The 57,447-nt window shown below is 66.1% G+C and carries 50 protein-coding genes and 2 tRNA genes (1 of these 52 only partly in view); 14 read left to right on the forward strand and 38 right to left on the reverse strand.

Annotated elements, in window-relative coordinates:
- Nucleotides 1-5: 5 nt before the first annotated feature.
- Nucleotides 6-1,550, reverse strand: coding sequence for a proline--tRNA ligase (gene proS / locus KF724_08965; protein ID MBX3355816.1), 1,545 nt, complete (start codon nt 1,548-1,550; stop codon nt 6-8).
- Nucleotides 1,551-1,555: 5 nt separating this feature from the next.
- Nucleotides 1,556-2,509, reverse strand: coding sequence for a CHAD domain-containing protein (locus KF724_08970; protein MBX3355817.1), 954 nt, complete (start codon nt 2,507-2,509; stop codon nt 1,556-1,558).
- Between the two features lie 252 nt (nt 2,510-2,761).
- On the opposite strand from KF724_08970, the gene KF724_08975 reads away from it, so the two are divergent.
- Nucleotides 2,762-3,688, forward strand: a complete 927-nt coding sequence (locus KF724_08975; GenBank protein MBX3355818.1) for an ion transporter — start codon at nt 2,762-2,764, stop codon at nt 3,686-3,688.
- Here KF724_08975 and KF724_08980 read toward each other — a convergent pair.
- The 13 genes from KF724_08980 to coaE all read right to left on the reverse strand — a co-directional run bounded on the left by KF724_08980 (nt 3,674) and on the right by coaE (nt 14,779).
- Nucleotides 3,674-5,590 carry a phosphatase PAP2 family protein gene (locus tag KF724_08980; GenBank protein ID MBX3355819.1) on the reverse strand — a complete coding sequence of 639 codons (1,917 nt, stop codon included), beginning with the start codon at nt 5,588-5,590 and terminating at the stop codon, nt 3,674-3,676. The genes KF724_08975 and KF724_08980 overlap by 15 nt on opposite strands.
- On the reverse strand, nt 5,590-6,375 hold the full coding sequence (locus KF724_08985) for a hypothetical protein (GenBank protein MBX3355820.1): 786 nt from the start codon (nt 6,373-6,375) through the stop codon (nt 5,590-5,592). The genes KF724_08980 and KF724_08985 overlap by 1 nt, the downstream gene beginning before the upstream one ends.
- 9 nt (nt 6,376-6,384) lie before the next feature.
- Nucleotides 6,385-7,353 (reverse strand): putative 4-hydroxybenzoate polyprenyltransferase, encoded by a 969-nt coding sequence (gene ubiA, locus KF724_08990; protein MBX3355821.1) that lies wholly within the window; start codon nt 7,351-7,353, stop codon nt 6,385-6,387.
- A 24-nt stretch (nt 7,354-7,377) separates the two neighbouring features.
- Nucleotides 7,378-8,082, reverse strand: a complete 705-nt coding sequence (locus KF724_08995; protein MBX3355822.1) for a hypothetical protein — start codon at nt 8,080-8,082, stop codon at nt 7,378-7,380.
- Between the two features lie 28 nt (nt 8,083-8,110).
- On the reverse strand, nt 8,111-8,677 hold the full coding sequence (gene nusG, locus KF724_09000; protein ID MBX3355823.1) for a transcription termination/antitermination factor NusG: 567 nt from the start codon (nt 8,675-8,677) through the stop codon (nt 8,111-8,113).
- A gap of 510 nt (nt 8,678-9,187) precedes the next feature.
- Entirely contained in the window at nt 9,188-9,598 is a 411-nt protein-coding gene (gene secE, locus KF724_09005; GenBank protein ID MBX3355824.1) for a preprotein translocase subunit SecE, read from the reverse strand.
- 78 nt (nt 9,599-9,676) lie between these two features.
- Nucleotides 9,677-9,749: transfer RNA gene (locus KF724_09010), tRNA-Trp, on the reverse strand.
- 44 nt (nt 9,750-9,793) lie between these two features.
- The gene (gene rpmG / locus KF724_09015) at nt 9,794-9,973 is read right to left on the reverse strand and encodes a 50S ribosomal protein L33 (GenBank protein MBX3355825.1); all 180 of its coding nucleotides are present in this window, start codon (nt 9,971-9,973) and stop codon (nt 9,794-9,796) included.
- A gap of 60 nt (nt 9,974-10,033) precedes the next feature.
- On the reverse strand, nt 10,034-11,245 hold the full coding sequence (gene tuf, locus KF724_09020) for an elongation factor Tu (protein ID MBX3355826.1): 1,212 nt from the start codon (nt 11,243-11,245) through the stop codon (nt 10,034-10,036).
- A 117-nt stretch (nt 11,246-11,362) separates the two neighbouring features.
- Nucleotides 11,363-11,434 (reverse strand) — tRNA-Thr (locus tag KF724_09025).
- Between the two features lie 140 nt (nt 11,435-11,574).
- A complete protein-coding gene (locus tag KF724_09030) occupies nt 11,575-12,501 on the reverse strand; it encodes a type II secretion system protein (GenBank protein MBX3355827.1) in 927 nt (308 codons plus the stop codon).
- Between the two features lie 115 nt (nt 12,502-12,616).
- On the reverse strand, nt 12,617-14,065 hold the full coding sequence (gene rho, locus KF724_09035; protein MBX3355828.1) for a transcription termination factor Rho: 1,449 nt from the start codon (nt 14,063-14,065) through the stop codon (nt 12,617-12,619).
- 99 nt (nt 14,066-14,164) lie between these two features.
- Nucleotides 14,165-14,779, reverse strand: a complete 615-nt coding sequence (gene coaE, locus KF724_09040) for a dephospho-CoA kinase (protein ID MBX3355829.1) — start codon at nt 14,777-14,779, stop codon at nt 14,165-14,167.
- 224 nt (nt 14,780-15,003) lie between these two features.
- On the opposite strand from coaE, the gene KF724_09045 reads away from it, so the two are divergent.
- Both KF724_09045 and KF724_09050 read left to right on the forward strand, forming a co-directional pair.
- Nucleotides 15,004-15,777 (forward strand): hypothetical protein, encoded by a 774-nt coding sequence (locus KF724_09045; protein MBX3355830.1) that lies wholly within the window; start codon nt 15,004-15,006, stop codon nt 15,775-15,777.
- A gap of 210 nt (nt 15,778-15,987) precedes the next feature.
- On the forward strand, nt 15,988-16,443 hold the full coding sequence (locus KF724_09050) for a hypothetical protein (GenBank protein MBX3355831.1): 456 nt from the start codon (nt 15,988-15,990) through the stop codon (nt 16,441-16,443).
- Nucleotides 16,444-16,484: 41 nt separating this feature from the next.
- Here the strand turns inward: KF724_09050 and cysS are convergent, their stop codons facing one another.
- Both cysS and KF724_09060 read right to left on the reverse strand, forming a co-directional pair.
- Entirely contained in the window at nt 16,485-18,137 is a 1,653-nt protein-coding gene (gene cysS, locus KF724_09055) for a cysteine--tRNA ligase (GenBank protein MBX3355832.1), read from the reverse strand.
- Nucleotides 18,138-18,164: 27 nt separating this feature from the next.
- Nucleotides 18,165-19,184, reverse strand: a complete 1,020-nt coding sequence (locus KF724_09060; GenBank protein ID MBX3355833.1) for a class I SAM-dependent methyltransferase — start codon at nt 19,182-19,184, stop codon at nt 18,165-18,167.
- Between the two features lie 295 nt (nt 19,185-19,479).
- Between KF724_09060 and KF724_09065 the strand changes: the two genes are divergently transcribed.
- From KF724_09065 to KF724_09075, 3 genes are all read left to right on the forward strand, one after another.
- A complete protein-coding gene (locus KF724_09065) occupies nt 19,480-20,877 on the forward strand; it encodes a hypothetical protein (protein ID MBX3355834.1) in 1,398 nt (465 codons plus the stop codon).
- Nucleotides 20,874-21,890, forward strand: coding sequence for a hypothetical protein (locus KF724_09070; protein MBX3355835.1), 1,017 nt, complete (start codon nt 20,874-20,876; stop codon nt 21,888-21,890). The genes KF724_09065 and KF724_09070 overlap by 4 nt, the downstream gene beginning before the upstream one ends.
- 83 nt (nt 21,891-21,973) lie before the next feature.
- Nucleotides 21,974-23,776 (forward strand): hypothetical protein, encoded by a 1,803-nt coding sequence (locus KF724_09075; protein MBX3355836.1) that lies wholly within the window; start codon nt 21,974-21,976, stop codon nt 23,774-23,776.
- Nucleotides 23,777-23,934: 158 nt separating this feature from the next.
- Here the strand turns inward: KF724_09075 and KF724_09080 are convergent, their stop codons facing one another.
- The gene (locus KF724_09080) at nt 23,935-25,458 is read right to left on the reverse strand and encodes an oligosaccharide flippase family protein (GenBank protein ID MBX3355837.1); all 1,524 of its coding nucleotides are present in this window, start codon (nt 25,456-25,458) and stop codon (nt 23,935-23,937) included.
- A 109-nt stretch (nt 25,459-25,567) separates the two neighbouring features.
- Here KF724_09080 and KF724_09085 point away from each other — a divergent pair, with 109 nt between their 5' ends.
- Nucleotides 25,568-26,746 carry a glycosyltransferase gene (locus KF724_09085; protein MBX3355838.1) on the forward strand — a complete coding sequence of 393 codons (1,179 nt, stop codon included), beginning with the start codon at nt 25,568-25,570 and terminating at the stop codon, nt 26,744-26,746.
- 7 nt (nt 26,747-26,753) lie between these two features.
- Here KF724_09085 and KF724_09090 read toward each other — a convergent pair whose 3' ends face one another.
- Genes KF724_09090 through gmd form a run of 7 tightly spaced genes read right to left on the reverse strand, consistent with a single transcriptional unit; the run spans nt 26,754 to nt 33,679 of the window.
- Nucleotides 26,754-27,641, reverse strand: coding sequence for a polysaccharide deacetylase family protein (locus KF724_09090; protein MBX3355839.1), 888 nt, complete (start codon nt 27,639-27,641; stop codon nt 26,754-26,756).
- A 42-nt stretch (nt 27,642-27,683) separates the two neighbouring features.
- Complete coding sequence (locus KF724_09095) at nt 27,684-28,841, reverse strand: hypothetical protein (GenBank protein ID MBX3355840.1); 1,158 nt, start codon at nt 28,839-28,841, stop codon at nt 27,684-27,686.
- A gap of 12 nt (nt 28,842-28,853) precedes the next feature.
- Nucleotides 28,854-30,197 (reverse strand): long-chain fatty acid--CoA ligase, encoded by a 1,344-nt coding sequence (locus KF724_09100; GenBank protein ID MBX3355841.1) that lies wholly within the window; start codon nt 30,195-30,197, stop codon nt 28,854-28,856.
- On the reverse strand, nt 30,194-30,889 hold the full coding sequence (locus KF724_09105) for an SDR family oxidoreductase (GenBank protein MBX3355842.1): 696 nt from the start codon (nt 30,887-30,889) through the stop codon (nt 30,194-30,196). Before KF724_09105 ends, KF724_09100 begins: the two co-directional genes overlap by 4 nt.
- On the reverse strand, nt 30,886-31,188 hold the full coding sequence (locus KF724_09110) for a hypothetical protein (protein MBX3355843.1): 303 nt from the start codon (nt 31,186-31,188) through the stop codon (nt 30,886-30,888). Before KF724_09110 ends, KF724_09105 begins: the two co-directional genes overlap by 4 nt.
- Before the next feature lie 9 nt (nt 31,189-31,197).
- Complete coding sequence (locus KF724_09115; protein ID MBX3355844.1) at nt 31,198-32,592, reverse strand: glycosyltransferase family 4 protein; 1,395 nt, start codon at nt 32,590-32,592, stop codon at nt 31,198-31,200.
- Nucleotides 32,593-32,623: 31 nt separating this feature from the next.
- Nucleotides 32,624-33,679 carry a GDP-mannose 4,6-dehydratase gene (gene gmd, locus KF724_09120; protein ID MBX3355845.1) on the reverse strand — a complete coding sequence of 352 codons (1,056 nt, stop codon included), beginning with the start codon at nt 33,677-33,679 and terminating at the stop codon, nt 32,624-32,626.
- 43 nt (nt 33,680-33,722) lie between these two features.
- On the opposite strand from gmd, the gene KF724_09125 reads away from it, so the two are divergent.
- Both KF724_09125 and KF724_09130 read left to right on the forward strand, forming a co-directional pair.
- Nucleotides 33,723-34,670 carry a GDP-L-fucose synthase gene (locus KF724_09125; GenBank protein MBX3355846.1) on the forward strand — a complete coding sequence of 316 codons (948 nt, stop codon included), beginning with the start codon at nt 33,723-33,725 and terminating at the stop codon, nt 34,668-34,670.
- Nucleotides 34,671-34,699: 29 nt separating this feature from the next.
- The gene (locus KF724_09130) at nt 34,700-35,599 is read left to right on the forward strand and encodes a glycosyltransferase family 2 protein (protein MBX3355847.1); all 900 of its coding nucleotides are present in this window, start codon (nt 34,700-34,702) and stop codon (nt 35,597-35,599) included.
- Here the strand turns inward: KF724_09130 and KF724_09135 are convergent.
- Together KF724_09135 and KF724_09140 are read right to left on the reverse strand one after the other, a co-directional pair.
- On the reverse strand, nt 35,573-36,361 hold the full coding sequence (locus KF724_09135) for an FkbM family methyltransferase (GenBank protein MBX3355848.1): 789 nt from the start codon (nt 36,359-36,361) through the stop codon (nt 35,573-35,575). The two genes, KF724_09130 and KF724_09135, sit on opposite strands and share 27 nt — an antisense overlap.
- A gap of 125 nt (nt 36,362-36,486) precedes the next feature.
- Nucleotides 36,487-36,771, reverse strand: coding sequence for a hypothetical protein (locus KF724_09140; protein ID MBX3355849.1), 285 nt, complete (start codon nt 36,769-36,771; stop codon nt 36,487-36,489).
- A 51-nt stretch (nt 36,772-36,822) separates the two neighbouring features.
- Between KF724_09140 and KF724_09145 the strand changes: the two genes are divergently transcribed.
- Nucleotides 36,823-40,749 (forward strand): HEAT repeat domain-containing protein, encoded by a 3,927-nt coding sequence (locus tag KF724_09145; GenBank protein MBX3355850.1) that lies wholly within the window; start codon nt 36,823-36,825, stop codon nt 40,747-40,749.
- A 213-nt stretch (nt 40,750-40,962) separates the two neighbouring features.
- On the opposite strand, the gene ccoS is transcribed toward KF724_09145, so the two are convergent.
- From ccoS to ccoN, 8 genes are read right to left on the reverse strand one after another with little or no spacing between them, the layout of a single operon-like run.
- Nucleotides 40,963-41,220: a cbb3-type cytochrome oxidase assembly protein CcoS gene (gene ccoS / locus KF724_09150; protein MBX3355851.1), complete on the reverse strand. Its 258-nt coding sequence runs from the start codon at nt 41,218-41,220 to the stop codon at nt 40,963-40,965.
- 21 nt (nt 41,221-41,241) lie between these two features.
- On the reverse strand, nt 41,242-43,767 hold the full coding sequence (locus KF724_09155) for a heavy metal translocating P-type ATPase (protein MBX3355852.1): 2,526 nt from the start codon (nt 43,765-43,767) through the stop codon (nt 41,242-41,244).
- On the reverse strand, nt 43,764-44,585 hold the full coding sequence (locus KF724_09160; GenBank protein ID MBX3355853.1) for a sulfite exporter TauE/SafE family protein: 822 nt from the start codon (nt 44,583-44,585) through the stop codon (nt 43,764-43,766). The genes KF724_09155 and KF724_09160 overlap by 4 nt, the downstream gene beginning before the upstream one ends.
- Entirely contained in the window at nt 44,582-45,097 is a 516-nt protein-coding gene (locus tag KF724_09165; GenBank protein MBX3355854.1) for a FixH family protein, read from the reverse strand. The genes KF724_09160 and KF724_09165 overlap by 4 nt, the downstream gene beginning before the upstream one ends.
- Complete coding sequence (gene ccoG, locus KF724_09170) at nt 45,094-46,548, reverse strand: cytochrome c oxidase accessory protein CcoG (protein ID MBX3355855.1); 1,455 nt, start codon at nt 46,546-46,548, stop codon at nt 45,094-45,096. Before ccoG ends, KF724_09165 begins: the two co-directional genes overlap by 4 nt.
- The gene (locus tag KF724_09175; protein MBX3355856.1) at nt 46,541-47,245 is read right to left on the reverse strand and encodes a c-type cytochrome; all 705 of its coding nucleotides are present in this window, start codon (nt 47,243-47,245) and stop codon (nt 46,541-46,543) included. The genes ccoG and KF724_09175 overlap by 8 nt, the downstream gene beginning before the upstream one ends.
- Nucleotides 47,242-47,454, reverse strand: coding sequence for a cbb3-type cytochrome c oxidase subunit 3 (locus KF724_09180; GenBank protein ID MBX3355857.1), 213 nt, complete (start codon nt 47,452-47,454; stop codon nt 47,242-47,244). Before KF724_09180 ends, KF724_09175 begins: the two co-directional genes overlap by 4 nt.
- Nucleotides 47,451-49,733 carry a cytochrome-c oxidase, cbb3-type subunit I gene (gene ccoN, locus KF724_09185; protein MBX3355858.1) on the reverse strand — a complete coding sequence of 761 codons (2,283 nt, stop codon included), beginning with the start codon at nt 49,731-49,733 and terminating at the stop codon, nt 47,451-47,453. Before ccoN ends, KF724_09180 begins: the two co-directional genes overlap by 4 nt.
- A gap of 288 nt (nt 49,734-50,021) precedes the next feature.
- On the opposite strand from ccoN, the gene KF724_09190 reads away from it, so the two are divergent.
- Nucleotides 50,022-50,519, forward strand: a complete 498-nt coding sequence (locus KF724_09190) for an Rrf2 family transcriptional regulator (protein MBX3355859.1) — start codon at nt 50,022-50,024, stop codon at nt 50,517-50,519.
- Nucleotides 50,520-50,697: 178 nt separating this feature from the next.
- Here KF724_09190 and KF724_09195 read toward each other — a convergent pair whose 3' ends face one another.
- The 3 genes from KF724_09195 to KF724_09205 are packed head-to-tail and all read right to left on the reverse strand — an operon-like array spanning nt 50,698 to nt 53,536.
- Nucleotides 50,698-52,197, reverse strand: a complete 1,500-nt coding sequence (locus KF724_09195) for an aldehyde dehydrogenase (protein ID MBX3355860.1) — start codon at nt 52,195-52,197, stop codon at nt 50,698-50,700.
- Nucleotides 52,194-52,703: a hypothetical protein gene (locus tag KF724_09200; GenBank protein MBX3355861.1), complete on the reverse strand. Its 510-nt coding sequence runs from the start codon at nt 52,701-52,703 to the stop codon at nt 52,194-52,196. The genes KF724_09195 and KF724_09200 overlap by 4 nt, the downstream gene beginning before the upstream one ends.
- On the reverse strand, nt 52,700-53,536 hold the full coding sequence (locus KF724_09205) for an SDR family oxidoreductase (GenBank protein ID MBX3355862.1): 837 nt from the start codon (nt 53,534-53,536) through the stop codon (nt 52,700-52,702). The genes KF724_09200 and KF724_09205 overlap by 4 nt, the downstream gene beginning before the upstream one ends.
- Before the next feature lie 64 nt (nt 53,537-53,600).
- On the opposite strand from KF724_09205, the gene KF724_09210 reads away from it, so the two are divergent.
- The 3 genes in view from KF724_09210 to KF724_09220 are tightly spaced (at most 52 nt apart) and all read left to right on the forward strand, a layout consistent with a single transcriptional unit that may run on beyond the window.
- Nucleotides 53,601-55,967, forward strand: coding sequence for a protein kinase (locus KF724_09210; GenBank protein MBX3355863.1), 2,367 nt, complete (start codon nt 53,601-53,603; stop codon nt 55,965-55,967).
- A 52-nt stretch (nt 55,968-56,019) separates the two neighbouring features.
- Nucleotides 56,020-57,060, forward strand: a complete 1,041-nt coding sequence (locus KF724_09215; protein ID MBX3355864.1) for a sigma-70 family RNA polymerase sigma factor — start codon at nt 56,020-56,022, stop codon at nt 57,058-57,060.
- 28 nt (nt 57,061-57,088) lie between these two features.
- Nucleotides 57,089-57,447, forward strand: partial view of a M48 family metallopeptidase gene (locus KF724_09220; protein MBX3355865.1) — the 5' end (the start) only. 1,525 nt of this gene lie beyond the right edge of the window; only the first 359 of its 1,884 coding nucleotides appear in the window; its start codon is at nt 57,089-57,091; its stop codon lies off the right edge, out of view.

The following is a 57,447-nucleotide window of genomic DNA, read 5'->3' on the forward strand; positions in this document are numbered from 1 at the left end:
CGCCATCAATACGCCTTCGCGAAGATGACGCGCTTCTGTGCAGGCTGCCCAGTAATGACACACGGTCCGGGATCATCCGCGCCCTCGAGCGGAATGCAGCGCACGGTCACGCCGAGCCGCTCCTTCACCTCGGCCTCCACCTTGGGGTCGAGGCAGAATCGGGCGAGCGCAAAGCCGCCGTGTATGTCCGGGGGCGAGTTCTCATCGGCCTGCCTCTTCGGCGTGAAGAACGCCTCGAACTCGGTGCGGTCGTCGATCTTCCGCGTGTGCTGATCGCGGAATGCGCTCGCCCGAGCCATCAGGCTGTACTGGATCTCGTCGAGAATCTCGGCGCAGCGCTCGATGAACTCGGCGCGCTTCACGCCCACCTTTTCCTTGGGACCCTTGTCGCGCCGCGCCATGAAGACCGAGTCCTGCTCCATGTCGCGCGGCCCCACTTCGAGACGGATCGGTGCGCCGCGCTTGATCCACTGCCACGCCTTGTCGCCGCCGGGAAGGTCGCGCGCATCAACTTCGACCTCGATATCACGATCGCCATGGCGCCGCCTCCGCAACTCCGCCGCGAGTTCGTGACACCACTTCAGAATCTGCTCGCGCAGCTCGGGCTTGTGCAGCACCGGCAGGATCACCACATGCGTCGGCGCGAGCTTCGGCGGCACGATCATGCCGTCATCATCGCCGTGGGTCATGATCAAGCCGCCGACCAGGCGCGTGCTCACACCCCAGCTCGTGGTCCAGGCGTGTTGCAACTGCCCCTGCGTGTCGAGGAATCTGATTTCACTCGCCTTGGCGAAGTTCTGGCCGAGGAAGTGGCTCGTGCCCGCCTGCAGCGCCTTGCGGTCCTGCATCATCGACTCGATGCAGAAGGTCTCGACGGCCCCCGGGAACCGCTCGGCGGGAGTCTTGACGCCCTTGATGACCGGCATCGCCATGAAATCGCGTGCGAAAGTCTCATAGACATCGAGCATGCGGCGCGTGTGCTCCATCGCCTCTTCGGCGCTCGCGTGGGCGGTGTGTCCCTCCTGCCAGAGGAACTCGGCCGTTCTCAGGAACAGTCGCGTGCGCATCTCCCAGCGGACCACATTGGCCCATTGATTGATGAGCAGCGGCAGATCGCGCCAGCTCTGCACCCACTTGGCGAAGGTGGCGCCGATGATCGTCTCGCTCGTCGGCCGCACCACGAGCGGCTCCTCGAGTTCACCCGTGGGAACAAGCTTGCCGTCCTTGCCCGCTTCCAGCCGATGGTGCGTGACCACCGCGCACTCCTTGGCGAATCCTTCCACATGCTCCGCCTCCTTCTCGAGGAACGAGAGCGGAATGAAGAGCGGGAAGTAGGCGTTCTTGTGGCCCGTGTCCTTGAACATCCGGTCGAGCGCCCGCTGGATGTTCTCCCAGATCGCATAGCCCCACGGCTTGATGACCATGCAGCCGCGCACGGGCGACGGCTCGGCGAGTTCCGCCGCGCGAACGACCTGCTGGTACCACTCCGCGTAGTTCTCCTCGCGCGTGGGGGAAATAGCTGTCTGCGGCTTGCCGCCCTTCTGGCTCATGTCGGTCAGCTCCTCAAGTCCGCCACCGCAGCCGCTGGCCGCGAATGAGCGGATCGACGAGCGTACTCGGAAGCGGTGCGCTCGATGAGGCGGCGAACTTCGCTCCCAGGCATGCGCAGCGCCCGCCGTCCGGCCTTCCGCGCCTGGGCCAGAGCCGCACGATGTTCGCGCTCAAGCAGCCTGCGAAGAGTCTTGAGCTTCGCCTCCGGCGGTGCGATCACGCCACCGGTGCGGGCGAGGAGAAGTCCCGTGTCCCTCGCCATGCCGAGCGCTTCGCCAGCGTCCGCCAGGCCCTCGCGGACCTTCCCGAACCGCTTCGGTCGCCACGACTCCAACAGCATCACCTGGTAGTGAAGACGCTGGCATCGCTTGCGCGTTTCATGAAGCCACTCCGCATTCTTCCGCTGCCACGCGCCCTGAAAGCGCCGACGCGCTCGCTCCCAACTGCGTTCGAAGCCCTCTGCGAGGACGGCCGGAGTGAGTCGAGCGAGCCGGACATGGCTCCAGAGCCTGCGGATTGCCAGCAACCTCGACTTGATGTCCGCGACCGCGCGCTCCGGTCGCCCAGCCGTGCGGCTGACCGCAGACGGCAGGAGCAGCGCCCGCCACTTGGCGAGCACCGAAGCGCGCGTCGCCTTCGGCAACTTCCGCGCCACTTGCGCCAGGACCGCGCTCAGTGCGTCGCGGTCCCGCACACGGGAGAGCGCCCGCGATGACTCGCGGAAGGCATTGCGCAGCAGGATGACGGCGCCTGAGTCCCCACCATGCCGCGCGAGATCGAGCGCCGCGCGGACCCGCTTGGTCGCCTTCCTGAAGCCATGCACCGCCGAGCCGCGCCGTTCACTCGGCCACGCGAGCGCAGCTTCAAGCACCGCCAGCGCCAACTCCACCTGCTCAGCGGAGGCATGCTGAAGGGCAGCCCCGGGAGCCTGCCGCGGGTCCAGCCGGAAGGGAGCCATGCCTCGATGCTACCGCTCCGGGCCCGCACCACACGCCGCGGAATCCGCATGGGATGCAGCGCCACTCAGCAGCACGGTCACGCTCGCCGGACCGGCTGCAATGGGCAGGGAATCCGCACGCGACGCAGAGCTGCTCCGGGGCACGGTCACGCTCGCCGAACCGGCTGCAATGAGCCGGGACTCCACACGGGATGCAGCACCACTCCGAGGCCTCCGCAGTCGGCATCGATCGGCGAAGATAGCTCGCTGATCATGCTCGCCCACCACCTTCATCGAATCGTCGAATCCCACTGGTTCCAACGGACCATCCTCGGGGTCATCCTTCTGGCCGCGATCGTCGTCGGTCTCGAGACCTACCCGGCCGTGATGGCGGAGTGGGGCGGGCTGCTCCACGCTCTTGATCGAATCATCATCGGAATCTTCGTCATCGAGGCGCTCATGAAGATGGGTGCGCTCCTTCCGAGGCCGTGGCGCTACTTCCGCGACCCGTGGAATTGCTTCGACTTCACCATCGTGGTGCTCTGCCTCATTCCGGCGGTGGGTCCCTATGCGGCGATTGCGCGACTCGCGCGAGTGCTGCGAGCGCTGCGGCTCATCACCACGGTGCCGAAGCTTCAGATCATCGTCAGCAGCCTGCTGAAGGGTCTCCCCTCGATGGGCTATGTGGGTCTGCTGCTGCTTCTGCTCTTCTATGTCTATGGAGTCCTCGGGGTCTTCCTCTTCCGGAGCAACGATCCCCTGCACTTCCGCGACCTTCAGACTTCGCTCATCACGATGTTCCGCGTGGTCACGCTCGAGGACTGGACCGATGTCCTCTACATCCAGATGCACGGCTCGGCGCTCTATGTCGGCTATGACGAGCTGAATCACACCGGGCTCACCGCCATCTCGAAGGCGCAGCCGCTTGCCGCGGTTCTCTTCTTCGTGAGCTTCGTGCTGCTCGGGACCATCGTGATTCTCAACCTCGTGATCGGCGTCATCATCTCCTCGATGGACGAGGCGCAGCATGAACGGGAGCAGGCGATGCTCAAGGCGCAGCGCGAGAAGGGCGTCGCGATGTCCGCGGCGGAGGAGCTTCGCCTGCTCGAACACGAGCTTGGAACGCTCATGAACTCCCTCTCGGCGATCCGGCGGCGCGTGGGCGATGAGCGCCCACCGCCCCCGTCACGCGAGGCGTGAGAAACGCCGGCTCGATGCCGGAAAGTCAACCCCCATGGCGAAGGCGTGCAGCACGAATGCGACCAGCGCCACAGCCACCACGCCGGCGGTGAGGCGCGGCGTGGGCCAGGGCGCACCATCGGCCGGAAGCATCATGACCATGGCCCCGATCAGCACCATGCCGATCGAGAGCCATTGATAGAGCCGAAGGCCGCCAATGACCGGCGTGTGCGGCTCGCCTCGAAAGGCCTCTTCGACGAAACGGCTCATGCCCGCGAGCACGAAGTACGCGCCGATGATGATGACGATCGGCGCCCTCAGGAGCGCCAGGCGCAGCAGCATGGCGCCAAGCAAGGCATTGGCCACCATCGAATAGAACGGCGTGGCGTGAATCGGCACCGCGCGAAGTGATGAGAGTCGAACGACACGCGACTGTTCATTCACACAGCGGATCCCGAGCCACGCGCGATCACTCGGAACGGGAGCGCCGTGGCAACACCCCTGGACCAGACAGCGTTTGCGCCCGATGAGTTGCACCCATGGAGCCGCGACGGCGGCGGCTGCGGCGAGCGTCCCAATCTCCACGCCAGTCGCCCACGCCACGAGCGCCACACTTCCCACACCCACCACACTTCCGAAGTACCCGAAGGGCCGAAGCGAGGTCGGCCTTCCCACCACCATCTGCCCCCAGATGGCAGCACCCACGAGTGACGCGATCATGAGCGCCGCGATCCATGCAAGGTCTCCGCCAGCCACGAGCGTGCCCGTGATGAGAACTCCGACGGCCGCCGCCACTCCCGCGAAGACACCGTGATTGATGATTCGAACGGGTCCGACCTGCCACGCACGCCAACTGTTGGCGAGGCGCTCCACTGATCGACGCAACAGGCTCCACACTCGATCGATGCGCCACGACACGAAGAAGAGGAGCGCTCCTGCGACGAGGTCGACCACGGCGTGCATGCCCGTCATGACACACGCGATCACGGCGATGGTGGCCCACGCGCCGACAAGGAGTCGCGGCCAGCGCGACGCAAGCAGCGCCGCCGTCAACAGCGTCCAGAAGACATGGAACGATGGGAACGCCGCCCTGCCGTCGAGACCATCAGCTCGCTCCCACATGAGCAAGTGTCCAGCCACCGACGAAGGCTCAAAGTCGCGCGGCGGGGCGATGAACGGAACGACGAGGTACGCCGTCATACCGAGCGCAGTCCCCCACCACCCGGTCACCATGAAGCGACGAAGCGCTGCCGATGACGGCGCCACGAACGGCGCGACGATCGCGGCGAGGTAGACGCTCGCATAGGGCCACTCGGCCCACTCAAAGACCGGCCAGTGGCGCTCCGGGCCAAGGCGCACATCGATGCCATCGGGCACTGGCAGATGCCCGATCCACTCATAGAGCACCAGCCACGGCAGGTAGAGTCGGAAGAAGACCGCCGCACGGTGTCGCGGGCGCGGCGGGCCGGCGGAGTCCGGCGGAAGCGCCCAGAGTGACGGCTCGCGATTGCGACCGAAGCGACGATCGAGATCGGCGGCTTCATAGCCCATGACGATCGCGATGCAGCCGAGCGACGCGAGCGGCGTGATGATCCAGAAGCCCGCGGCCGAACTCGACGCGATCGCCACACCCGCCGTCGCCATGACGAACCCGAGATAGATCGGATGATCGAGCGCTCGGTACGGCCCGCGCCGCATGAAGCGCGGCGGCGGAAAGGCGTTCATCGGAAGACCGCCACCGAGACGCCAGAGCACGAGCATCGACCACGCCATGAGCGTCACACCGGCCGCGATCAGCGATCCGCCGGCGAGCGGCGAACAGAGCGCCGGGAGTTGCACGATCGCATCGAGTCGTTGCGCCAACACCACGAGCAGCAGCGGAATCGCCACGACGAAGAGGGCGCCGTAGAGCACGCGCGCCATCACCGTGCGGTCTCACTGCGCATGATGACGCGCTCATGCACGGCCCAGCCGGGTGTCGCGCGCCCACCGCCCTGCATCAGGCGCCCCGCGCTCAGCCACTTCGTCTCCTCGACGCTTCGAAGACTCGCAGGCAAGACGCAGCGCAGAAGCGGCGTCGAGCGAAGCACCGTCGTACCAAGCGTGCCGCTCCGCAATGTCGTCGGGGCATCAAGGTCGAGCACGCATCGAGCCGACTCGACTCGATCGAGTCCGATGTCGGCGCCCCGCGTCACTTCACCATCGAGCACGAGGAGTGAGAGCGGACTCTGGCCCGACCAGCGGATCCACACCGCGCCCGCGCCATCGCCGCAGAAGCGCCCCCATTGCAGTTCATCGATCGGCAGCTTCCACGGCGGAATGGAGAGCTCCAGGCGCTCGGCATATCCCCAGCCCTCGATGCGCTCATCGCCGACCTCGACCACCGCCCTTGACCGTGGATGCACACAATGCCAGCGGACCGCGCCGGGCGCCGAGGGAAGAAGATCACACTCAACGGCGGGCGCGGCGCGGTCCCACTCGCCGCGCACCTGCAAGTGCGGATGCGTCCAAGCGAGCGTTGTCCCCTGCTCCTGCGGTGCCGAACTCCTGCGGCGTGAGCGCCATTCGCGAGGCGCTCCCTCGGGTCCGACCGTGAGCACGCTCGACCACCGAAAGTGACAGCCCATCCAGTTGAGTGACGCCCAGTAAAGGAGCGCACAGCGCCCGTCGATGCTGGTCGCGTCCATGTACCACTTGGTGAGATGCATGGAGTGAGCTCAGCCAGCCAGCAGCACGCCCACAATGCCTGCCGCTCCCAGCAGCAGTGAGACGCACCCATTGATGGTGAAGAAGGTGAGCGCCATGCGCGAGGTGCCCCAGCGTCGCACCGTGGCGTGCTCGACAAGCAGGAGCAGCGACGCAGCCACGACTGCGGCCGCGAAGATGACTCCGAGCCGCACATCGCTCCACCACGCCATCACGAGCGACGCGACCGCCACCGCATGGAGCGAGCGGCTCATGGCGAGTGCGCCGCCCCATCCGAAGCGCGCCGGCACGCTGTGCAGCCGCTCCGCCCGGTCAACCTCGATGTCCTGCAGCGCGTAAATCACATCGAACCCCGCCACCCACGCGAGCACCGCCAGCGCCAGCCACCAGATCGATGGCATGGCGAGTGCCGCGGGATCGACCGCGAGCGCAGCGGCGGGCACACTCAGGGCGAGACTCGCTCCGAGCCACAAGTGGCACGCCCAGGTGAAGCGCTTGAAGAGCCCGTACAGCGTGATCCACGCGAGCACCGGCAGCGAGAGGAGCAGCGGCCACCAGTTGTCGCGCAGCACGCCGAACGCTCCGCAGACCGCGATGAACCCCGCCGACGAGAGCACAAGAAGGAGCGCCGCATCGCGCTTCGACACCCGGCCTGCGGGAATCGCGCGCCCCTTCGTGCGCGGGTTTCGTGCATCGAGGTCGGCGTCGAGCAGCCGATTGGCGATCATCGCCGCGGTGCGCGCGGTGACCATCGCCGCAACGACCAGCGCCACCAGCGTGAGCGCATCGACCCAGGTGTTCGACGCTGCGGTGAGCGCGGGAATTGCATCGCTGGCCGCAGCGCGCGAGTCAGGAGCGTGACCCGCGGGCGGTCGCAGTGCCATCACCGCGCCGAGCAACGCGAACGGCAGTGCAAAGACACTGTGCGCCAGCTTGATGTCCCCCGCGACAACCCGAACTCGATGGATGATCGTCGTCACGACGGACCGGGTACCCGTCGCGGCTCAGGCCTCAGCCGCGGCGCCGACTCGGGCGCCAGCGGCGGTCTCGGCCTGCGGCCACGCAGGCCCGCGCGGTGGAGGCGGCGGTGCCGGTGGCGGCGGAGAAGGCGTGTTGCAGACCGGCGGATCGATCGGCAGCAGCCAATGCTGGAAGTAGGTGGGCCGGTAGTTGCTGCCGAAGGCACCCGTGAAGTGCACGGTGGCCATCTGCCAGACGCCATCGGGAGTCAGGTAGACCACATCCACTTGCGCCCTTCCGCCATCGAGGCGCACTTGGCGAACATCGAAGACGGGTGAATCGCCGGGTTGCATCATGCGCGCATCGGGACCAAGGCGACCCGCGACCTCGCTCCAGACCTTCCACTCCGTGCCCGGCGGAAGGTTGAAGATGAGCGGTGCCGACGGCGAGATGTTCGATCGCGTGAACGACACGGCCGTTGCCATCAACTGCGGGCATGGCGGAGCGGCGGGTGCCAGGATCGCCTTCCCTTCAACCGGTGGCCATGTGGCGATCGCTGCGCAGCCCCCTGACATGCAGGACATGCACGCCACCGCCAACACCAGCGCAATGCGAATCACATGAACCGACCAGCTGGGCATGTCTGCCGGTCCGATCATCGCGTTCCTCGCGTTCCTCGCGTTCATCGCGTTCATCGCGTTCATCGCGTTCATCCCGAACATCGCGTGCGTCGCGTGCTTCGCGTTCATGAGCGCCAGTGTACGCCGTCGATCGCGGCTACTTTTCAGCCTTGGCAAGCTGGAGATACTCAAGCTCGATGGGCGCCTGGCGGCCGAAGATGGTGACCAGCACGCGCACCAGGCCCTTGTCAGGCAGTACTTCGTCGACCGTGCCCTCGTAGCTCTGGAACGGGCCTTCCTTGATAAGGACGGCATCGCCCTTCTGGAAGTCCATCTTGAGCTGCGGAGCCTCCTCGGGGCGCCGGCTGTCAAAGAGCATCTTCTGCACTTCAGGCGGCGCCATCGGCGTGGGCCGACCTGCCGTGCCGACGAAGTCGCCAACGCCGGTCGTCTCCTTGATGAGGAAGAAGACATCCTGCGGAATACGGCCATCGGGCTCGAGCTTCATCTCCACGAAGACATAGCCCGGATAGAGCTTGTTCTCGGTGATGCGTGGCTTGCCGCCGCCCTTCATGACATAGGACTTCTCCGTGGGCACCATGATGCGGCCCACGAGGTGGTCCATGCCTTCGATCTGCACCTTGCGGAGGAGCGTTTCGCGCACGCTGCTCTCCTTGTTGCTGGCCACGCGGAGCACGAACCAGTTCATGCCCTCGCGATACATGGGAAGGTCGGTCGCTGGATCGAAGTGACCGGCTTCTTCCTTTGGGGCCTCGGTCTCTGCGCGCTTCGGAGACACGGCGGTCGAAGCTCCACCACCCTGCAAGCCGGCACTATCGCTCTCCTGAGCGCCGGCGCTGGCGGCCGCCTTGCCCTTGCCGCGCTTTGGTGCGGTGAGCGGGTCGAGAGCCCGGTGCGTGGCGACGCCGCTGCGCAGCGTTCCGCCGAGCGACGAGGTCGCCGCCCGGGCGATCGACAGGTTCCTCGGCTTCGGCGCCGCAGCCGGCTCCTCGGCAACCTTCTTCTTGCGGCTGCGCGGCTTCTTCGCGGGGGGTGCCGCGTCGCCAGAGGCGCCCTCGGCGGCCTCCGTTGATGCGTTGTCGCCTGCGGATGGTTCAGTCGACTCCGCAGCCCCCTCCCGGGGAGTTGCAGCCGAGCCAGCGTCCGAATGGGACGCCGGGTGCTCGGCAGAATCGGGTTGCTCGCGATGCTCGATCATTCGACGCTCGACTCCTCAGGTCGCCTGCAACACACCGGCCTGACCCATGATGAATGCCCAGACCACATCGAGCAGTGCGCACACTGTCGCGATGACGAACGAGATGATGAGAACAAGAATGGTGAACCCGACGATCTCTCGGCGAGTGGACCAGTTCACCTTCTTCATCTCGCCTTCGGTGGCGACCAGGAAGTCAACGGTCTTGGGCTTGACGCCAATCAGGTAGTAGACCGTCGCTCCGCCGATTACCGCGAAGAGCAATCCCACCACGAAGGCCACATACTGCACCGTGACGCTGGCGCCGCCGCCGTCGTGGATCTGGCGGTAGAGCCAGACGGCGCCGAGCAGCACCATGAGACCGAAGCCGCAACCGGACATGATCCGCGTCCAGTAGCCCTGACCGCTCTTGTAGACTGCCAGTGACACGAGGCAAACTCCTGTGCTGGGCTTTGGGGGAACTGCGGCGGATGAGCCCAAGGTGATCCTGAGGTCGTCCGAACGCAACACGCCGGGAGGGAATCGAACCCACGACCTGCGGATTTGGAATCCGCTGCTCTACCAACTGAGCTACCGGCGTTCTCTCGCGCGGCGGGCCCACCGCCGCGGTCGACTTCGGAAGCCTTACTTCCGCTTGATCTTGTGGAGCGTGTGCTTGCGGAGGCGCGGGCTGTACTTCATGAAACCTTCCTTGACGCGCTCCGAGATGCCGCCCTTGACGCGGATCTCAGTGCGGTAGTTCAGGTCGCCCGTCTCCGAGCACTGGAGCCACACATATTCGCGATCCAGTGATTTCTTGGCCATGCTGCTCTCCGGCAGAAGGCCTCCGGGCGCCGCGTGAAACGGCGCCCGGAGGGGATTCGATTACTCGACGATCTTGGTGACGACGCCGGAGCCGACGGTGCGGCCACCCTCGCGGATGGCGAAGCGGACGCCCTGCTCCATGGCGACGCCCTTGCCCTCGAGGTCGACCTGCATGGTGACATTGTCACCCGGCATGCACATGTCGGCGCCGATGAGCTTCTCGATCTTGCCCGTGATGTCGGTGGTGCGGAAGTAGAACTGCGGCTTGTAGCCGGCGACGAAGGCGGTGTGACGACCACCCTCTTCCTTCTTCAGCACATAGACCTGGGCCTCGAACTTGGTGTGAGGCTTGATGGTGCCCGGCTTGCAGAGCACCTGACCGCGCTCGATGTCCTTCTTCTCGACGCCGCGGAGGAGGCAGCCGACATTGTCGCCCGCCTGGCCCTGATCGAGGGTCTTCTGGAACATCTCGACGCCGGTGACGGTGGTCTTCATTGGCTGGGGACGGAGGCCGACGATCTCGACTTCCTCGCCGACCTTCACCACGCCACGCTCGATACGACCGGTCGCGACGGTGCCACGGCCCTTGATGCTGAAGACATCTTCGACCGACATGAGGAAGGGCTTGTCCGTCTCACGCACGGGCTCGGGAATGAAGGAGTCGATCGCATCCATGAGGTCGCCGATGCACTTGTTCTTCTCGGCGTTGCCGGGCTCCTGGAGCGCCGGGAACGCGGCGCCGCGGATGACCGGGGTGTCATCGCCGGGGAAGCCGTACTTGTTCAGGAGCTCGCGGACTTCCATTTCAACGAGATCGAGCAGCTCGGCGTCATCGACGAGGTCGACCTTGTTGAGGAAGACGACGATCTTCGGCACACCGACCTGGCGAGCGAGCAGGACATGCTCCTTGGTCTGCGGCATGGGGCCGTCGGCGGCGGAGACCACGAGAATGGCGCCGTCCATCTGGGCGGCGCCGGTGATCATGTTCTTCACATAGTCAGCGTGGCCGGGACAGTCGACATGGGCGTAATGGCGATTGGCCGTCTCGTACTCAACATGGCTCGTGGCGATGGTGAGAATCTTGGTGGGATCGCGACGACCCTCGCTCTCGGAGGCCTTGGCGACCTGGTCATAGCTGACCGGCTTGCCGAGACCCTTCGCGCCCTGAACGGCGGTGATCGCGGCGGTGAGAGTGGTCTTGCCGTGGTCAACATGGCCAATCGTGCCAACATTGACATGCGGCTTGGTGCGAACGAAAGTTTCCTTGGCCATGTCGAATCTCCAACGGTGCGGCGCCTGGTGGCGCCATGACTTCTCGAAAACGGCTTCGTCGAGTACGGCGACTCGACGAACCAACGGCCTCCGAAGACCGAACGCCGGTCTTCGGGAAGCCACCGAAGGGGATTGAACCCTCGACCTCACCCTTACCAAGGGTGTGCTCTACCACTGAGCTACGGTGGCGGTGGACCGAAGAAAAACCGCCCGAAGCGGGCGGTGAGTCGGGCATATTAGCCGAACGGCCCCTCCGGTCAAGAGGCCACCTCGGGCCGGTTTTCCAAGCAGATTCGAAGGCGACCGACCCGGTCAGCCCCCGTTCACCCTCAGGTCCCCGAGCGGTCCAGGTTCGTCACCCGGACATTCCTGCCGTTGTCCTGCGGGTTGCCGTCGTCACCCTGAAGCTCCTCGAGGTCGTCCCACTTCGGCTGGGCGTCGGTGTGACCGTCGAAGAAGAGGATGGCCGCCACGCCGCCGATGTACCGGAAGTCGACCTGCCCCAGTTCGGAGCTGTTGCCGCGCCACGGCGCCACGGTGCTGGTTTCGACCGGATCGATGGTCTCGCCGGCGAACGAATCCACCAGCATCAGCCCGCGCGCCGGGTGGCGGATCTGGTGCGTCGAGAACCAGTTGCCGCCGCGGCTGTCGAAGAAGTTGTTCATGGCGAACATGCCCGGCTGCGGGACATGCTCGGGAAGCGCTCGCGAGCCGAGATCATTGGCGTTGATCGCGGAGTCGGTGCTCATCGATGATCCCTCGAAGACGCGGTACATCGGCTGCGTCGATCGGAAGGGGTTCCCCTCGAAATCCGGGTTCAACGAGTAGAAGTAGCCATCGGGTGCGTCGAACTCCCAGCGGTAGTTGCCATCGGTCGACGCTGGCCCGAGACCAGCGGTGGTCCAGAGAATGTCAGCCCAGGTGCCCTTGCGGAGCATGCCCGCCGGCGGAGGTGGCTCGGTGCCGTCGGGCCGCCGATTCGAGCGGACCTTTCCAGGCGTCGCCGCCTGCGAGTAGTCGAACGCGCTCGGCACGATCGTCTCGCGATTGTCCTTCGAGTAGGCGGCCGAATAGTTCGCGACCTGACGGAGGTTGTTGTAGCTCTTCATGAGCACCGCGTTCCCGCGCACCGTGGCAAGACTCGGGAGCAGGATGGCCATGAGGATGACGAGCACGCCGATGACGGCGAGGATCTCGACCAGTGTGACACCACGACGATGGCCTCGGTTCCCGACGGCCCTGGAGACGGTCTTCATGAGGAGAACCTCCGTGGGAAGGATAGTGGGGTCCGGGGCCGATCGGTTCCAGTTGACTTGTGGGAAAAGGACCCAGAATGTCGATTTGGGCCACTCCGACCGCCCCATACCGGGGTCAGCCCATGTTCATGGTCATCAGGAACTCGGCATTGGACTTGGTCTTGGAGAGCCGGCTCTTCAGGAGTTCCATGGCCTCGACCACATTCATGTCGGAAACGACCTTGCGCAATCGGATGATGAGCTCATGCTCCTTGGCATCGAGCAGCAGCTCCTCGCGGCGCGTGCCGCTCGCGGCGACATCGATGGCCGGATAGATGCGCTTCTCGACAAGCTTGCGGTCGAGGTGCAGCTCCGCGTTGCCGGTGCCCTTGAACTCCTCGAAGATGACCTCGTCAGCGCGGCTGCCGGTATCGACGAGCGCCGTCCCGATGATCGTCAGTGAGCCGCCGTGCTCGATGTTGCGAGCAGAGCCGAAGAACTTCTTGGGCTTGATGAGCGCCGCGTTGTCGACACCACCCGAGCCGATCTTGCCCGAGTTCGGCATGGCGTTGTTGTAGCCGCGCGCGAGTCGCGTGATCGAGTCGAGCAGGATGACGACATGCTCGCCGAACTCGACCATTCGGCGCGCCTTCTCCGAAACCATCTCCGCCACCTGGATGTGGCGCGATGCCTCCTCGTCGAAGGTGCTCGCGACGACTTCAACGGACTCCGGCGTGTTGCGTCGGAAGTCCGTCACCTCCTCGGGGCGTTCGTCGATGAGCAGCACGATGACATGCACATCGGGGTGATTCGCGCAGATCGCATTGGCGAGCTGCTGCAGAATGACCGTCTTGCCGGTGCGCGGCGGGGCCACGATGAGGGCGCGCTGCCCGAAGCCGAGCGGCGTCACCATGTCGATCACGCGGGTCTCCAGCTTCTGCGGCTGGCCGAGCATTTCGAGGTGAATGCGCTTGTTCGGGTGGAGCGGCGTCAGGTTCTCGAAGGTGGGGAGATCGGCGAGGATCTTCGGCTCGCGCCCATTCACCTTGTCGACGCGCAGGAGCGCGAAGTAGATCTCGGTGTCCTTCGGAGGACGCACGAGTCCGGTGACGACCTGACCCTTGCGGAGGCCGAAGCGACGGATCTGCGATGGACTCACATAGATGTCGTCGGGGCTCGCGAGGTAGGAGTACTCGGGGCTGCGCAGGAAGCCGTAGCCGTCGGGCAGCACTTCGAGCGTGCCGGTCGCCGTCATCAGCCCATGCTTCTGAGCGCGGGCCTTCAGGATCTCAAAGACGAGCTTCTGCTTGGGCAGCCCCGCCTGCTCCTCGAGGCCTTCCTTCTTCGCGAGCTTGATGAGCTCCTCGCCGGTCTTCTTCTGAAGCTCCGCGAGGTCGAGGTCATCCTTGCTCGCCAGGTCGTACTTGCCCTGGATCTCGGCTTCGAGCGCCGCGATCTCCTGTTCGAGCTGCTCGTCCGAAGGGATGGCACCCGGCGTGAGAACCACGGTCGGGGCCGACGGTGCGAAAGATCCATACGATCCGGGAGAGCCTCCGCCCTTACGGCGGCGACGACGCTTGCTCATGTTCGATGTCCAGGGGGAGTGGGAAAGGGACGGTGGGCCAAACGCCAAGGGACGCCTGCCTGCCGATTGTCCGCGGGGTTGACTCGGGACCAAGCGCTGTCAGCCGACGCGGCCGATTCCGGCCAGCACCTGCTCAAGCGCCCGGACAACTTGAATTCGCAGCGACGCCGGGTCTCCGTCGTTGCTGAGAACAGTATCGGCGGCCTGCCGCTTCCGGTCAAGCGGCCATTGGGCCGTCTCGCGGCGCGAGACCTCCTCGGCACTCCAACCCCGGGTTTCCGCCACGCGGGCCAATCTGGTCGTTCTCGGAGCATCCACGAAGAAGATCGCGTCGCACTTCTCCTTGAGCCCCGCTTCGAGGAGCAAAGGGGCGTCGATGACCAAGGCCCGAGTGCCCGAAGGCGGGTTTGCAAAGATCGCCTCGCGACGCGCCTCGACCAGGGGGTGGATCAGGCCCTCGAGTCGAAGGCGCTCCTCTGGTCGTGCAAAGACCACCGAGGCGACCTGGCCGCGGTCAATCTCCCCATCCCGATCGAGAACTCCGGAGCCCCACCACTCCACAAGCTGGCGATGGACCCTGGGATCGCGCATCAGATCCCGCGTCATCGCATCGGAATCGCAGACGAGGCACCCCTCCTGGCGGAGGATGCTGGCCACCAGCGACTTTCCGCTGCCGATTCCACCCACGAGCCCGATGACGGGAAGGCCATTCACTCGGCTGGGATTTTAGCGTCAGGAGTTGCCCCGCTGGCTGGAAGACCGCATTGGCCCGACCTTTGAAACCGGCCGTGGCGCTCTGAATCCGCCTCCTGAGGTCAGAGTCGGTCGTGGAGCCGAATCGTGAACTTCCAGCTTGCATCAGCTTCCAACATAGCTAGCGTTTAGGAGTCAAGGCCCCACGCCGGGCTCGAACTTGTGCTTCATCCAGGAGAGGGAACATGTCACTCAAGCCCGCTTTCGTTCTGACCGCCGCACTTGCGACCGCTTCATCGGCGAGCGCGACGATCCTGTACTCGACCGGCTTTGAGAGCCCGCCCTTCACGGTCGGCTCGAGCGTCAATGGCATCGACGGCTGGTTGAACGGCTCCGGCGGCGGCGTCAGTCAAAGTGTGTCGACCGCGCAGGCGGCCAGCGGTTCAAACAGCCTGCTCTTCGACAACTCGTCACTGTTCAGCTTCTACTCCGTGCGCCACAACCTCGGTGGCTGGAACGGCCAGGACATCCTGAAGGTGAGCACCAAGCTTTATGTCGATGGCTCGACGCAGGCAAACCGCCTGTACGGGCTCTACCTGACCAATGTCGCGGCGGGCACGCTCGGAAGCACCACGCTCGGTCTTTCGATCGGCGGCGATGGCATTGTGCGCGCCGGCAAGAACTGGGCGGCCACCTACGAGAACCCCGGCATCATCGGGACCGCAGGCGCGGGCACCTTCACTGATCGCTGGCTGACGATTGAGTTCCTTATGAATGCCACGACCGGCAACGCCGATGTGACGATCTCCGGGTTCTCCGATGCCAGCAGCATCAACTCCTCATTCTCGGGAGTCTCCATTCCGCTGAACCTGAATCTGGGCAGCGATTACTTCGACACGACCAACCGCGCGGGCAAGGGCTACTTCGACGATCTCTCGATCGAGTACATCCCCACGCCCGGTGCGATCGCGCTGCTCAGCATGGGTGCGCTCGCCGGACTCCGTCGCCGGCGCGACTGAGGACGGACTTCGAGTTCGCTCGACAGACACAAGGACGCTGCGGGTTTCGGCCCGCAGCGTCTTGTTCTTGCGCAAGGGCGGCCTCAGGCGTTCACGCACGCTTCAGCGTTCCGACGCGGCCTTCAGCGATTCGATCTCTCCCCGGGATTCGCCAGCGCCTCTCCGCCTGCATTGGGTGGCGGCGGCCCGGTCGAGTACCCTTCGCTCGACATGAACCTGAATCTCCCTCGCTTCGTTGCTGCTCGCGCCACGGCACCCCGCTCCATCACGCTGAAGCCGGTGCTCGCCGCATCCGTCATTCTGCTCAGCGCGCTCGCGAGCGCGGGTTGCCAGTCCACCGCGCCCGCCACAGCCGCTGCGTGCGGAGATGCCACCGCCTCAACTGAAGCCAGGACCGCCGATGGCAAGATCATTCGTGTGGCCGATGACGGCACGCTTGAAGAGTGCAATCCAGCGCCCGCCGGGGGCAACCGCCCGGGCTTCAAGGCCGTGAACACCGTCTGCCCGATCGTCGACGCCGACGGTGCCGATGAGAGTGTCACCGCCGAGTGGCGAGGCAAGACGATCGCCTTCTGCTGCCCCACCTGCCTGCGGCAGTTCAATCGCATGAGCGACCCGCAGAAGGATGCGATGCTCGTGAAGGCGACGACCTACGCCACACCGTGACAATGCCGCCAGGCGCTTCGGCGCTCGTGGTGGCCCCGGTGCTACCGCACGATTCGCGTCCAAGTGGTGCCCTGGGGGCCATCCTTGATGGCCACGCCAAGCGCCAGCAGTTCGTCACGAATCCGATCGCTCTCGGCGAAGTTCTTTGACGCGCGAGCCTGGGTCCGGGCGGCGAGAAGCTCCGCGACTTTGGTGTCGAGCGGGTCCGCTGCGCCGCCCGAGGCCGCACCCGCCTCGCGCCGCACGGGCTGATTGCGATCAAAGACGCCGAGCACCGAGTCCATGCGCCGAAGTGCGAGCAACTCGCGGGCGGGGTGCGCGGCGGCGAGCGCAGCGCCATCGCCGACCGCCTCGTTCAGCGCCGCAAGGGCCTTCGCGACATTGAGATCTTCGGCGAGCGCCATTGCAAAGCCGGGCAGGGCGCGCTCGATCGGTCCGGCGGCGTTGGCGACGCTCTGCGCGACCGGCGCGTTGAACCCGGGACCGCCCGCCTGCTTCGCCGCGGCTTCGACCTTCGCCGCGTGCGGCAGGCCACCTTCATCCGCGGCGGCTTCCGCAGGCACGCCAGCGCGCTCGGCGAGCTGCGTCGCGACGCGCCACCAGCGGTCGATCTGCTTCTGGCAGTCGGAAAGCCCCTGGATCGTGAAGTTCGAGTTGATCCGATAGTGCGCTCGCGTGATCTCAAGCCGCAGCGCCGCAGGCGTGGCACCCTTCGCGAAGATGTCCCTTGCGGTGAAGAAGTTGCCGCGGCTCTTCGACATCTTCTCCCCCTCGACGAAGAGATGCCGCGTGTGGAACCAGGTCCTTGAGAAGCTCGGGCGATCGAAGGCGCAGCGGCTCTGGGCGATTTCACACTCGTGGTGCGGGAAGATGTTGTCCTCGCCGCCTGAGTGGATGTCGATCTCTTCGCCGAGGAGCGCCGCGGCCATCACACTGCACTCGAGATGCCAGCCCGGGTAGCCCTCGCCCCACGGGCTCGGCCAGCGCATGAGGTGGCTGGCGTCGGGCTTCCAGAGCATGAAGTCGGCCGGATGCTTCTTGTTCGCCTGGTGCTCGGCGCTGATGCGCTCCCCTGCACCTTCGCGCAGCGCGTCGAGCGAGTTGCCGCTCAACCGTCCATACTCGGGAAAGCTGCGCACATCGAAGTACACGACGCCGTCGCGCCCGACATAGGCGTGGCCCCGCTCGATGAGGCGCTCGACCAGCGCGACCATCTCGGGAATGAGCCGAGTCGGTCGCGGCATGAGCGAGGGATCGCGCTCGGACTCGAGGGCCACCTTGAGCCCCAGCCGCTTCGCATCCTCGAGAAAGCGCGCCGCATAGAAATCGGCGATGGCCAACGGGTCGCGCGGATCGATCTCGACTCCCGCCGGGAGCGTGCCCGACTTCTTCGCCTCGGCGAGCCGACGACCGGCCACGGCCATCTTGTCCTCTCCGCCACCATCGGCGTTGGAGTCATCGGTCATGTGACCGACATCGGTGATGTTCATCACATGCCGCACCCGGTGTCCCGCGAGTTCGAGGGTGCGCCGGAGCATGTCGGCGTTCAGAAACGCTCGAAAGTTGCCCACATGAGCGTCGTCGTAGACGGTGGGGCCGCAGGAGTAGAAGAGAAGCGGCGCCCCGGGACCGCCGAGGGGCACGATGGGCTCAAGCTGTCGCGTGAGCGTGTTGGTGATTCGAACCGTGAGCATGCGGCGGGTGTGGTGGCGCGATGAGGGTCAGTCAGGTGTCGGATGCGCGGCAGCGGCCTTCGGAAGCGTCGAGGGAGACTCCGGGCGCCGACCACTGCATGCTCCCTCGTGCACCTTCACATCGACGAAGCCCTCTTCGGCGTACCACCGCGCCATGGTTGCATCGGTCTGCGGAAAGTCGTAGGTCGCCGAGAGCGCGTCGTAGGTGTCAAGGATGGTCCACTCCCGGTTGTACTTGAGATCGACGCCAAGGTTCGATTGCTCGAGAATCGGCACCAGTCGAGCGCCGCCGCGACCGGCAATCGAGCGCATGAACCTCGCGAGAGGAATGAGCTTGGGGGCGTACCACTCGACGAAGCGGTAGAGCTTCTCCGGCTTCATGCGGGTGGTGATAGGCCGCATCACATACTTCCAGTGCAGCATGGTCCGCAGCATCTTCGGATAGACATCGACCGAGAGAGAGCCGCCCGGTCGAACCATGCGCGCCAGCGCCGCGAAGCTCTTCCGCACATCGGGCGTGTGCTGGAGCACGCCGAGACAGAAGACGCGATCGAAGCTCCCCGCCGGGAATGGAATGCGATAGATGTCGCCCTGGAAGATGCAGAAGTTCGGATGCTCGCCGTTGTTGGCGTAGTTGGCCTGCACGGCCTGACTGAAGTCGAAGGTGGAGAGCCGGGCGCCGGTCGAGAGCATGATCTCGCTGAATCGCCCCGCGCCAGAACCCGCTTCGAGAATCCGGTCGCCATCCATGCGCTCCGGCCATCCGGTGGTTCGGAAGAAGCGCTCGCGCGTGAGCGTGGAGCCGTTGTAGCTGTCCAGTTGGAGCTTCGCGTGCTTCTGCCACTGGAGGCCGAAGTTGCCGGCATAGTTGTCCGCTCCGACGAACCGTGGAATGCCGCGCACAATCGGAAAGGAAGTGGAGCCATCCTCCGTCACGAGGCGCCCCTCGCGGACATGGGCCCCGTCCATGGAGAGCGCGTGCTGGTCCAGGCGAAGCGGACGGCCGGTCTCCGGATCGATGAACTCATTGAGCTGTTCGGGGCGCATGAAGGTGTCTTTCCGAGGGCGGAGCGTAGATTCTGCCCGCGCGCGGTGCTGGCGCGGCTGCGGGCGCCAAGGCACCCTCAGCCACGCCCCTCTCGAGGCGATGGAGTGCCGGGCGAGAGAGTTCATCGGCCACTGTGAACGGGAACTTCACGGACCCAGGCAAGGTCCCCGGTGCGATCCGCCGATGTAGACAGGCAGTGCGGCGGACGACCGTCGCGTTTGCCCCGGCGCATCCCGCGGGGGAGAATGCTCCTCCGGGGCTCGCAGTAACCCACGACCCTCCCCGTCCATCACCATGACCCTCGACGGCGCCTTCTTCATCTTCGGCTGGTTCTATGTGATCTTCGGATCGGCGCTGGTGCTCTTGCCCTGGCTGCGGGGCCGTGAAGATCTCTTCACCTCGAAGAACCTCTTCATGGCGGGCACGGTGAACTTCGTCGGTGTCGCCAGCATCTCGACGGGCTCGTCAGGCTTCTACATCGTGCAGCCCGAGGCGGGCGACTTCCTTCGGATCGTCTTCGGCGTCGGCCTTCTGCTCGTCGCCTTCTACACCACCTACCACTTCTGGCAGTACCCGAGGCGCCTCGCCGATCGGGTGGCGTTGCTCATGCCCGACACGAGCGGATCGGCCGTGCTTGTCCTGAGCGTGCTCGGCGCCTGCATTGCGGTTCTTGGCCGAACGCAGCTTCTCGCCATTCCGCTGCTCGGACACCTGCTCGCCGGCTTCTCGGTACCGATCAGCACCATCTGCTTCGGCGTCGTCTTCTGGAAGTGGTGGAACGCGAAGCACAATGGCTTCTTCCTGCTGCTGGCGATTCTCATGGGCCTCATCATGATGGTCATCGCCATGACCGCGGGCACCAGCCGGCGTCCGCTGCTTGGTCTCTTCACGACCATGCTGATCGTGATGTACTGGAGCAACCTGCGCTATCGATCGCCACTGCGAGCGCTTGGCGGACTCGTGCTGCCCGTCGCCGCCGCGTCCGTGATCATCAGCGGTTACAGCGTCATTCGCCATCAGATTCTGAACCCGCACGAGCGCAACCCCATCGAGGTCTTCACCGACCGTCTCTTCAGCATGACCTCGGCGATCCGCGAGGGCGAGGCGACGGGCAGCATCATCGAAGGCGAGTCAACCATCTCCTGCACGCTCGCGTGCATCGATCAGTACTCGAGGAACGGCTCACCGAACTGGTTCCACACCTTCCGCTTCGTCTTCTCGAATCCCGTCCCTCGAGTCTGGTGGCCCGAGGGAGTGCTCGGCGAGAAACCGGTGGCGCTGGGCGAAGTTCTGCCGCGTGATCTGGGCGAGTGGGAAACGGGCTACATCAACTGGGGTGTGGGCATCGTCGGGCACGCCTATTACGACGGCGGCGTGTGGGTCGTCATCATCTATGGCGTCATTCTCGGCTTCTTCTTCAGGTACTACGACGACAAGATGTCGCATCAGCCCGAGAACGGCTTCATCCTCGGGACCCTCGGCGCCATGTCGTCGAACATCATCACCTTCAGTCGTGGCGATATCGCGACCTTCGCGGTGGACATTCTGGCTTGCATGGTCGCTGGATGGCTGCTGATGCGGGTGTCTCGCTTCATCTGGGGCACGGTGGTGCTGGAGCCCGTGGACGAGGAAGCCGATCCCTACGACATCGAGCAGGAATCACTGCCCGTCGCCGGAGTCCCACAGACATGATGCCGCACCTGCCAAGACGGAACTTTCTCGCCGCATCGGGGCTGCCGCTTGCGGCACTGCTTGCCTCCCTGCCGCGCGAGGTGCTCGCGGCGCTGCCGCAAGCGCAGGATGTTCCGCCTCCGCCGACACCGCCAGCGCCTCGAGCGCTTCCGAACCCCGGCACGCAGCCGACCAACCCGCGTCAGCGCGTCATCAGCTACTTCCTGATCGGCGGCTCGTGCAGCACCATCGCCACTCGGCGCATCAGCACGGTGACGCGCGAGGATGGCTGGGCGGGCTTCATCCAGCGCTGGGCCAAGCCTGCGTTTGAATGGGGTTCGCGTCGCTTCTGGCTCCAGTGGCCCTTCGGTACCAGCGGCACGGTGAACAACACCGACTGGGACCAGTTCATGGACGCGAAGGATGCCGGACTCGACTGGCTGACGAAGGACTTCGTCGATCGTTGGAGGCCGATTCGAGAGGGCTCGCTCGGCGTGCCGGTGGACATCACGGCCTACATCGGGAGCGCCCTCGACGACCCGACGATGATGCCGCTGCTGCTCAAGGAGCGCTACGCCGAGTGGCTCGTTCGCGCCGTCTCAAGCGTGGTGCCCTACCTCATGTGCCGCATGAACATCGGCGTCGACGCATCGGTCCGCGTGCCGCAGGATCAGCCGGACCTGCACCTGTGCAGCCTGCTGAGTTCACTCGGGACCAAGATCTTCGTCGAGACAAGGCCGCAGGTCAGCCACCCGTACTGGAATCAGTTCAATGTCGTGGTCGACGCGGACTTCTGGTACACCTCCGACCCCAAGCAAAACCCCGGTGCGACATGGGCCATTCCGAACGACCAGCTCAAGGGTGAGATCGTGCGGGGCATCATGTTCCCGCCGAAGGGCAAGAACTGGGACGACATTGGTTGGATGGTGCAGGAAGCGCGAAAGATTCTGCGCGAAGGACACACGGTTCTCCTGAACACCAATCATTTGCAGGCGAAGGGCGTGTCAATGGACGATCTGGTGGCGGGGATCTGAACCAGCCCCTTCCGCGCGCGTGTTATGCTGCTTGGCCCTGTTTCGCGGCGCGGCCTCGATTCCACTGACTGAACGCCTTCACCATGACCGCCATTCTCGGCCTCAACGCCCAGCACGCCGACTCCGCCGCCTGCCTCGTGGTGGACGGGCAACTTGTCGCCGCCGTCGCAGAGGAGCGGCTCGGACCTCGAATCAAGCACTCGCCAGCCTTTCCTGAACTGGCCATCCGCGCCGTCATGGAGATCGGCGGCGTGCGGTTCAAGGACCTCTCCCATGTGGTCATCGGGCGCGATGCAAAGTCGAACCAGAGCCAGAAGATCAAGTATGTCCTGACGCATCCGATCCAGGGCGGAGCGGCCGCGTTCGAACACTTCCGGCGCCGCCGGGCCAGCCGCGGGCTGCTCGAGCGCGTGGCTGACGCCTGCGGCGAGGATCCGACCAGCAGCCGTGCGCAGCTTGTGAATCTTGAGCACCACCTCGGGCATATCGCGAGCGCGTACTACTGCTCGCCCTTCGAGCAGCTCACGGCGGGGCTCTCCTACGACGGCTCGGGCGACTTCGTCAGCATGATGGCCGCGCGCTGCGAAGGCACTTCCATCGAAGTGCTCGATCGCGTCTATCTGCCGCACAGTCTCGGCTTCTTCTACACCGCGGTCTGTCAGCTCATCGGCTTCGACGGATTTGGCGAGGAGTACAAGGTCATGGGCCTGGCCGCCTATGGCGAGGATCGCTGGGCGGAACTGATGCGCAGCGTGATGGAGCTTCCCGACAACGGCTGGTTCCGCCTGCGACAGGGCTACTTCGGCATGCACCAGGGTGGCCAGAGCGATCAGGTCGACGCGCAGGGCCGATTGGTCATGGGTCGCTTCTACGGCGACGCCTTCGCCCGAGCGATCGGCCATGTGCGCCGGCGCGACGAGGAGATTGGCCAGCTCCAGAAGGACCTCGCCAAGAGCTGCCAGGTGCGCTTCGAGGAAGCGGCGATGCATTGCGCGAAGCGGCTCCACGCGATGGTGCCCACGGAGCGCATCGCCTACGCGGGCGGCTGTGCGCTCAACGGCGTGGCCAACGCACGGTTGCTTCGGGACACTCCATTCAAGACTCCCTATCTCCAATGCGCCGCGAGCGACGATGGCATCTGCGTGGGCGCCGCGTTGTGGGTGTGGCACAACCTCCTCGGCCGGAAGGAGCGCTTCCACATGAAGCACGCCTACTGGGGGCCCGAGCACTCCGATCGAGACATGGAAGCGGCCGCGCGGACCTGCGGCACGCGCGTGGTGGAATTGCCGCGCGAGTCAGTCGCTCGCGTGGCGGCTCACCTGATCCGCTCGGGCCTCGTCCTCGGCTGGTACCAGGGGCGGAGCGAATGGGGACCGCGAGCGCTCGGCAATCGGAGCATTCTCGCCGATCCGACCTTCCCCGACACCAAGGACAAGATCAACGCCAAGATCAAGCGCCGCGAGATGTTCCGGCCATTTGCGCCGACGGTGCTCACGCCCCGCATGGGCGAGTACTTCGAGCAGAAGGTGCACAGCCCCTTCATGATGCATGTCGTGAAGATCCGCCCGGAGTGGCAACCCAAGCTGCCGGCGGTCACCCATGTCGACGGCACGGGGCGCGTGCAGAGCATCGAGCGTGAGACGAACGCGCTCTACTACGACCTGATCGATGAGTTCTCGAAGCTCTCCGGTGTGGCGATCGTGCTGAACACGAGCTTCAACGAGAACGAGCCGATCGTCGATACGCCTCAGCAGGCGGCGGATTGCTTCAAGCGCACCGGCCTCGACGGCCTGATGCTGGGCCGTTGGGTGACGGTGAAGGCGGAGCATGTCCCAGCGCTTGAGAAGGCGCTGGAGGCCTCGGGCGTCGCGCAGGGCGCGGCCTGAACTCGCGCAAGCATTGGTGCCCGCTTCCCCGGTCGTCATTCAGCGAGCGAAGTCCGCTCTGCGAAGAAACACCGATCCGTCGAGGTTCGTCGCTCCCTTGACATCGAGATGACCACTCCGGCTCTGAGGGTCGCGTGGGACTTTGGTTCCAATTCGGATCACTCCTGCGACACCGAGACCGAGGCTTCGGATCGCCCTCGGAAGGTGCGAATGATCTCGTTGTAGCGCTTCGGCGTGAAGAACCGGAAGAGCACCCACATCGCGGCGACGCTGCCGAAGCCGGTGATCATGAGCGCCGCCAGAGCGCCGAGCCGCGTCGCTGGGAAGAGCGTGGAGGACCACCACGCGGCCACGCCGAGGCCGAGGCCGATCAGCGCCGGTCGGACATGCATGAAGGCGACCTCGGACCAGCCGTACTTCGGCGACACCCTGATGGCGAGCCAGATCCCGATTGGGCCGAAGACAGTGAACTGCACGAGCATGGCGACCGAGGCACCCATCGCCCCGCCCATCGGGCAAAGCACGACCAGCAGCGTGATGTACGCAAGCGTCTGCGCGCCCTGCCAGAGACAGAGAATTCGGAAGCGGCGCTGTGCCTTCAGCATGGCCAGCGTGGGACCCTGTGAGATGGCCATCGCCTGCGCCGCACTCAGAATCAGCAGCGGCCACGCCGAGGGAAGCCATCGCTCCGGGAATGCGAATCGCAGCAGCGGCTCCGAGAGCGCCGCCTGAATCAGGCAGAGCGGAATCGCCAGCAGCAGGATGACGCCGCTGGCGCGGATGAATGCGCCAGCCTGTCGATCGGAGTCGGAGGAGAGCACTCCGAGCACCGGCTGAAGCACCTGCCCCAGGCCGAATGAGAAGAGCACCGTCACCTGGTAGCTGAGGTTGAATGCCACCGCGTAAATGCCGACCTCACTCGCGTCGGCGTAGAGGCCGAGGATCAACACGCCCGAAGTGGCCGCCACCGTCGCGATGTACTGCGCAGCGAGCAGCCAGCCGAGCCCGCTGAAGAGAAGCTTGACCGGCGGACTCCGCGGCGCCTGCTTCACCTTCGCACCCGCGAACCACCAGAAGCCGATCCAGCGCACGACGGCGCCGATCGTCAGGCCGCCCACAAGCGCAAAGCTCCCTGCGTCGAGCAGGGCGAGCAGGAGCGACCCCCCCGCCAGAAAGACATTCGACAGGAAGTGAACGAGTGAGATTGCGCGGAATCGGAAGTCAACTCGAAGTTGTGCGTGGGTCGCGCAGGCGAGGGTGTAGAAGAGCATCCGCAGCGCCGCCACGGCGAGCAGCGAGAGGTACCAGGTGAGCGTCTGGTCCTCTGGTGCATAAAGCATGGCCACCAACGGCCCAAGCGCCATGACGAGCAGGAATGAGCCGAGCCCGGAGTAGAGTGAGAGTTGATTGCCCACCCGGGCCCAGCGTCGAAACCCCTTGGTGCGCGCCGTGAGCAGGTCCGACACCGCCGCGGCATTCGCGAGAAACAGAAACGACGCCGCCATGACCGCCTGGTTGGCGACGCCCATCTCGCTTTCACTGAGCTCCCACGCGAGGATGAGTTGGGCCGTCAGCGAGAGCACCTTGCTCGACAGGCTCTCCGCGAGGGTCCACATGGAGCCGCGTGAAGCGATCCGACGGAGCGACGAGGCATCGGGAGGTGGTGTCGGGGCGCTGGTCATCAGAAGGTCGCGGCTACCATGCAACCCCGGTCATCTGTCCCCGCCGAGCAGGAGCCTCGATCAACGGCTCAATGCAGGGTCGGAATCGTACGATGAAGACGCGGATCGTATGCAGATTGTTCATGTCATTCGCTCTCTCGACCCGCGTTATGGGGGACCGCCGCGCGTCGTGACGCGACTGGCTGCGGCCCATGCGGGACTCGGGCATCAAGTCACGGTGGTCTCGACCGAGCTCGACGCCGAGAGATCGTCGCTGGCCCGCAGTGCGCTTGAAGAAGTCCCCGGTTCCGAGCGACTCGCGCAGGTCACCATCCCGGAGAAGACCGTCACACCTCTCGGGTCGCTTCGGCGCGGAGGCCGTGAGAGGATGCCATCGGGCGATCTCGTCTATCTCCATGGCGTCTGGGATCCGCTTCTCCGGGCTGCGGCGAGAGTCGCCCACGCACGCGGCGTGCCGTATGTCATTCGGCCCGCAGGCATGTTGACACCATGGTCGCTGCGGCATCGGCGCTGGAAGAAGCGGCTGGCGCTCGCGGCGGGTTGGAAACGCATGCTCGACCAGTCGCTCTATGTTCACGCGCTCAACCGCGACGAGGCCGAGACGATGGCGCCAGTTCGTCTTCGCGCGCCGATCGAGATCATTCCGAACGGCATCTTTCTCGAGGAAGTTGGCGCCTTGCCGCCGCGAGGCGCGTTCCGTCGGGAGCATCCCGAGCTGGGCCAGGACCCATTCGTGCTCTTCCTCTCCCGCCTGCACTGGGGCAAGGGGCTCGATCTCCTCGGCGAGGCGTTTGCGCAAGTCGTCGCCAGGAAGCCCGACCTCCGGCTGGTGGTGGCCGGGCCTGATGCGGGAGTCGGCGCCGAGTTCGAAGCGCAGACCAAGCGGCTCGGAATCGAGTCGCGCGTGCACCGCGTGGGGGCCATCTACGGCCCGCACAAGATCGCGGCGCTCGTCGATGCACTCGCGTTCTGCCTGCCGTCGGAGCATGAGGCATTCAGCGTCGCCATCACCGAGGCCCTCGCCTGCGGCTGCCCCGTGGTGATCTCGCCGGAGTGTCACTTCCCCGAGGTGACCGAGGTGGGCGCGGGTCTCATCGTGCCGAGGAACCCTGAGAAGATCGCCGACGCGATCGAACGCGTGCTCGCCGATTCCGCGGCCGCCGCGCGCATGGGTGAAGCGGGCCGGACGCTCGTGCGCGAGCGATTCACCTGGCCTGAGATTGCCGCGCGGAGTCTCGAACTCGTGCAGATTCACATGGCGCGACGATCGGCCGTCGCCGGCTCATGATGCAGTCTCACGACCGCGTGGCGCCGTGCGGTGCTTGCGACGGTTCGACCGTCGCGTCGGCCGAGGCCTCGACACCCAGCACTGCGGCGCAGGTATCAAAGCGATAGCGGCCGAGCAGCATCTCGAGTTTCGGCTGGGTGGTCCGCAGACCGACATAACACTTGAAGCGCCGCGACAGCGGCATCGGGACGCGCGGGCAATCTGGAGCGAAGTCGCGCGGGTGGAGATAGACCACCACCGGCAGGCCCTTCGCGTGCACCTGCGAAAACCCGCGACGAATGAGCCATGGCGGCAGAAGGCGAAGGTACCCGCCACCAGAGAAGGCGAGCCTTCGTCCGAAGAGCGACATGGTGCTCATGGGCAGCTCTGGCATTCCTCGGAAGTGATGAGGTCCCGGCTCGCACGGGTACCCGCCATCGCCGCGCGGCACGGGGAAGAGGCTGGCGTCGTAGCGAAGCCCCCGCTTGAGGAGCGCGTCGATGGCCCACTCCGAACCGGGCGTGATCGAGAAGGACGGCGCTCGATAGCCGATCACGCGCCGACCCGAGGCGCTCTCAATCGCGTCAATCGAGCGCGCGAGGTCCTCGTCGAACTCCTGCGGCGAGAGGTCGAAGACCCGGCGGTGCCAGTACGAGTGACTGGCCAGTTCATGGCCCTGATCACCGATACGGCGCACCAGCGCCGGATAGCGCTCCGCGATCCAGCCGAGGATGAAGAAGGTGGCGCGCACGCGCCGCGCCGCGAGAGTCTCGAGGATCCCGTCGGTGCAGCGCTCGACCAGGGTCGGCAGCGTTGGCCATCGCTCGGGCTCATCGAGCCCCTCGATGCCAACGATGTGGAACCAATCCTCGATATCGAAGGAGAGAGCGTTCGTGATGGTCTGATCATCGCTCATGAATGGAACGCACGCGGCCGAATCGCCGCTGGCCGAAGCGCCCTAGAAGGCGTCGTGATCGGCGAAGCTGAGACGCCATCGGGAGAGATCGGCGAGATCGGGGTCGCTCGTGAGGATGGCCTTCGGCCAGACGATGAGATCGTAGGTCTCAGGCGAAGGGCGATAGCCCCGGCGGCGAAGGAGCGATCCGACGCCCGGCCCGAGGCCATCCATGAAGAGCATCAGCACGGCGCCGTCAGCGACGGCGCGGCGCTCCGCATCGGCAAGAAGAGCCGCGATCGCGGCGGACTCACCCGCGAGCGTCATGACGACGGCGGCCTTCACAGCGGCGCCGCGCTCGGCGTAGCGCATCAGGAGCGCGGCATCGATCGAGTCGCGTCGTCGGGCGATGCGAAGGTCGTAGTGCCCGCCTTCGCGGGTGCGCTCGAAGCGGGCGCGAAAGCCCTCGGTGGTCCACTTCTGAAGGATGGCACCGGAGTCGCCGGGCGCACCGCGCTCAAGGAGCGCCACCACATGAGCCAGCCGTGGATCGTCGAGCCCAAGTGACTCGATCGACAGACCTGCGGGAGTCGCGGGCCTTCGCGCGGCCAGCCAGAGTCGCCAGAGGGCATCGAGCGGCAGCCCGAGGAGTTCCGCCCAGCGCCCCATGCCTCGATGGCGCGCCAGGAGACGCGCGGGGCGCAACGGCTTGAAGAGCACCGCCATTCGTCCGATGCGCGCAAAGCCGATGCGCAGATGCGTCTCAGCGAGATCACGCTGCCGAACGGCGGCATAGAGGAACGACGCGCCAGCCGGTCGCAGCGCCTGCGCCATGGTGAGCGGCAAGCGCGGGTAGAGCATCTGGTCGCGGAACGCCGGGTCCACATAGAGATTGGCCCAGTAGGCGGCGCGCCGCTCCGTGCCCCGTGCGCCGGACGCCTCACTCGTCACCAGCGTGCGCAGGTACATCGACGAGAGGCCGACGGGGCGCTCGCCTGCGAACGCCATCCACGCAAGGCACTGTGCAGGATCGAGTCGGCAGACGAACCAGTCGACGGACGGCTGATCCCACTCGCGGTGATCGCGCTCCGAAAGAAGCACGCGCAGCGCCGGCAGGTCCCTCTCCTCGGCGCGACGAATGGCCGCGGCCACTCGAGGCGCGGCCGCATCAGGTGCTTCCGATGACTCCTGCGGGGCGGAAGGATATGCGTGCTCGCCCATGCGCTCTGACCCTCAGCTTCGCTTCTTCTTGAAGCGCTCCAGCACGCGATCGTCACTCATGGGCCGGACCTTGACCGGAACCTTGAAGCTGGGCAGCTTCGAGAAGCAGTGGGTGCGGATGCGACGGGTGACCTCCTTGAGGTCCTCGGGCTCGGCCAGGCTGACCTCGGCGACCACGATGTTGCCCGTGAACGGATGAGGCTCCTTCACGACCACCGCGTCGACGACATTTGGGACTTCGAGGATCACCGCTTCAACTTCCTCGGGATAGACCTTCTCGCCGCCGACATTGATGAGGCTGCTGCGGCGCCCCTTGAAGCGCAGCCACTCGCCATCGACTTCGACCTCGTCCTGCGTGTCGAACCAGCCATCCTCGGTGAAGGGCGAGGGGGCGTTCAGGTAACCGAGCAGCGAGCTCTTCGCCTTGATCTGGAGAATGCCGTCGACGACGCGCGTCTCGTAGCCTTCGCCACCGACGCGCACCCAGAGCGAGTCGTTTCCGCGCGACTGCGATCGCAAGATGCCGAGTTCGGAGAGACCGTACGACTGTCGCAATTCCGCCTGCGGAAAGTCGCGGCGCAGGCCATCGAGCGTCGCCTGCGGCATGACCTCGGTGGCGTAGTTGATCACCTGAAGCGAGGAGCAGTTGTGGCGTCGATGCGCGCCGCTCATCAGCATCAGCCGCAGAAAGGTCGGGGATGTCGGCAGGACCTCGGCGCGGTGGCGCTCGATCGCACGGCAGACCGACTCAGGGTCGCGCGCCTGGAGCGTGATGACGCATCCGTGGTTCGCGAGCGTGTACATCAGCGTGTTGAAGCCGCCGATGTGGTCGAAGAGGAGGAAGGTGATCATCCGCTGCGTGTGGCGCGGCACCTGGAACTTCTCAAGCAGCGGAACGAGATCGTGGAGCGTGGCCTTCGGCGCTCCTGTCGCCCCCGAACTGAAGAGCACCAGCCCCGGGTGTCCGAGGGCCTGCACCTGCTTCAGAAGCGGATGGGTGACCTGGTGCGGAAGTTGCGTCACTTCACAGCGATCTTCGCCATCGACCGAGAGGAGCCAGCCAGCCTGGGCAATCTCGGCAAGCTGCGGCCGATCCGCACGGACATGCGACGCGACCGGCACCGCCACCGTGCGCTCCGCCATCAGCGCGAGCAGCGTGGCAATCGAGTTGGGCGAGAAGTCGCCATCGAGCATGACGACCTGGCCCGCGCCGATCCCATGCGACCGCAGCCGCGCCCGGGCCGCCTCGATCAACTCGAGCAGCTCGCGATAGCTCGTCGCGCGATCGTGCCAGATGATGGCATCGTCCCCGGCGTGTCGCTCAAAGCGCTCGAGGAGCCACGAGAGCGGCATCACGGCCCCCCGAGGTAGATCACCTGTCCCGTGGTGAAGGTCGTCCGATCATCGAGAAGGAAGTCCACCACCTGAAGGATGTCCTGATACTCGCCGTAGCGCTTGATCGATTGTCGATTGACCAGCGCCGTCATCTTCGCCTGCGGCACGCCGGCGATGAGGTCGGTCTTCACAGGATTCGGAGAGATGGCGTTCACGGTGACGCCGTAGTCGCCCAGCTCCCGCGCGACGACGCGCGTGTAGGCCTCGACCGCGGCCTTCGTCGCGACATAGACCGCCTCGCCTTCGAGCGCGTAGGAGCAGGCCACCGACCCGAAGTTGATGATGCGCCCCTGGCGCCGCAGAACCATCATCTTCGCGGCTTCGCGCGTGCAGAGCATGGTGCCGAGCGTGTTCACCCGGAAGAGCTTCTCCATGGTCTCGACCGGCGTCGTCAGCACATGGTTCATGCTGGCGCTGCCGGCGTTGTTCAGGAGCGCGGCAAGGGGCACGCCGCTGCGGCGAACAGCCCCGAACATGTTGACGACGGCCTTTTCATCTCCGACATCGACCTCGAAGTGCTCGTAGCGCTCATGCTTGAGATCCGACGGACCGCGCGAGCAGCCAAAGACCCGCCAGCCCCGCTCGAGGAAGGTTTCGACGAGCTGGAGGCCGATGCCCCGGCTCGTCCCCGTGATGACCATGGCGCGGCTCACTGGATCTTCGCCTCGGCGAGGAGCTGCTCGGCGTATTCGACCAGTGCACCGACCGAGCGGAATGGACTTCGCCGCATGGACATGGCCGCTTCGCTCGCGAGCACCAGTCCTGCGTCAAAGGTCTCATTCAGTTTCGCTTCGAAGGCCGTCACGATCATGACGAGGCCGAGCGAGTCGACCGCGGCCTGCGGTCCGAGGAGCGGAGTGTCGGGCGTGACGGCAATGGTGGTGCCGACCTGGGCGGCGTAGTCATTGACGCACTCGACGAGCATGGAGGTGAGTTGGTCTCGTGACGGCATGGTGCAGATTCAGCGGTGAGGGGTTGGGGGCGAAGTATAACGGTCGCGCGCGACTGGTCCGACAGCCACGCGCTGCGCCGCTTCCGAGGCGCTATTCGACTCGATCAGCTCGTGCCACTGCCTGCAACCGTCGGCGCGGCTGTAGTGGAGTGCGAGTGCGTCGCGCCCCCGCTCTCCTGCGGATCGGCAGCGCTCGGGGTCAGCCGCCAACTCGCGCAGGAGCGACGCGAGCCCTACGGCATCGCCGGGCGCAATGACCCAGCCGCAGCCCGATTCACCAAGAACAAGAGCATTCTCCGCATCGGCATTGCCGACGAAGATCGCGGGGCGCGCCGCAGCCATGATTCCGAACAGCTTGGAAGGCACGAAGAGTCCCGCCATGTCCGCAGCCTGGCTCGCGAGATGCACATCGGCCGCCGACAGGAGCTCCCCCAGTCGCTCGCGCGGCTGGTAGGGCTGCGACTGCGCATTCGTGAGCTGGTGCTCGCTGATGAAGCCCTCGACCTCTCGCTTGCGGGCCCCGCCGCCGGCGAAGACGAAGCGGATGTCCTCGCGATCTCGCAGGATCTTCGCCGCGCCAAGCATGGTGGCGACATCGTGCCCGACGCCGTAGTTCCCCGCATACATCACGGTGAAGGCGCCGTCGAGCGCCCACTCGCGCCGGAAGGCGTTGTCCCGGTGCGGCGTGGTTCCGAGCTCCTCGCTGTCCGACCAGACATGAATGATCCTGACGCGCGATGGGTCGATGCCCTTCTCGAGCACGCGGCGCTGCATGCAGCGGCCGAGGACGACCACGGCATCGGCGGAGCGCAGGATCCCGCGATGCACGCGCTCGAAGAAGCGTGCGGCGAGCCCGCCTCGGCGCAGGACGCCGCAGGCGACCGGAAGGTCGGGATAGAGGTCCATCACCCAGTAGATGAAGCGCACGCCGCGCAGCGCCCGGAGCATGCGGCCCACCAGACCGATGAGCGGCGGTGTCGTGAAGCAGATGACGACATCGGGGCGCTTCACAAAGAGCGCTCGCGTCATGGCCGCCACATAGAAGAGCGCGAAGTCCGCAGCGCGCGCCAGGTTGCTCCGCCGCCCGAAGATGCTCCGCCCCACGCGCGTGATCTCGATGCCCTCGTGCTCCTCGCGCGCCGGAAGCAGACTCCGATGTCCGCTGCCAGCCCAGTAGATGGAGCGGGAGGCAATCACCTGCACCTGGTGACCGCGGGCCACGAGATGACGCGCAAGGTCATCGGCGTGCTGCGCGGTCGCCGCGACATCGGGCCAGAAGACCTGGTTGACAAGAAGAATCCGAAGCGGTCGCGTCGGTCGATCCGCGTGCCGATCAGGGCCGGGCCGATCCGCCGGTGACCGTTCGGACGGCGGTGCACGCCCCGCGCTCCTCCCCTCGCTCATGGCGGTGCGCCCCTCGCGCGTGTCCCTTCGCTCATTGATCGTGGCCGACAAAGGCGGGCAGGACATGACCGGCATCTCGCAGCGTCTTCTCGCGCCGCGCGAGCTCCATGTCCGACTCCACCATCATCTTCGCGAGCTCTTCCACGGTCGTGCGCGGATTCCAGCCAAGCTGCTTCTTCGCCTTGGATGGATCGCCAAGGAGTTGCTCCACCTCGGCCGGTCGGAAGTAGCGCGGATCGACTTCCACGAAGTCCTTGTAGTCGAGGCCAGCCTCGCCGAAGGCGAGTTCGCAGAAGCGCCGCACGGGGATCATCACCCCCGTCGCGATGACATAGTCATCGGGCTGCGGCTGCTGGAGCATCATCCACATGGCTTCGACATAGTCGCCCGCGAAACCCCAGTCGCGCTGGGCATCGAGGTTGCCAAGGAAGAGCTTCTTCTGAAGGCCGAGCTTGATGCGTCCGACGGCGCGCGTGATCTTGCGCGTGACGAAGGTCTCGCCGCGGCGCGGGCTCTCGTGATTGAAGAGGATGCCGCAACTGGCGTGCATGCCGTAGCTCTCGCGGTAGTTCACGGTGACCCAGTGCGCGAAGACCTTGGCGCAGCCATAGGGCGAGCGCGGATAGAACGGCGTGCTCTCCTTCTGCGGAACCTCCTGCACCTTGCCGTACATCTCGCTGCTCGACGCCTGGTAGTAGCGCACCTTCGCGCCGGAGCGATCCTGGTAGTCACGAACCGCTTCGAGCAGCTTGATGGCGCCGGTCGCCACGCAATCGACGGTGTAGATGGGCTGGTCGAAGCTCACGCGCACATGGCTCTGCGCACCGAGGTTGTAGACCTCGTCGGGACGAAGCTCGTGCAGGAGCCGATGAAGCCCGTTGCCGTCGGTCAGGTCTCCATAATGAAGCCGAAGCCTGGCGCCGCGCTCATGCGGGTCCTGATAGATGTGGTCGATCCGCTCGGTGTTGAAGGAGCTGGCCCGGCGGATGACGCCGTGGACCGTGTAGCCCTTGGCCAGCAAGAGCTCGGTGAGATAACTGCCGTCCTGCCCGGTGATGCCGGTGATGAGCGCCGTCTTGGCCGCCATGGGTTCGCCTCCGTTGGGTCGCTCATGGTATATCGGGTCGCCCATGCTCGACCTTTCCACGAAGCGCGTGCTGGTCACCGGTGGTGCCGGTTTTCTCGGTCGTGCCGTGCTGGAGCGGCTGGCCGCCCGCGGGTGTCGCGACCCCTTTGTTCCGCGGCGCAGGGATTTCGACCTGACCGACGCCTCGGCGGTCGATCGACTCTATCGCGAGGCCCGCCCCGAAGTGGTGCTCCACCTTGCCGCCGAAGTGGGCGGCATCGGCGCGAACATGCGTCACCCGGGTCGCTACTTCTTCGCCAACATGGCCATGGCGCTCCACCTCATCGAAGGCGCGCGCGTGCATGGCCTCGAGAAGTTCGTGCAGGTCGGGACCATCTGCGCGTATCCGAAGTTCACACCGGTGCCCTTCCGTGAAGAGGAGCTCTGGAACGGTTATCCCGAGGAGACCAACGCGCCCTACGGAGTCGCCAAGAAGGCGGCCATGGTCATGCTCGACGGCTATCACCGCGAGTATGGATTGCGCGGCGCCTATGTCCTTCCCGTGAATCTCTACGGACCGTGGGACAACTTCGACCTTGAGAGTTCGCATGTGATTCCGGCGCTCATCCGCAAGTGCATCGAGGCGCAGGCGCGAGGCGAGCGCACGCTGCCGGTGTGGGGCAGCGGATCGCCCAGCCGCGAGTTCCTTTATGTCGAGGATGCCGCCGAAGGCATTGTCCGCGCCGCCGAGGTGATGGATGAGCCGACGCCGATCAACCTCGGCACGGGCATGGAGATTCGCATCAGGGACCTGGTGGAGCTCATCGCGAAGCTCACCGGGTTCAAGGGCGACATCGCGTGGGATGCGAGCCGACCCGATGGCCAGCCGCGCCGCTGCCTCGACACGACCAGGGCGTTGAAGCTCCTCGGCTGGCAGGCGAAGGTCGACTTCGAAGATGGCCTGAGTCGCACGATCGAGTGGTATCGCGCTCATCATGCGAAGGCCCGCTGACGCGCCGCGGCTCCTATACTCGCCGCCCCATGTCGCGCGTGCCCGTGACGGTGGTCCTCCCCGTCAAGAATGAGGAACGACAGCTCGCTGCCTGCCTCGAGCGACTTCGCCGTTTTCACAGCGTGATGGTGGTGGACAGCAGTTCCACCGATCGCACGCCGCAGATTGCGCGAGACTTCGGCGCCCGCTATGTGAACTTCCAGTGGAACGGGCAGTTCCCGAAGAAGCGCAACTGGGTCCTTCGCACGCAGACCTTCGAGACGCCTTGGGTGCTCTTTCTCGATGCCGACGAGTTCGTCTCCGAGGAGTTCTGCGACGAGCTGGAGCGGATCCTCGCCACCACGACCCATGTCGGTTTCTGGCTCGTGTACCGGAATCACTTCATGGGGCGTCCCATCCGCCACGGGGCCAAGTTCAGGAAGCTGAGCCTCTTCAAGATCGGCTCGGGCGAGTATGAGCGCGTCGATGAGCAGAACTGGAGCGCGCTGGACATCGAGGTGCACGAACACCCGATCGTGGATGGAACCACGGGCGAGATTCACGCGGCGATCGACCATCACGACTACCGCGGGCTGGCCCACTACATCGCCAAGCACAACGACTACTCCTCATGGGAGGCGCGGCGCTATCACCAGCTCCGCGATGAAGGTCGCCTGGATGACCCGAAGCTCACCCCCCGGCAGCGCACGAAGTACCGGATGCTGCCGAAGTGGTGGTGTGGGCCGGCGTACTTCATCGACAACTACTTCCGTCGCCTGGGGCTGCTCGATGGCGGCATCGGCTTCATCTTCTCGACGATGAAGGCGATCTACTTCTGGCAGATCTGGCTGAAGATTCGGGAGATCGACCGTGAGGACCAGCTCACGAAGTCGCAGGCCGTGCCGAAGGCGCCCGCAAGTGGATCATCCGCGCAGCGTGCGGGGAAGTGATTCAACCTTCTCCGCGGGAATCGCGAGCGTGTTGAAGACGCACGACGCGATCGGATTGGGCGACTCGCCATCGAACAACTGGTAGCCATGACCCCGGAGCAGGTCCGTCGCCTCGGCGCGCTGGGCGTCGCCCACCTCGATGTAGAGCACGGGGCGGACGCTTCGCAGGAGCGACTCGGCACCGCGCAGCACGGGAAGCTCCGCCCCTTCGACATCGATCTTGACCACATCAGGCCGAGGAAACGAGCCAAGCAGCGCATCGAGCGTGGTCGTCGGCACATGCACGCGCTCACGGACTCCACCCATCTGCGTGCGCCCCGTGGTCGACTCGAGCGCGTTCGACGCGCGCCCCCGCGCGGCGATGAGAAAGGATGCCACGCCAATCTCTGACGAGACTGCGACGGGCAGCACGCTCACGGGCAGATTGACATTCTGAGGCAGAGCCGCCGAGCGTCGCAGGAGCTGCGCCAACCAGATGTCCGCCTCGACGGCGAGCACTCCGCCCTCCTTCGCACGACTCGCCGCCGCGAAGGTGAAGACTCCGACATTCGCGCCGATGTCCCACACCTGCGACCTGGCGCCCACGAAGCGGCGGGCGAGATCGAGCAGCTCCGGGTGGAACGCGGAGAACCCCGGCTTCAGGTACTTGAGTTCCGCGTCGGGCGAAACGAAGAGCGGCGTCGAACCGAAATCGGGCGGCAGGTGCCGTTTGATGGCGCGCCCGCGAGAGAGTCTTTCAACAAGTGTGCGGATGAGCGGCATGCGCGGGGATGACCGGGAAGTCGCGAAGCCTAACCGCCCCGGGTCGATCCGGTGTTCAGGGGAGGCGCTCGGAGAAGGTGTTCGCCGCCGAGGCGCGTCGGCTCGGCGATCGTCTGGTCCGGCACTCAGAAGAGACGCTCGGAGAAGCTTCCCTCCCGGAAGCGCGGCGTCTCCGGCCACGCCTCGTAGTCGGCGTTCGGATGAGCGTCGATCCACTCGATGAATCGCTCGACACTCGCCGGATCGGCCCGCACACGCCACTCCACGCCGAAGATCACCTGCACGCCGAGCCAGAGGTGCGCCGGCGCATTCCGACGCGCGAGCCCAGCCACCGGCTCAAGCAACGGCTGGATGCGCTCCGCCACGCGCCGGACCTGCTCTCGAATGCGTCGAAGTTCCTCTGGGGTCATGGCTGAACGACACGACTATTCTCCACGAAGCGATCACATCGCTCCAGACGCATGAACGCCCTCATTTCGATCGTGCTTCTCTCGCTCGCCCAGCATGGCGGAAGCGCCGCCGCGCCTGATGCAGGCCCGCCCGGCGGGGCACCATCGCCTGACGCGTCACCTGCGGCAACTTCTGCGGCCGCTCTGCCCGCTCCGGCGTCCCCGACGGCGGCGCCCGCCGGCCCTCGCCCCATTCAAGTTCCGCCGGGTTTCGAGTGGGATCTCTTCGCGATGGAGCCGCTCGTCTCGGACCCCGTCGCCTTCTCGATCGACGAACTTGGTCGCGTCTTCGTCGCCGAGAGCGCTCGCCAGGAGCGCGGCGTGGAAGACAACCGCCACCAATCGTTCTGGCTCATTGACGATCTCTCGAACAGGACCAACGACGATCGGTTGCGCATGTACGAGAAGTGGGCCCATCGCTTCGAGGGCGGCATGGCGCACTTCACGCGCTGGGCCGATCGGGTGCGCGTCCTTGTCGACCCCGACGACTCCGGGCGCCCCACTCGCGCGATCAACTTTTCCGGTGACTTCAACGAACCGCTCGACGGCACCAACGCCGGGGTGCTCACCTACGAAGGCACGGTCTGGGTGACCTGCATTCCCACGCTCTGGCGATTCCGCGACACGACCTTCGATGGCGTGGCCGATGAGCGCGAGCGCGTGTTCGATGGCTTCGGTGTGCGAATCGCGCTACGCGGCCACGACATGCATGGGCTGGTGATGGGCCCCGATGGACGCCTCTACTGGTCGATCGGCGACCGCGGTTATCACCTTGAACTGCCGGACGGGCGCGTGCTCGCCGATCCCAAGTCCGGTGCCATCTTCCGTTGTGAACTCGACGGATCGAACCTTGAAGTCTTCTGCACCGGCCTTCGAAATCCGCAGGAACTGGCCTTCAATCGCTTCGGCGATCTCTTCACGGGTGAGAACAACTCCGATGCCGGAGATCGGGCCCGCATCGTCTGGTGCGTCGATGGCGCCGAGATCGGCTGGGAGATGAACTACCAGACGCTCGAAGGCGCGAATCAGCGCGGACCGTGGAACCAGGAGCGCATCTGGAGGCTGTGGGAGGCGGGCGATGCGACCGATCCGCGGCGCGCCGCGTGGGCACTGCCGCCGCTTGCGCATATCGGCAGCGGTCCCTCGGGGCTTGTTGCCTACCCCGGCGTCGGCCTTGATTCGAAGTACGACGACGCCTTGTTCATGTGTGACTTCCTTGGGGATCGGCGCTCGAGCCGTGTGCTCGCGATGACTCTCGAGCGCGACGGCGCCGGCTACGAAGTCCGCAATGTGCATCCCTTCGTGAGCGATGTGCTCCCCACCGATGTGGACTTCGACTTTGCCGGCCGCATGATGATCAGCGACTGGGACGCGGGCTGGGAGAGCAACGGAAAGGGTCAGCTCTATCGCGTGTGGGACCCGCGCTTCGTGAACTCCGACGAGGTGCAGGCTGTGACGCGACTTGTCGGCGAGGGATTCAAAGGACGCTCGGAGGGGGAGTTGGCAGCGCTGCTCCAGAACCCCGACATGCGGGTGCGCCTGCGCGCACAATGGGAACTCGCCTCAAGAGGCGAGGGGGGCGCGGGTGAATTGCTGATGGCGGCCGGGGAGGCACCGCATCTCATCGCGAGGCTGCACGGAATCTGGGGATGCGGGCAGTTCCTCCGCACCGCTCGCGCGACCACGGAGGATCAGCGAGAGGCGATCGAGTTCGTCGGTGGTTCGCTCACGGAGTTGCTCGAGGACGAGGAGCCGGAGATCCGAGCGCAAGTGGCCAAGGTGCTCGGCGAGGCCGCATGGATGCCCGCGCTCGAACCACTCATTGCGATCGCCACCGACGAGGACCCTCGAGTGCGCTTCTTCGCCGCCGGGGCGCTTGGTCGGCTTGGCTCGAAGGAGGCGATTCCCGCACTCACGGCGATTCTCTGGGAAAACCAAGATGAGAACCCCTACCTGCGACATGCGGCGAGTCTTGCCCTCGCGCGGATCGGAGATCGCGAGGCGCTCCTTGAACTCGCGGCGGATCAGTTCCCGCAGGTGCGCCTGGGCGCCGTCCTCGCGCTCCGTCGACTGCGCGATCCAGCGCTCGCTCGCTCACTCTTCGACCCGGAGCGCCGAGTGGCGACCGAGGCGGCCCGCGCCATTCACGACATGGAGATCGACGAGGCGTTCCCCGCGCTCATTGAGGTGGCTGAAGGCTGGTCCGACACGGCGAGCGCGGAGAGCACGAGATCGGGTCTCGCACCAGGCGATGTGACGGTGCACCGCGAAGTGTGGCGACCTATTCCGAACACGACTCAGCTCGATCTCGCGGCGCATCCCGTCTTCGATCGCGAGCCGACCGCGGTCGAGACTCTGTCCGAGTTCGCATCGCCAGCCAACGACGGCTCGCTCTATGCAGCTCGGCTTACAACCACCTTCGTGCCGTCGATGAGCGGCCCCCATCACTTCGACCTTGCGAGTGACGACCACTCGCTGCTCTACCTCGTCTTTCCGGGCGATGATGGGGAACGGCGCCTTCTTGCCCGGGTGCAGGGGTTCGTGCAGGCGGGGCACTACGACGCGCAGCCGTCGCAGCGCTCCGGTCCCGTTCGACTTGAGGCTGGCGTGCCCTATCGGCTCGAGGTGCGCCATGCGCAGGGCGGCGGTATCGCCCACTGTTCACTTCGAGTGACCTATCCCGATGGCCGAGTGGAGGATCCGCTTGGCCGTCGCCCCGAGCCCAATCTTGATGCGGTGCCGCTGCTGCGGCGGGCGATCGACGCCGCATTGCGCTCAGGCTCAGCGCGCGGCGCCGAGGCGCTCATGGGCATTGCTTCGAGTTCCGCCGTGCCGATGGCCATGCGACTCGAGGCACTCGAGGCCCTTCGGCTCTTCGCCGATCCGGTCGCTCGGAGACCGGGAGTGAACAGCCCCGCGCTCGTGCCGAGCGATCCTCCTGTGATGCGCGATCGTGTGCATGGCCGAGTGCATGCCGTCAATCTCGCCTCGCGGGACATCGAGGGCCTGCGGCGTGTGCTTTCCACGCGACTTCCGGCGCTCGCGGCCGATGCCCCCGACGCGATTCGCGCGCTCGCCCGGACCCTCGCCGAGGAACAGTCGATTGCGCTTGACCCGGCGGCGGCGCTCGCCACCGCGCGTGACACCTCGGCGCCGCCACGCGAGCGGGCGCAGTGTCTTCTGCTTCTTGTGCGCCTTCAGCATCCGGAGGCTGGCTCGCTGGTCGCCGATGCCCTGGTCTCGGCTGAACCGCTGCTCCGCATGGCGGCGCGCGAAGCGCTCGTTCGACGGCGCGATCCCTCGGTGACCGGCGAACTTCGTCAAGCGCTGGCCCAAGGTTCACTCAAGGAGCAACAGGTCGCGCTCGCGCAGCTCGCTTCGTTGGCCACACCCGCCGCCGATGCATCGCTCATCGAAGTGCTCCGCGCCGGGCGAAGTGACTCCGGTTCGTCCGAGTCAATGGCGCCAGCCAGTGGCGGCGAACTCGGCGGGATCGCGCTGATGGGTTCGATCGCGTCGAGTCCATCCCTTCGCCTCGATCTTCTCGATGCGGCGGAGCAGCGTCGCGCGGAAGTCCCGGAGATCGCGGCTGCCCTCGCGGCGTGGCAGCACGCCTTGCCCGCCGAGGGCGTCGAGCGACTCATGGAACTCTCGCTCGAAGGAGGCGATGCCGATCGGGGCGCCGCCCTCGTGAACTTCCATTCCGCCAGCGCGTGCCTGAGATGCCATGCGCTCGACGGCCACGGTGGCAACGCCGCGCCGGCCCTCGATGGAGTCGGCGCGCGTCTCTCGCGTCGCGGTCTCCTCGAGTCGCTCATCGATCCGAACGCCGCGATCGCCGAGGGCTACACCGCTCCGAGCGCGATGCCGGAGATGTCCACGCTCCTCACCCCGCGCGAGCTGCGCGACATTGTCGAGTATCTGCACTCCCTGCGCTGAATGACGCGCACCGCGTTGCGCACCCTTGGGCGCATCAACCTCGAGACACGCGCCCCTCGAGACCGTCAATCGCTGCCGATCGCAGATCACGAGATCACTGCATTGGCGAGAGACGCTCTCGCGCTCGCCGTCTCCAGTTCCGTGCATTGCGCCCGTTGCTGAAGCCAGCCCGCGATCTCTCGCTTCAGCCGCCCCACGATGACACCGGCCACCTCAGCGCGTGGCAGGCGGCCGGAGGTCTTGAGCCTTTGCGCTCTCCGACCCTGGCCTCTCATTGGTGTGCGTTGGCGGCACGAGATGGGTGCTGCCAGCCCTCGCCTGCGGGGGCAGCGGTACATCGTCATGCAGCATTCGTCGCGCAGGGGAATCGAGATCCTCGAACTGGTCGTCACGGGTTGCCCAGATGAACGCCGCGAGGAATCCTGCGGCCACCACGAGCGAGATCGGCAGGGCGAAGAAGAGAAGTTCCATGGTGCACCTTCGAGCGTTTGCTCACTCCCTTGTCCGCGTTGAGTGGCTCGCGCCGCCCGGTGCGAAGCGAGTCGCACGAATCGCCACGGCCGTCACGGTCAGCCCGGAGATCGGCATGATGATGGCGGCAAGCAGCGGGTTCATCAGACCCGCGATGGCCAGTGAAGCACCGAGCAGGTTGTAGCCGAGGCTGAGCCCGAAGTTGAGTCGGATGACTCGCCTCGTGCGCTGCGCACCGGCAAGGAGCGACGGAAGCGCGCCAAGTCCATGGCGCGCGAGGCAGACATCGCCCACTTCGAGCGAGGCGCGCGTGCCCGTGCCGAGGGCCACGCCGACATCCGATGCGGCCATGGCCGCCACATCGTTCACGCCGTCGCCCACCATGAGCGTCGGGCCGTCGCCGCTCTCCTTGAGCCGCTCGATCAGCTCGAGCTTCTGCTCGGGGGAGAGGCCGCCCCGCGCCGCGGACTCATCGAGTGACAAGCGCTGCGCCATGCCCCGAACGATCTCCGGGTCGTCACCCGAGGCGATGACCACGCGCCACCCCCGACGCTCCAGCTCGCGCATGACCGGCTCCGCATCGGGCCGAAGAGGATCTCCCACGCCGGCCACGGCCACCACCTCGCCGTTCACCGCGACGGCCACCGGCGTCCACCCACGCTGGGCGATGGACCTGGCTACCTTGCGCCACCGCTCGGCATCGCGAGAGCTGACGGTCCAGTCTGCATAGACGAAGTCCAGACGACCGATCACCACCCTGGCATCGCCGACCCTGCCGAGCATGCCTGAACCTGGAACTTCGCGCTCATGCGTGACGGGCGGTTCATGCCGCGCCGCGCGCGCAGGCGAATCCAAGCTCCACTCGACAATGGCCGCGGCGATGGGATGCGCACTCAGGCGCTCGAGCGACGCGGCGAGCATGAGCGCCTCGGTCGAGCCTTCCACGCACTCCACGCGCATGCGCCCCTCGGTGAGTGTGCCGGTCTTGTCCACCACCAGCGTGCCGCGGCCTGACAATCGCTCAAGCACATCGCCACCCTTGATGAGCATGCCAACTCGCGCCGCCTTGGCGAGCGACGCGACGATCGCGAGCGGCGTCGCGAGCCCCAACGCACAGGGGCAAGTCACGACCAGCAGGGCCACCGTGTGCTCAAGCGCCGCGGCCGGGTCATGCGGCACCCAGAGAACGAAGGTCGCGATCGCGAGCACGACGACTGCGAGCAGAAACCATCCGGCAATTCGATTCGCGTACTCGACGACCGGAGCTCGATGCGATGACGCCTCCTCGACCATCGCGCGGATGCGACCCATGCGGCTCTCGGCTCCGGCAGCCTCGACCGCGACTTCGACCGGGCCCTGGAGCAGTCGCGTTCCGGCCCAGCAGCGATCTCCATCGGCAAGCTCCACCGGACGACTTTCGCCGGTCAGCGCCTGAAGGTCGGCCCACACGCGCGATGTTCCCGCTGGCACGCGAAGTGAACCATCGGCGGGCACCACCTCGCCCGCGGGGACCACCACGATGTCGCCGGCGTGGAGCGCTTCGAGCGGAACCATCTCGACGGTGCCGTCGAGCTTGAGCCGTCGTGCGGCGCCTGGCAGAAGCGCGGCGATCAACTCGACCTGCTCCCGTGCCCGCTTCTGGCTTCGGAACTGCACGAAGCGCCCGGCAAGAAGGAGCATGACGAGCATCGAGAGACTCTCGGCATAGACGCCATCGCCCCCGCGCCAGGTGCTCCACGCACCACCGGCGAGCGCCGCAACCAGCGCCAGCGAAATGGGGAGATCCACATGCGGCACGCGGCTGCGCAGGGCGAACCATGCATTGCGAAGGAGGATCCGCCCCGGAACGAAGACGCTCACGGCCGCAAGACCCAGCGAGATCCACTGGAGATAGGCGCGCGTCGCGGGGTCCATGCCATGGAACGACCCGCCATAGAGGGCGAAGGCGATGCCCATGGTGTTGGCTGAGATGACCGCCGAAGTACCCAGCCTGATGAGCCACGCGCGATCGGCGCGGCGCTGATCAAGTCGTTCGCGGCGATCCCGAAGCGGCAGCACTTCGTAACCGAGGCGGGAGAGCAGCTCCGCGATTGCCGAGAGTTCGATCAGGTGCGGATCCCAGTCGATCTCGATCGCAGATCGCCCCGCATCGACGCGTGCCGAGATCACCCCCGGCCGAAGGCGCGGAAGCGACTCGATGAGCCAGAGACACGCGCCGCATCGAAGGCCGTCGAGGCCGAGCACGACGCGCCGACGCCGATCGTCGACCGCCTCGCTCTGCGCTTCGAGAAACGATGCGGAATCGAGCTCGAGGCGGCGCCGAGGCATCTCACGCGCCGGCGTGCCCACGGCCCCCTCGGCGTCTCGCAGCCGGTAGTAGTCACCGAGCCCGCAGCCGCGAATCAGGCCCCACACGGTGCGGCAGCCGGAGCAGCAGAAGCGTTCACCATTCGCACCGGCGGGAGCGCCGGCTGGGCATGGCTCGCCACAGTGAGCGCAAGGATGCTCCGTGACCTTCGCGTCGGTCATCTCGCTCCGCGCGATCATGGCCCTTCCACCTCTCGGCAGCAGGCGGGAATCTCCTCGGTGGCCTCATCGAGGCTGCGACGCGCGGCGCTGAATGGCTGCTGCCGTGCATCGGCTCCGTGCTCCATGCGATGCGCGGCACGAATCGCCTCGACGCCATGAAGGGCGACCCGCTCGCTCCGCTGCACGGACACCGACACCGTGTGCAGGCCGATGACCACCATCGCCACACCCATCAGTGCCGCAACGCTGCCTCGCCCCATCGAGGCGAGTCGTCCCGCGCCGAGCCCCACCGCGCTCAGGATGGGCACACTGCCCGCCCAGAACGCCACCATGGCCAGCCCTCCGCCGAGCGATGAACCCATGCCTGCGGCCACGGCCAGAAATGCCCAAAGCCATCCGCATGGAAGGGCGACCGAGAGCGCACCGATCATCATGGCTCGAGGCCACGGCTGCACGCGCAGCGCCGCGCGGTGACCCGCTTGAAGAGCCTCGCTCAGCCATCGAGGAGTGCGCGCCTGCGACGCGAATCCGCCGTAGCGCATGAGTAGCGCGACACCGGTGAGGATGACCGCGACACCGGCCAGAATGCCCGCCAGGCGCTGGATCCCGACGAGTTCGCCGCTCAGGTTCAGGATCGCGCCGACGGAGCCCGCGGCCACGCCAGCCAGCGCGTACGCCACTCCACGCGAGAGGTGGTAGCACGCGATCGCGCCCGCTCCCACCGCCGCCCTCGGGCACCCCGCGCAGGACACCGTGGCAAGCGCTCCGCACATGCCCGCGCAGTGGAGGCTTCCCGCGAGGCTCGCGATGAAAATCGCCAGCAGCACTGCGGTCATGACGACCCCGCCTCCGCGGGTGCGTGGAATGCGGCGGGCGCAAGCATTCGTCGAAAGCGCTCCTCCAGGCGATCCTCGCCGCGCTCGATCTCGACGCGGATCTCCCACTGACCGCCGACGCGCACCGGGAAGGCCGTCGTATAACGACCTTCCTCTGACTCGACGCACGCTCGGCGGATCGCAAGATCCGCAGCGCGAACCGGAATCAGTTCCACGCGAACCATCGCCTCGCTGATGGGAATCCCCCACTTGTCGGCAATGGACAGGTCGAGGGTGATCTCGCCCGTCGCTGACGCCACCAGAGACGGAGACACCGTCCAGCGCAGCCGCTCGCCCGCGGTGCGTGCCGCGTGCGACTCATCCCAGTTGAGCGCGCGACGGTAGTAGTCGGGCTCCGCCGCCGTGCCATGATCGCTGAGGGCAAGGCGCACGGCGGTGAACGCGAAGAGCGCATTGCCCAGGAGAAGGATCACCGGCACGAACATCCAGCGATTGACGAGAAGCGACTTCATGGACGACCTCCCAGGGGTTGTTCATCGAGAGGACCGATGAGGCGCAGTTCGGCGTCGAACGAGCGACCTTCGGCATCACGGATCTGCACCAGCAGGGTGCGATGGCCGCGCGCAAACGACGCGCGCGGCGCCACGGCACGGAAGGAGACTTCAGCCGAGTCATGGCCCGGAACTGTGGCGGACAGATCGCCTTCGATCCGAACGGCGGGGTCGAGTGATGCGAGTTCGAAGTGACGCGTTGCGTCGAGTCGATTGTCGATGCGCATGCGCACGGGTGAGGCGACCATGCCGTCGGCGAGCAGCGCATAGGCCACACCCGGCGTGCGCATCTGCACCGCTGCTCCATCGCGCCGCGTGGCAAGAAGGAGCACGAACGCGACCACGAAGGTGACCAGCAGCAGCGGGTAGACCACCAGACGCAGACGGAAGCCGCCCCGCCCCTCTCCTTCCAGCCGGCGCTGGGACGAGTACCGGATGAGCCCGCGGTCGCGACCGACCTTGTCCATCACTTCGTCGCAGGCGTCAATGCACTGCGTGCAGTTGATGCACTCCATCTGCAACCCGTTCCTGATGTCGATCCCCGTCGGGCAGACCTGCACGCACATGGTGCAGTCGATGCAATCCCCCTGCCGATCGGGCACGGCCTGCGCCGTTCCCACTGTCGTGGATGCGGGCGCCACCGCCGCCATCGCGCGCTCCGCGCGACGGATTGGCCCGCGCGGCTCGCCGCGCACGCGGTCATAGCCGACCACGAGCGAATCCCGATCGAGAAGCACGGATTGAAAGCGGCCGTAGGGACACGCGAGTGTGCAGAGCTGCTCACGGAAGAAGCAGAAATCAAAGAGCATCAACCCGGTGGTCGCCGCAAAGACCATGAACGCCGTCGGATGTTCGAGGGGCGAGCCGAGCGTCCAGCCGACCAGTTGATCGGTGCCCACGAAGTAGGCGAGGAAGGTGTTCGCCAGGTGAGCGCTGAGCACCACGAAGGCTGCGTACATCGCGACCATGCGCCACGCTGGCACGGTGGCACCCTTGCGCCCCCACGCCTTGCCCATGAAGAAGCGCTCGATCGGCCGGAAGACGAACTCCAGGTAGACCGTTTGCGGACAACCCCAGCCGCACCACACTCGGCCGAAGATCGCCGTGGCCAGGAAGACCGCGGTGAAGATCGAGAGCATCAGGAGCGCCAGCAGCAGCGTATCTGTGGGGCGGAAAATGCCTCCGAAGAAGACGAAACGCCTCGACACCAGGTCGAGCAGGATCGGAGGTTGCCCATGTATGCGAAGCCACGGAAGGATGGTGAAGAGCGCGATCAACGCCCACGCCACCACAAGGCGCGCCTTCCAGTAGCGACCGCTGGCGGGGCGCGGCGTCAACCAGCGCCGTGAGCCGTCGGCGTTCATGGTCGGAAGGACCCGACCGTCGATCATGGGGAGCGAGATGTCACCCATTGGCGGTGCGGTCTGCCGATACGGCTCCATCCGGTGGCGAAGTCGGCCCACTCTCGTGGCGAGCTGCGGGCTGACCTGCCGCAGGCTTCTCCACCGGCACTGGCGCCGGCCATGGCGCAATGACCTGCCCTTCAGGGGCCTTCGGCGCCGAAGGCGTGGTGCCGCGCAAACTGGCGACATACGCGGAGAGCACCACCATCTGCGGCTGGCTGAAGTTCCTGTTCCACGCAGGCATGCCCTTGTTGATCACGCCATCGTGAATCACTCGGTAGAGGTCGGTCACCTGCTTCACATTGATGAAGCTGTCATCGGTCAGGTTCGGCCCGGTGCCGCCGCCGCCATCCGGTCCGTGGCAGACGCTGCAATTGGCGCGAAAGAGCACGCGACCGATCGACATGAAGGTGTCATCCTTGCTCAGTCGGACAAGCGTCTGTTCATCGGGCTGAATGTCACCGAGGCGCCGTGCCAGCACCGTGAAGAACGCCGCCGTCTCCGAGTCGTAGGACTGTTCCAGCGTCTCACCGGTGCCGAAGGTGTAGAAGACGAAGTACGGCACGCTGAACAGCACCGTCCCCCACATCAGCCAGGTCCACCACTGCGGAAGCGGGTTGTCGTACTCGCGGATCCCGTCGTACTCGTGATCGAGGATCTTCGAGTTCCGCTTGTTCATGTCGTTCATGTCGTTCATGTCGTTCATGGGCGTCGATCTCCCTGGTTCGAAGGCGGAACCCCGCCCGCCGAGTCTGCGTCGTCGTAGTTCTGCGGCTCGTCATCGATGGGAATGCGAGCGTCCTTGTCCCAGCGCCTCTTCGGTGTGAGCCAGATCCACAGGACCACGCCGATGAAGAAGGTCATGGCGACCACGAGGGCGATCTGCGCCCCGATGGAGGTGAAGGCGAGGGTCATGGCCGCTGCTCCAGGCTGCGAGGTTGTTCATCGCTGGGCGACGCGGCCGCCACGGCCGCGGGCGGCGACTCGGGTGGACGATCGAGGTCGGTGCCGAGTCGCAGCATGTAGGCGATCAACGCGATGACTTCGCGATCGTGGTAGCCGGCGCTGCCGCCCTCGTCGACGATGCGGGCCGCGACCTGCTCCGCCTGCACTCGCGCGAGCGTCGCCGCATTCCGCACTGTCTCGTCGCCGTAGGGCACGCCCAGTCGTTGCATGGCTCGCGTCGACTTGACGGCCTGCTCGAAGTCGAGTGGCTTGGTGAGCATCCACGCATAGGCCGGCATGATCGAACCGGGACTCGTGTCGTTCGGATCGTTGAAGTGGCGCAGGTGCCAGAGCGGCGACGGCACGCGCTTGCCCTCGCGGGCGAGATCTGGGCCGATGCGCCGCGATCCCCAGAGGAACGGGTGGTCATAGACGAACTCGCCCGGCTTGCTGTACTCACCGAAGCGCTCTGTCTCCGCGCGAAGCGGGCGGATCATTTGCGAGTGGCAGTTGTTGCAGCCGTTCGCGATGTAGATGTCCCGACCGACCAGTTCGAGCGGCGTGTAGGGCTGGACCGTCGCGATGCGCGGGATGTCGCGCTTGAGCGCAAAGAGCGGCACGATCTCAAAGAGCGACGCGACAATGACCGCGATCGCGACCATGATCGTGAAGAAGAACCCCTTCGCCTCCCAGTTGCGGTGCCAGCGCATCTGGGCGAAGACATCCAGCGTCCGTGCGAAGTTGACGACGCTGCCCTTGGGAAGCGCGGGACCGGGCACCGGCGCCGGCGTCCATCCGCGCGCCAGCGGCGCGGCCTCATAGATGGGCTCTTCGTAGCGGGCTGGAGCGCTGCGCCAGGTGAGAATTACATTGACCAGACAGAGCCCCGCGCCGAAGAGATACAGCGAGCCGCCCACCGCGCGGAACCAGTAGTACGGAATGAGCACGCGCACCGTCTCGAGGAAGTCGGGGTACTGAAGGAAGCCCTCGGCGTTGAAGGCGCGCCACATGAGCCCCTGCGTCAGACCGGCCGCGTAGATCGGAATGATGTAGAGGAGAATGCCGATGGTCGCGATCCAGAAGTGCAGGCCGACCCAACTCGGCTTCGCGATCGGCGTCTGGAAGAGGCGCGGCATGAGCCAGTACGCCATGCCGAAGGTCATGAAGCCGACCCAGCCGAGCGCGCCGCCATGCACATGGGCGATTGTCCAGTCGGTGTAGTGACTCAGCGCATTCACGCTCTTGACCGAGAGGAGCGGTCCTTCGAAGGTGGCCATGCCATAGAAGGTGATGCCCACCACGAAGAACTTGAGGACGGGATCCGACGCGACGCGGTGCCAGGCGCCGCGCAGCGTGAGCAGGCCGTTGATCATGCCGCCCCAGCTCGGCATCCACAGCATGACGCTGAAGAGCATGCCGAGGGTGCTCGCCCACTCGGGCAGCGCCGTGTAGTGCAGGTGATGAGGGCCGGCCCAGATGTAGAGGAAGACGATCGTCCAGAAGTGGACGATGCTCAGGCGGTAGCTGAACACCGGCCGCTCCGCCGCCTTCGGAAGGAAGTAGTACATGAGCCCCAGGAATGGCGTGGTCAGGAAGAAGGCCACGGCGTTGTGGCCGTACCACCACTGCATGAAGGCATCCTGCGTGCCCGCGTAGACCGAGTAGCTGCGAAGCCAATCGGCGGGCATCACGAGGTTGTTGAAGATGTAGAGAATCGCGATGGTCACCACCGTGGCGATGTAGAACCAGATCGCCACATAGAGGTGCCGCTCGCGGCGACGCATGATCGTCCCGAAGAAGTTGATCGCGAAGACCACCCAGACGAGCACCACCGCGATGTCGATGGGCCACTCGAGCTCCGCGTACTCCTTCGACTGCGAGTAGCCCAGCGGAAGCGTGATGGCCGCCGCGGCGATGATCGCCTGCCACCCCCAGAAGTGAATCTTCGAGAGCAGGTCGCTGAAGGTGCGCGTCTTCAGAAGTCGCTGCATCGAGTAGTAGACGGCGGTGAAGATCGCATTGCCGCCGAAGGCGAAGATCACCGCGTTGGTGTGAACGGGTCGAAGCCGCCCGAAGCTCAACCATTCACCGATGTTCGCGGCGGGCCATGCGAGTTGGACGGCGATGATGACACCGACCAGCATGCCCACCACGCCCCAGAAGAGGGTCGCGAGCAGGAACATCCGGGGGGTCTGGTCGTCGTAACTGAAGCGTTCCAGTCCGGGGGACGATTCGTGAGGAGCGTGCATCGTGGGTTCCGAAGGGGTGATGACGAAATGACGAGCCGAATATCGTGATTTCGCTCACAGGCCGAGGAGGCGTGCGGGTGACCACGCCGAGGATCGTTGAAAACTGGCCATTTTTTGAGCGTGGTGGCCTTGATTGCGAATTCGGATATTAGTATCGTTGATTCTGCCTTTGGTCAAGTACCTCTCTTCCAGGATTCAGACCGCTGCGTCGCGGCGACCCGGAACCGTGGGGCGGCCATCACTGGACCAAGGCATGAGGGCCCCCGATCTGGGAGCCTCGGAGGTCCGATGTACGGCAAGCAGACCGAGCGCGCAATTGCGGCCATGAGCCGCCTGGCGGAAGTGTGGGATGGGGGGCTCACCCGCCTCTCCGCGAGCGACATCGCGGAGAACCGTGGTCTTCCTGGACCGATGGTGGCCAAGCTTCTCACCGCTCTCTCCCAGCATGGACTGGTCCGCGGTTCTCCGGGGCCAGGCGGTGGGTACGCCCTCGCTCGCCCGCCGGTTGAGATCACTCTTCAGGAAGTGTGGACCATCTTCGAGCGACCCGATCACAGCCCCAACTGCCCCTTCGGTGGTGGTGTGTGCGGCGTGGGCGACCCCTGCGCCCTTCATGATCGACTGGTGCAGATGAACGACTCGGTGCGGAGCATGCTTCGGAACACCACCTTCCAGATCTTCCTTGATGCGAAGCTCGAAGGTCGTCAGCCCGCGCCGCGCACAATGAAGCCCGACGGCGAGCGCGAGAGCTATCGCGCGCCGCAGGCACGGCATCGCTCTGAGTAACGCGGCACCGTTCCAGAGAGCGCGGCGTCGTTCCAGAGAGCGCGGCACCGTTCCAGAGAGCGCGGCGTCGTTCCAGAGAGTGCGGCGTCGTTCCAGAGAGCGCGGCGTCGTTCCGAAGGGCGCCTCGCTGCCTCCGCCCAATCTCACCGGCGCGCGAGGCGCGCTGACCCGATGCTCATCAGCTCGCCGACGGCGCGCTCCCGATCGACACCGTGCACACCGCGCGCGACTCGGTGAAGAATCGAAGGGCGTCATGTCCCCCTTCGCGCCCGACGCCGGACTCCTTCCAGCCACCAAAGGGCACGCGAAGGTCTCGCACCAGCCAGCAATTGACCCAGACCGTTCCGGCTTGGATCCGTGAAGCGACGCGCTGCGCCCGCGGCTCATCGCCGCTCCAGACGCTCGCGGCCAGCCCGTACCGAACACCGTTGGCGATGTCGATCGCCTCTTCGTCGCTTGAGAACGGAATGAGGGTGGCGACGGGGCCGAAGATCTCCTCCTGGTTCGTCTCACACTGGGGCGGAAGACCTTCGATGAGCGTGGGCTGCCAGAACCAGCCATTGCGGCAGCGCTCGGGCAACGACTCGCGCGGTGGCCGCGCCCCTCCGCACAGCACGCGACCACCGAGCTCCACAGCGCGCGCCACGCTGCGCTCCACCTTGAGAAGGTGCTCCTGCGAAGTGATCGCCCCCTGCTCGGTCGACGCCTCAAGCGGATCGCCCAGCCGAAGCGCGCGAGCGCCCTCGACGAGCGCCTCGCGCACTTGTGGATAGATCGACTGATCCACCAGGATGCGCGAGCCGCAGAGGCAGATCTGACCCTGATTCAGGAACGCACTGCGAAGCACGCCCGGAACCACGCACTCAGTGGTGCTGTCGCCGAGGATGATCGTTGGATTCTTGCCGCCGAGTTCCAGCGAGAGCCGCCGGAACGACGGTGCCGCGGCGCGTGCAATGGCCGCCCCGGTCGTCGTGCCGCCGGTGAAAGTGATGGCAGACACTCCCGGGTGCGCCACCAGCGCCGCGCCTGCTTCCGAGCCGCGACCATGAATGACATTGAGCACACCCGGCGGAAACCCCGCTTCGATCGATCGCTCTGCCAGCATGGTGGCGGTGCGAGGCGTGACCTCACTCGGCTTCCCCACCACGGTGCAACCTGCCGCAAGCGCGGGGCCAATCTTCCATGTGAAGAGGTAGATCGGCAGGTTCCACGGAGAAATGCACGCGGCGACTCCGCCGGCGGCGCGCTGGACAACCGTTCGCGTGCGCCCGCCCGAACCACCCATTGCGGGCGCACCTTCGTAGATGTCCGGCACCCAGTCTCGAACCAGTTCCGCAAAGAACCGCAGGTTCGCGATGGCGCGCGGCACATCCATCGACCGGGCCAGGGAGAGCGGCTTGCCCGTGTCGCGTGACTCGGCAAGCGCGAGTTCCTCGGCGTCGCGCTCCATGATCGAAGCAAGGTTCTCAAGCAGGGCTGCGCGCTCGGTCGCGGGCCGGGCGCTCCACGCGGGAAACGCGCGGCGCGCGGCGGAGACGGCGCGATCGACATCGATCTCGTCCGAGGCAGCACAGCGCCCGATCACGAGCCCTGTCGCGGGCTCATGCACATCGAGCCAGGCGCCACGCCCCGGCGTGCGCATGGCGCCGTCGATGAGATTGAGGCAGGTCTCACTCACGGTGTCCCGACGGGCGCGACCGGCTCCATGCTGACCAACTGGAGCCAGAGGTTGATCGTCTCGCCTTCCGTGGTCAGCACGCGTGCGAGGCCGCCATCCGTGAGCGCTCGATCCCATGGCGTGCGCAGTGTGATGACGACGGAGAAACTCCGACCCGGCTCGACGCGATACGGCATGGCTCCGGGCGCACTCGCCGAGACATGATCCGACGCCGTGACCACGCTCGCAAGGATCACCGCCTGCGATCCGCGATTGGTCAGGGTGAAGGTGCCGGTGTAGCCGCCACCTCGGTTCAAGCGCGCAGGATCAACTTGCACAACCATTCGCCGGGCGCCCTGGAGCGAGCTGCCCGGTGGCATGAAGTCGGCGGAGGTGTCGCGCACGCCCTGCGGCGACGGCGCCGGTGGCGGAGTCTCACACCCAACCGCTCCTAGTAGCAGCGCGAGCACAAGGGTCGAGAGCGCCCGCGCGCTCACCGAGTGAACAACGAACGATCGAAGAGTCATTGCAGCGCCAGCCTTCCTCCGTCGACGGGAATGTTCGCGCCGGTTAGATACGACGCGGCAGGCGAGGCAAGGAACGCCACCACCGCCGCGATCTCCTGTGGTGCGCCGATCCGACCGGCGGGAATCGAGCGCATCGCCTCCTGTTCGACTTCATCCACGGTTGTCCCCGCCCGCGCCGCGCGCCCTTTGAAGAGCGACTCCAGGCGCCCGGTCCGGGTGAACCCCGGCAGCACCGTGTTCACCGTGATCCCGAAGGGCGCAAGTTCCACCGCCAGCGTCCGGCTCCAATTCGCCATCGCCGCGCGAATGACATTCGAGACGCCGAGACCTCGAATAGGCGTGACCACACTCGTGCTGGTGATGGCCACGATGCGCCCGTAGCGCTCCTGCCGCATGCCCGGTGCGAACGACTGCGCGAGGAGCTGCGCCGTGACGAGGTGCTGCCGAAACGCCATCTCGAAGTCGGCGGGCGCCGCATCGATGGCGAACCCTGCGGGTGGCCCCCCGGTGTTGTGGACCAGCACATGCACAGGCCCGAGGCGCGCTTCCCCGTCGGCAGCCGCCGCCAATGCATCAGGCTGAGCGAAATCAACCTGCAGCGTGCGATGGCCGCGCGTCTCACCATCGGGGGTGCATGCCCGAACTTCGCGGAGAACTTTGGCAAGACCATCCTCGTTCCGACCCACCATCGTGACGGCCGCGCCGCGCTCGGCCATGCACAGCGCCACTTCGCGACCGATGCCCTGCGTGGCCCCGCAGACGACGGCGCGACGCCCATCCAGCCGGAAGGGATCGGTGCCCGGAGGATTGGCGGATGGAGAGGCCTGATCCATGGCGCGGACGATAGCACGCCCGCCCCCACGGCCGGCGATCGAGTTGCCGTACGATCCCGACACCGTGGCTGGACACCGCGCCGACTCGCTCGCCGCGCTGATGCGCGAAGCCCTGTCGGTCCCCGCCGGGGAGCGCTCCGCGTGGCTGCGTTCGCGCTGTGCTGGCGACGCGGCGCTCGCGCAGCGCCTTCGAGACGCGCTGCCCACCGAACCTGGTGAGACTCCTGCGCCGTCGCCGCTCCTCAAGCCGCTCGAGTCGATTCCCGAATCGGCACGGCGGATCGGTCCCTACACGCTGCGCGGTGTGCTCGGCGAGGGCACCTTCGGAGTCGTCTACCTTGCGGAGCAGCGCGAACCGATCCCCCGCCGGGTGGCGCTGAAGGTGTTGAAGCCGCAGGTTGCCGGGCGCGAGATTCTCCAGAGGTTCGATCGCGAGCGGCGCTTGCTCGCACGATTGGATCATCCGGGCATTGCGCATGTGCTCGATGCCGGTGTGGCCGACGACGGCCGACCGTGGTTCGCTGTTGAGTTCGTTCGTGGATTGCCGCTGCTTCGCCACTGCGACGAGGCGCGCCTGTCGATCGAGGCTCGCGTGCGCCTTTTCGAAGAGATCTGCCGCGCGGTGCACCATGCCCATCAGTGCGGCGTGCTGCATCGCGATCTCAAGCCCGGCAACATCCTAGTTTCGACCGGTCAGCCGGGCGACGGCACACCCGTGTGGGGTCTGCCGAAGGTGATCGACTTCGGGATTGCCGAAGCGCTTGGCGGCGACGAGGTCCCGGCCAGTTCCGGTGATGGCACCGCAACGGAGACACCTGTCGGCAAGGCAGGTGAGGCCGGCGCCTCAACCTCCTCCACCGGATCGAGCGCACCAGGCGGTGTCGTGGGCACCCTCGAGTACATGTCGCCGGAACAGGCGCTCGGTCGCGATCTCGACCCCCGCAGTGATGTCTTCGCCCTGGGCGCGATTCTCCATCACATGCTCGTCGGCGCGCCTCCGCTGGGCGTGGCCGACGAGGCACCAGCCGACGCGCTTGAAGGTCGCGCCACACCGACGGGCGATCGGCTGCTTGACTTCGTCGATCGCATCAGGAACCTCGACCCGCTTCCACCCTCGGAGGCAGTGAAGCGCCTGCCGCCGGATGAGCGTGAGCGCGTGGCGAAGGCTCGCTCGACGACTCCGTCGCGCCTCGTGCGCCAGCTCCGAGGCGACCTTGATTGGATCGTGGCTCACTGCCTCGCGAAGGATCGATCGGCGCGCTACGACTCGGCGGCAGACCTCGCCGCTGACCTGCGTCGGCATCTCGCCGCACGGCCCATCGACGCGGCGCCGCCCGATGTGCTCTACCGCCTCTCTCGATTCGTGAAGCGACATCAGCGGGCCACCGTGGCCACCGTGATCTCGATCGCGTCGCTGCTGCTGGCGACCGTCTTCGTCGCCGCCGCTCTGCGGACCACACTTCGCGCCCATCATGCGGAGCGGATGGCGAGGCTCCAGGCCGAGCGCGCCAGCGCGGAAGCCTCGGACGCCCTTGGCGCGCTGCTCTCCTTCATCACTCGACTCTCACTCGACAGTGCCGCGGAGGGCGCTGCCGCGTCGCCCGACGAGCTCCTTGCTGCCGCGCGCGAAGAGCTCATTGCTCCGTTCCGCGAGCAGCCTCGACCACAGGCGGAGATTCGCATGGCGCTCGCCAAGGCGATGCTGTCGCTCGATCATCCGCGCGCCGCCGAACGGGAGATCACGGCGGCGATCGCGCTCCTCGGCACGCTGGGTGAGGCGGGCGATGCCGCCATGATCGAGGCGCTTCGGACGCAAGCGGCGATCGCCATTCAACGCGAGCGATTCGGCGACGCAGCGACGACCCTCGACCGCGCCTTCGATCTCCAGAAGCAGAGCGATCCCGACGATGCGGCCGGCCTCGTCTCGCTCTGGTTCGAGCGTGCCCGACTCGGCATTGCGCGCGGCGATGGCGCCGCCGCACGGCGCGCCCTCGTTGAAGCCCGTCGTGCCATCGAGCAGATCCCCGATCCCGCAGCGCGGCGTCGATCGCAGTCGAGCGCCTCGTTCTTCGAGGCGCAGGCGCTCCTGCTCGACGAACGCTGGGAGGAAGCGCTCGCCGCCATCGAGCCGAACCTCGCGTTCAATCGCGCCACGATGCCAGGTCATTGGTGGGTTGCCGAGAGCCGGGCGGTCGAGGCGGCGGCGCTGATCGGCATGGGCCAGGTGGAACAGGGACGGTCCATCCTGAGCGAAGTCGAATCGCCGCTTCTTCGAGCGCTCCCTCCGGGCAGCTCTCCACGGCGGGTCATCGGCGATCTGGTCGCCCGAGCCCTTGCCTCCCAGGGGCTCAAGGCCGAGGCCGAGCGGTGGCGAGCGCTGGCCATCCCCCTCGGGACTGCACGGCGGAACCGCGACGCCGGTGAACCGTGAAGTGAGTCGGCACACTGTTCCCCCGCGCCGGTTGATCTGATAGAACGATCGCATGCCGTCGGCCACCTCGATCCTTCCCATCACGCTCGCGGTCGCCGATGGTCCGACGCTCCCGACGGTCACTCTCGAGCGAGATGGCGACTTTGAGATCGGTCGAGGGAGCGGCTGCGATCTTCAGCTCGACGACGAACGCGTCTCGCGCCGTCATGCCGTGCTCGCGGTGCATGGGGGCCGAGTCACCCTGCGCGATGAGAACTCCACGCGCGGCGTCTGGCTGAATGGCGTGCGCCTCGACGCGGGCGAGGACATGGAGGTGCACGACCGCGACCTGATCGGCATTGCGCCGTGGTCGCTGCTCGTCCGCTTCTCAAGCGACGAGGATGACACCGCGCACATCATCCCCGAGCCGAAGCCGCTGCCTGCCGACCCGGTTGCACCGGCCTCGACGATCGGCGCCGCTTCGTCCACTGAACATGCGGTGTCTCCGAAGGGCGCCGCGACACGCGACGATCCCTATCGCACGCATCCGAGCATCTTCCTGCGCCTTCGCGCCGATGGCACGCTCGAGCGCCAACTCGGCTGGGAGGAGTTCAACCGTGTGTACGGCCCGGTCATCGCCGGCTTCGCGCGCAACGCGGGCCTGAAGCCCCAGGAAGTGGACGATGTGATGCAGGATGTCCTGCTCGGGTTCTTCCGGGTGGCGAACAACTTCATCTATGACCCGTCCAAGGGGCGCTTCCGCGGTTACCTGAAGCGCGTCACGCTCAATGCCATCCGGAGCCGACGCCGACGACGCAGGCCGCAGCAGAATCTCCCCGAGGAGATCGACCCCGCGGCCGAGACGAGCGACCTCGAAGTGGCGTGGGAGCGCGAGTGGACCGAGCACCTTCTGCGCCGAGCACTGGACGAGGTCCGTGGCACGGTCCAGCCCAAGACGATGAAGGCCTTCGAGCTTTATGGCGTGCAGGGCATGCCCGCCGAGGAGGTCGCGAAGGAGACCGGCATGTCGGAGCCGGCGATCCGCCATGCGAAGATGAGAGTCCTCGACCAGCTTCGCGCGACCATTCGGCGGCTGCGCGACGAGGAAGGATGAGGGCCGGACGGCTGCGCCCAAAGCAACCATGACCCCCACTCGCTTTGAAGAGCTGGTGCGCAAGCTCGAGACCATGGCGAGGGAGCGCCCCGGCAGCTACGCGCTTCGAGCAGGAGCCGTCGCCAGCCTCGGCTACCTCTACCTCGGCGTGGTGACGGGCGCGCTGGCCCTCCTCGTGGTGGGCGCACTCATCGTGCCCTTCCTGATGCCGAGAGCCAACGGCGCGGCGATCGCGTTCATCATCAAGTTCGGTCTCGTGATCCTGGTGGTGCTTGGAGTCGTTCTGCGAGCCCTCTTCCTCCGCGTGCCGAAGACCGAGGGCCGGGAGATCACCCGCAACGAAGCACCAGCGCTCTTCGACATGCTCGATGAGCTCAGGCAGCGCGT

It is taken from the genome of Phycisphaeraceae bacterium (genome assembly GCA_019636735.1).
Classification (GTDB): Bacteria; Planctomycetota; Phycisphaerae; order Phycisphaerales; family SM1A02; genus VGXK01.

What these genes read in the sequence shown, in the direction of transcription:
- proS (MBX3355816.1), bottom strand. Translation starts at nt 1,550, where the DNA reads ATGAGCCAGAAGGGCGGCAAGCCGCAGACAGCTATTTCCCCCACGCGC.
- KF724_08970 (MBX3355817.1), bottom strand. Translation starts at nt 2,509, where the DNA reads ATGGCTCCCTTCCGGCTGGACCCGCGGCAGGCTCCCGGGGCTGCCCTT.
- KF724_08975 (MBX3355818.1), top strand. Translation starts at nt 2,762, where the DNA reads ATGCTCGCCCACCACCTTCATCGAATCGTCGAATCCCACTGGTTCCAA.
- KF724_08980 (MBX3355819.1), bottom strand. Translation starts at nt 5,590, where the DNA reads ATGGCGCGCGTGCTCTACGGCGCCCTCTTCGTCGTGGCGATTCCGCTG.
- KF724_08985 (MBX3355820.1), bottom strand. Translation starts at nt 6,375, where the DNA reads ATGCATCTCACCAAGTGGTACATGGACGCGACCAGCATCGACGGGCGC.
- KF724_08995 (MBX3355822.1), bottom strand. Translation starts at nt 8,082, where the DNA reads ATGAACGCGAAGCACGCGACGCACGCGATGTTCGGGATGAACGCGATG.
- nusG (MBX3355823.1), bottom strand. Translation starts at nt 8,677, where the DNA reads ATGTATCGCGAGGGCATGAACTGGTTCGTGCTCCGCGTGGCCAGCAAC.
- rpmG (MBX3355825.1), bottom strand. Translation starts at nt 9,973, where the DNA reads ATGGCCAAGAAATCACTGGATCGCGAATATGTGTGGCTCCAGTGCTCG.
- tuf (MBX3355826.1), bottom strand. Translation starts at nt 11,245, where the DNA reads ATGGCCAAGGAAACTTTCGTTCGCACCAAGCCGCATGTCAATGTTGGC.
- KF724_09030 (MBX3355827.1), bottom strand. Translation starts at nt 12,501, where the DNA reads ATGAAGACCGTCTCCAGGGCCGTCGGGAACCGAGGCCATCGTCGTGGT.
- rho (MBX3355828.1), bottom strand. Translation starts at nt 14,065, where the DNA reads ATGAGCAAGCGTCGTCGCCGCCGTAAGGGCGGAGGCTCTCCCGGATCG.
- KF724_09045 (MBX3355830.1), top strand. Translation starts at nt 15,004, where the DNA reads ATGTCACTCAAGCCCGCTTTCGTTCTGACCGCCGCACTTGCGACCGCT.
- KF724_09050 (MBX3355831.1), top strand. Translation starts at nt 15,988, where the DNA reads ATGAACCTGAATCTCCCTCGCTTCGTTGCTGCTCGCGCCACGGCACCC.
- cysS (MBX3355832.1), bottom strand. Translation starts at nt 18,137, where the DNA reads ATGCTCACGGTTCGAATCACCAACACGCTCACGCGACAGCTTGAGCCC.
- KF724_09060 (MBX3355833.1), bottom strand. Translation starts at nt 19,184, where the DNA reads ATGCGCCCCGAACAGCTCAATGAGTTCATCGATCCGGAGACCGGCCGT.
- KF724_09065 (MBX3355834.1), top strand. Translation starts at nt 19,480, where the DNA reads ATGACCCTCGACGGCGCCTTCTTCATCTTCGGCTGGTTCTATGTGATC.
- KF724_09070 (MBX3355835.1), top strand. Translation starts at nt 20,874, where the DNA reads ATGATGCCGCACCTGCCAAGACGGAACTTTCTCGCCGCATCGGGGCTG.
- KF724_09075 (MBX3355836.1), top strand. Translation starts at nt 21,974, where the DNA reads ATGACCGCCATTCTCGGCCTCAACGCCCAGCACGCCGACTCCGCCGCC.
- KF724_09080 (MBX3355837.1), bottom strand. Translation starts at nt 25,458, where the DNA reads ATGACCAGCGCCCCGACACCACCTCCCGATGCCTCGTCGCTCCGTCGG.
- KF724_09085 (MBX3355838.1), top strand. Translation starts at nt 25,568, where the DNA reads ATGCAGATTGTTCATGTCATTCGCTCTCTCGACCCGCGTTATGGGGGA.
- KF724_09090 (MBX3355839.1), bottom strand. Translation starts at nt 27,641, where the DNA reads ATGAGCGATGATCAGACCATCACGAACGCTCTCTCCTTCGATATCGAG.
- KF724_09095 (MBX3355840.1), bottom strand. Translation starts at nt 28,841, where the DNA reads ATGGGCGAGCACGCATATCCTTCCGCCCCGCAGGAGTCATCGGAAGCA.
- KF724_09110 (MBX3355843.1), bottom strand. Translation starts at nt 31,188, where the DNA reads ATGCCGTCACGAGACCAACTCACCTCCATGCTCGTCGAGTGCGTCAAT.
- KF724_09115 (MBX3355844.1), bottom strand. Translation starts at nt 32,592, where the DNA reads ATGAGCGAGGGGAGGAGCGCGGGGCGTGCACCGCCGTCCGAACGGTCA.
- gmd (MBX3355845.1), bottom strand. Translation starts at nt 33,679, where the DNA reads ATGGCGGCCAAGACGGCGCTCATCACCGGCATCACCGGGCAGGACGGC.
- KF724_09125 (MBX3355846.1), top strand. Translation starts at nt 33,723, where the DNA reads ATGCTCGACCTTTCCACGAAGCGCGTGCTGGTCACCGGTGGTGCCGGT.
- KF724_09130 (MBX3355847.1), top strand. Translation starts at nt 34,700, where the DNA reads ATGTCGCGCGTGCCCGTGACGGTGGTCCTCCCCGTCAAGAATGAGGAA.
- KF724_09135 (MBX3355848.1), bottom strand. Translation starts at nt 36,361, where the DNA reads ATGCCGCTCATCCGCACACTTGTTGAAAGACTCTCTCGCGGGCGCGCC.
- KF724_09140 (MBX3355849.1), bottom strand. Translation starts at nt 36,771, where the DNA reads ATGACCCCAGAGGAACTTCGACGCATTCGAGAGCAGGTCCGGCGCGTG.
- KF724_09145 (MBX3355850.1), top strand. Translation starts at nt 36,823, where the DNA reads ATGAACGCCCTCATTTCGATCGTGCTTCTCTCGCTCGCCCAGCATGGC.
- ccoS (MBX3355851.1), bottom strand. Translation starts at nt 41,220, where the DNA reads ATGGAACTTCTCTTCTTCGCCCTGCCGATCTCGCTCGTGGTGGCCGCA.
- KF724_09155 (MBX3355852.1), bottom strand. Translation starts at nt 43,767, where the DNA reads ATGATCGCGCGGAGCGAGATGACCGACGCGAAGGTCACGGAGCATCCT.
- KF724_09160 (MBX3355853.1), bottom strand. Translation starts at nt 44,585, where the DNA reads ATGACCGCAGTGCTGCTGGCGATTTTCATCGCGAGCCTCGCGGGAAGC.
- KF724_09165 (MBX3355854.1), bottom strand. Translation starts at nt 45,097, where the DNA reads ATGAAGTCGCTTCTCGTCAATCGCTGGATGTTCGTGCCGGTGATCCTT.
- ccoG (MBX3355855.1), bottom strand. Translation starts at nt 46,548, where the DNA reads ATGGGTGACATCTCGCTCCCCATGATCGACGGTCGGGTCCTTCCGACC.
- KF724_09175 (MBX3355856.1), bottom strand. Translation starts at nt 47,245, where the DNA reads ATGAACGACATGAACGACATGAACGACATGAACAAGCGGAACTCGAAG.
- KF724_09180 (MBX3355857.1), bottom strand. Translation starts at nt 47,454, where the DNA reads ATGACCCTCGCCTTCACCTCCATCGGGGCGCAGATCGCCCTCGTGGTC.
- ccoN (MBX3355858.1), bottom strand. Translation starts at nt 49,733, where the DNA reads ATGCACGCTCCTCACGAATCGTCCCCCGGACTGGAACGCTTCAGTTAC.
- KF724_09190 (MBX3355859.1), top strand. Translation starts at nt 50,022, where the DNA reads ATGTACGGCAAGCAGACCGAGCGCGCAATTGCGGCCATGAGCCGCCTG.
- KF724_09200 (MBX3355861.1), bottom strand. Translation starts at nt 52,703, where the DNA reads ATGACTCTTCGATCGTTCGTTGTTCACTCGGTGAGCGCGCGGGCGCTC.
- KF724_09205 (MBX3355862.1), bottom strand. Translation starts at nt 53,536, where the DNA reads ATGGATCAGGCCTCTCCATCCGCCAATCCTCCGGGCACCGATCCCTTC.
- KF724_09215 (MBX3355864.1), top strand. Translation starts at nt 56,020, where the DNA reads ATGCCGTCGGCCACCTCGATCCTTCCCATCACGCTCGCGGTCGCCGAT.